The organism is Sporosarcina sp. resist (assembly GCF_014302295.1).
Lineage (GTDB): Bacteria > Bacillota > Bacilli > Bacillales_A > Planococcaceae > Sporosarcina > Sporosarcina psychrophila.
Genome location: NZ_CP060287.1, coordinates 2,797,304 through 2,854,974 on the forward strand (window position 1 = coordinate 2,797,304; position 57,671 = coordinate 2,854,974).

A 57,671-nucleotide genomic window follows, 5' to 3' on the forward strand; every position below is an offset into this window, starting at 1 on the left:
TGCTTCAACATCTTGAACACGAACGCGTCCCATTGGGTCAACTGGTGATACTGCTGCAAGGTCGATGCCTTTTTCACGAGCTAGTTTACGTGCTGCTGGGCTTGCGATTGTACGGTCTGATCCGCTTGCATCTTCAGTAGCTGCTGGAGCAACTGGTGCTGCTTCCACTTTTTGAACTGCTTCCGCTGCTGGTGCAGATGGAGCTGCAGCCGGTGCGCCTGAACCAGAACCAACAATTGCGATAACTTGGCCGACTTGGACTGTATCGCCTTCTGCTGCTAGATGTTCTTGGACAATTCCTGCTTCTTCTGAAATGATTTCAACGTTTACTTTGTCTGTTTCAAGTTCAACGATGAATTCACCTTTCTCAACGCTTTCACCTGGTTGTTTCAACCACTGTGCAACCGTTCCTTCTGTAATCGATTCTGCAAGTTCTGGTACTATGATCTCTGCCACAATAAATTCCTCCTCGAGTCTACCGTTAGTACGGTTTTAACAATCAATATTTCATATGTTGATTAAATTAAACTAAATAAGGCTTACTTCTTCAATGCCTCATCTAGTATGCGGTTTTGTTCGATCTTGTGAGATTCGCCGTCACCTTCTGATGGGCTTGAACGATGAATTCGTCCAACATAGGATACTTTCTTACCATCCGCAACTTCGCGGATATAAGAATTTGCAAAATGCCATGACCCCATATTTTTCGGTTCTTCTTGTACCCAAACAAGTTCTTTTGCGTTTGGATAACGAGAAATGATATCACTAATTTTATCAGCTGGGAACGGGTAGAGCTGTTCCACACGGACGATATGCAGATGATCGAAGCCTTTGCCATCTTTCACACGTTCGGCAAGATCAATCGCCACTTTACCGCTTGCAAATAGGATTTTCTCAACTTTATCAGTATTCTTGCCTGTTCCAGGTTGTTCAAGCACCGTTTGGAAGTGGCCTTCTGTCAAATCGTTGACATCAGCACCGACAAGCGGGTGACGAAGAAGCGATTTGGGTGACACAATAACAAGTGGACGCATCGATTTATCACCAAGCATTTTTGCTTGTCTGCGAAGTATATGGAAATAGTTCGCCGCGCTAGAAAGGTTAGCGACCGTCCAGTTATTTTCCGCACAAAGTTGCAGATAACGTTCAAGTCTTGCGCTTGAGTGTTCAGGTCCTTGCCCTTCATACGCATGCGGTAATAGCAAGACGAGTCCGGATTGCTGACCCCATTTAGAATAACTTGAAGAGACGAACTGATCGAACATTACTTGTGCCATATTCGAAAAGTCTCCATATTGCGCTTCCCAAATTGATAATACTTTTTGGTCTTCTAAGTTATAGCCAAATTCATAACCGACAATTGCAGCTTCTGTCAATGGGCTGTTATATGCGACGAATGATGCTTTTGAACCGCTAATATGGTGAAGTGGTACAAGTTCGTCACCTGTTTTTTCATCGTGAAGGACTACGTGGCGGTGCGCAAATGTACCACGTTGGACGTCCTGACCTGTCATACGGATTGGATTACCGTCTTGAAGGATTGCACCGAATGCTAGTGTTTCGGCATGTGCCCAATCGATTTTCCCTTTTCCGTTGAACGGATCTTCACGACGTTTCAGGATTTTTCCAAGCTTCCCAAATACATTGAAGTTTTCAGGATATATGAGTAACTCTTCATTGATGCGGCGAAGATTAGCTTCGTCCGTGCCAGTTTCAAGGTCTCTTGGATACCCTGCAAGTACTTCTTCAGGCGTAGCGTTTGAAATCAATGTTTTTTCTGAAGTATGTTCTTTTACTTTGTCGTATGCTGCTTGCATCGTTGCAAAAACTGAAGCGTCCAGTTTCGTTACATCTTCTTCTGTCAAGATGTTCTCAGATGCAAGTTCAGATCCGTACAGTGCACGAACTGTTGGATGTTCATGGATTGAATGGTACATAACCGGATTCGTCACAAGAGGTTCATCCATTTCATTGTGTCCATAACGACGATAGCCAAGAAGATCAATCAGAATATCTTTGCTGAACTTTTGACGGTATTCGAATGCGAATGATGCAGCTGCGATAACTGATTCAGGGCTATCCGCATTGACGTGTAATACTGGAACTTCATAGCCTTTTGCAGGGTCTGAAGAATAATGTGTTGATCTAGAATCGTAATATTCAGTTGTGAATCCAATCATGTTATTCGCGATGACATGAATAGAACCGCCTGTTTTGAATCCGCGAACACGGCTATAGTTGAATGATTCTGGCACAATTCCTTGTCCTGGGAATGCTGCATCCCCGTGGATAAGTACTGCGTAAGCAGCATCTGTTTCTAGTACAGGAATACCCGGGTTATCCGTATTTTCCTGTGCAGCCCTTGTTTGTCCTGTAACAACAGGATTGACGACTTCCAAATGGGATGGGTTATACGCAAGGAAACGCTGCATGCCCGATTGCCCCTTGTATAAGGCACCCATATGGTATTTCACATCGCCGAACCAACCGCGTGTAGTTTCAAGTGAACCATCTGTTGGAAGGAATGGTTCTTCAGGAACACCCGCAAATTGTGCAAACATTGTTTCGTAAGGTTTATTTAAAATATGTGTAAGTACGTTTAGGCGACCACGGTGGGCCATCCCAATCAATACTTTTTTCATTTTTTGTTCTTCAGAAAGACGAACAAGTTCGTCAAGGAAGACAACTAATGTATCAAGACCTTCAATAGAGAACCGTTTCGCTCCGACGAAAGTCCGGTGGATGAATTTTTCAAACCCTTCAATTTTCGTCAATCGTTCGAGAAGTGCTTTTTTCTCATCTACAGATAGTGTAGCGGAAACATTCCCGTTTTCGATTTTAGATTGAATCCAGTTTCTTTCTTCTTCGTCAATAACATGATCGAACTCATAGGCGATTTTACCTGTATATAATGACTTCAAATAATTCACTGCTTCAAGCCCATCTTCTACACTTGCAGGAACATTTTTAAAGAAAAGAGATGCTGGCATTGCTTGTAAATCACTTTCTGTAAGTCCATAAGTGGAAAGTTCAAGACGTGTTGAATCTTTTGGACGATCGCTAAGCGGATAGATATCTGCTGCAAGATGTCCGTATGTACGGATGGCTGTTTGCAACTGATAGGCGGAGAATACTTTACCGAAATCGCCAGGAGCTACTGCCCCGACCGCTTTGTCTTGCTCTGTGTTGCTCATTGTAGGCGCACCAAAACGGCTGAACATCTCGGCAAGTTCAGCATCTATAGATTCAGGTGACGTTTTAAACAGTTCGTACATTTCCATTATATACCCAAGGTTCGGACCCGAAAAAGCAGCATAGGGGGAACGATGAGCGTCAGCATTGTTCGACATGTAAAATGACCTCCACATTTGCCAAAAGGCATATTGTGTTTATATTTTTTTATCCTCGTTAATTTTAACACGCAAACACTTTAACTTAAAGGGTTTAGCGTTAACTCTTTAACTTTATTACCGTCAACAAGAATACACTAGATTCTCATTACTTGCAACCATTCATTAACCCACCGAAAAACTGAGAATAGTCTCTTCCAGCTATTTTCGGTGTGACAGGATCATTTCAACCATTTCTTCCGGTATTTTGGGTGTTGCTACTTTCTTCATATTCCCGATCAAACTGTCTTTCTCATCTACAAAAGATGCGAATTCTTCGGATAGTGGGCGTAGCTCCACATCTTCCTCTTTCAATACATGTGCGAGTCCGAGCGATTTAAAATGATTGGCATTCAAAATCTGATCCCCTCTGCTTTTTGCAGCAGAAAGTGGAATAAGCAGCATCGGTTTACGTAATGCCAGTAATTCAAAGATTGCATTTGACCCAGCTCTAGAAACCGCAAAATCAGACGCCGCTAATAAATGTGGTAACCCTTCTGTTACGTATTCAAATTGTGTATAGCCGGGTGTACCTTCAAGCGTTTCATCTAGATTCCCTTTCCCGCAAAGATGAATAATATCGAAATCATGCAAAATGGCAGGTAAATCTTTTCGAACAGCATCGTTGAGTATTGAGGAACCCTGACTTCCGCCCATTATAATTTGGACAGGTTTCTCACCTGACAGGCCGGCAATGCGCAAGCCTTCTTCCCGAGTGCCATTGAACAACTCGGGTCTGATGATTGCACCGGAGCAAGTCGCTTTGCCAGCGGGTACATAATTTAGGGTTTGTTCGAACACTGTAAAAATATGATTTGAAAAAGGTAAAGCCATTTTGTTCGCAAGTCCTGGCGTTACGTCAGATTCGTGAATGACAACAGGTACTTTCGCCATTTTCGCCGCCAAGACGACAGGCACTGATACGAAACCGCCTTTGGAGAAAATTATTTCTGGTTTGACTTTCCTAATAACCGCTAACGCTTGTAGAACCCCCGCACCAACACGGAACGGATCTGTAAAGTTTTTCATAGAGAAATAGCGCCGCAGTTTACCACTTTGAATGGGATGATAGACAACTTCAGGATAACCATCGCCAATCAGTTCTTTTTCAATCCCTCGATGCGACCCAATGTAATGAATTTCATACCCTTTTTCGCTAAACACAGGGATAAGCGCTTCATTCACGGACACGTGTCCTGCCGTGCCGCCCCCTGTCAATAATATAACCGGCCGTTTCATGGGCCATTCACCTCTTCTATATTAAGAAATATATTGTAACTTAACTTTACCTCATTGCCATTATAGCAAAGGAGTCATGATATAATGATGTTTAATTGAAGAATAAAGGGTGATTTATTTGGAAACTGCAGTTCCACTGAAGAAAAAGCCGTTCAGATTGGCAACAATCGTCTTGCCAATCCTCGTTACACAAGTCGCTCTGTATATGATGACGTTCTTCGATATTCTTATGACAGGGCGATATGATACATACCATCTTGCCGGAGTTACTATTGGATCTTCTTTCTGGGTACCCGTTTATACAGGGCTTGCTGGAATTTTAATGGGGCTTACACCGATCATCGCTCAATACATCGGAGCACGCCTCCACGCGGAAGTCCGACCTTCCGTTCAACAAGGCCTTTACGTATCGGTCGCACTGGCTGCAATCGTCTTTGCCATTATTCTATTCGCAGTTGCACCTATACTAGAAGCAATGCCGCTCGAGGCTGAAGTACGCATTGTAGCAGCGGACTATTTGACAGGAATGAGTTTCGGCCTATTTCCCCTCTTTGCCTACACAGTGCTACGCTCATTTTTTGATGCGCTTGGAGCGACACGCGTTTCGATGTTCATCATTTTATTATCTGCCCCTATTAACATCTTCATAAACTATTTGCTTATTTACGGGAATTGGGGCTTTCCTGAACTTGGCGGAGCTGGGGCCGGATATGCATCCGGTATAACGTATTGGCTCGTATTCTTCATTGCTTGTTCTGTCGCGTGGAAGCATAAGCCCTTTAAGGAATACGCACTTTTCAAAGGATGGGAAAAGATTTCATTTAAAAAATGGAAAGTGATTTTATTCATTGGTGTGCCAATCGGGATTTCAATTTTTGTAGAGACAAGTATCTTTTCCGCCGTCACACTGATGATGAGTAACTATTCAACGGCTGTAATTTCCGCACACCAGATTGCGCTTAACTTCACTTCGTTGTTGTATATGTTGCCGCTAAGCATTTCGATGGGGGCGACAATACTTGTCGGTCAGGCCGTCGGTGCAGGACAGATGCGCGATGCTAAACAGTACAGTTATCTTGGTGTCGGGCTTGCCGTTGCGTTTAGCTTTGTGTCAATTGCTATTCTTCTCGTTTTCAGGGCGCCAATTGCTTCGCTTTATACAACAGACGGACAGATTATCGGATTGGCAACTCAGTTCTTCATCTACGCTGCACTGTTCCAATTATCTGATGCAATTCAGGCTCCGGTCCAAGGCGCCTTACGAGGCTATAAGGACGTCAATATGACATTCGTCATGGCGATTGTCTCCTATTGGGTCCTTGGTTTACCCATTGGTTATATGATGGCAACGTTTACTGAACTCGGACCATATGGCTACTGGGTTGGCCTTATTGCTGGATTGACAGTTGGCGCGATTACACTGACTGTACGGTTAATCTATATTCAGAAAAAGAAATTTATATAAACACTAAAACCCGTAATGCAGTATGCATTGCGGGTTTTCACTAATTTAATATACCGGTTCTTAAAATCTCAGTTTTCACCTTGACGCTAATGGGCAGTTCGGAAAATGTGTCATTCCAATCCCCTTTTTCCCAAAGTGCGGGATGGAATGCACGGACTGGTCGTCCGAACCCTATAGCATCACTTTTAGCTGCCTGTAGTTTTTTAATCACTTTAGTAAAATCCTTTGTTAATTCCTTTGATAAGAAATCCTCAACTTCCTTTATTGTTTTCTTTTCATCTAGACTGTCATGCGGAAATTCCTCAACAGAAATTTTTAATTCATAGGTCGCATCGATCTTGTTATCTGAAATTTCCCAGTCCTTATTAATTCTTATCACCTCAACTGTAAGTGGACTCTCTGCCTTACCACTTTTCCACATATAAGAAAGCCGTGTATATTTGCCCTGTTTATTTCTTAACAAATTGAAAAGGACCGATTCCTCTTTATCTAAATTTTCTCCAGTATATTCCCTTTTATTAAACAACGCAGTACCGGCAATTTCGGGTATACCGCTTTCTTTCCCAATTTTAATATAGGGAAGTGCCAGAGATATATCTTTTTCAAAAAGTAGTCTACATACTTGTTGAATATCCACTTTAGGGACCAATGTATATCGGACCGCAGTATCAATCAGCTCTGAGTAATACATTGAAATATCATTCCCTAGATTCTCGTGCTGTTCAAAATAGGGAGCCAGTTCCCCTTCGACAATTGCCAAATGAGCGCTAAGTCGATTGCGTGGAGCTCTGTATAACGCATCGATATACTTATATAAGTCAGATTTAGCTGATTCCTCCGTTATAAGCAACACTTGAAGTTCAGCTATATCGAGCCCTTCCGTCGTATTCGTGTCGTTTTTCGCGTCAAGAACAGTGGCACCACTTCCTGTGATTGTTGTATAACTTATAGACCCATCTTCAAATATCGGAAACGCAAATTGAGCCTTGATCTTGCCCGGCTGGCCTTCAACTCCAAAAAGAGACACATTGGTTACATCCTTATAATGTTTTTCATCCCAGCAGCCGCTTAAAAACAATGAACAGACCAATAGGATTAGTAATCTCTTCATTTCCTTTTCCTCCTGTTCACGAGTATGACTATAGTTGGAACAACAATTATGAAAAACAAATGGAAATAGACGAGTGAATTTTGAATCATATCAACACGTTCTTTCGAATTTAAGAACAGCGGTAATATGACGAGCAGGATATGAAAAATAATCGTATTTCTTTTCCGGTGACCTTTCGCATGCAGCTGATGCACGTACATTGTAGTAAAGGCAAAAAGGGATATCGTGATGATACTCCACATCATCCACATATAAATGAAAAATAAATCAAGCCGTTCTACAAACGAGAAAGTTTGCGATTTCAAAATATACATGATTGGCTCAGGAATCCTTTCTATTTCCTTTAGCGGGAAATAGAGAAGGGTGATCAAGACCGTACTGAAAAAAAAGAACATCCATAGCATTTGATATATGAACAGTGGTAAGCCTTTAATTTTTTGTGTGCTATCTACATGCTTCCTAAAAAATAAAAACAGTTCAATACCAATGAATGTAAACTGCGAAGCGAGAATCCCTTTTAACAAATCTGAACCGTCTATCTTAGCTACAGGGAATAAATTCGTCCATACGAATTCAGGCCATGCGAGTAACAAGACAAAGTAAAAGATCGGTATCAGTGGGACGAGAATGACTGTTAGATTAATGACGGTTTCGGAACGACTTAAGTTTGCATACAACGATACGCCTACCATGATTGAAATGACGACGATCTGGGGCGTTTCAGGGAATGCCCATACCGCGAGCGTATAATCAATATAAGCAATGAAGGAGACGATAATAAGGAGCCAATAGCCTTTATATAGCCAAGATACAATCGGACCTGGCGTGAAGAATTTATAATTCCTTTCATATAACAGCAATAAAACATAATGAAAAATGCCTACTCCGATGAAAATAATCCATGCATCACGCCCTGTTACATTGATGAATGGCGTTTGAAAGGATAGAAAAACAGTGCCTGTTTGTATAACAAACAGAAATAAAAAAAACTGGATTCTTGACAATTTAAACGTCAACGGCCACCACCTTCTTTATTTGCACCATGCGTAAACGTTTTCTGTTGTTTTTTAAGACGAACATATGGTGACCTGAAGAAAGCATCTTTAAATTTCGACGGATCAAAAGGAACGATAGGCGTAAAATAGGGCTGTTTCAATGATGATACATTCATCAGATGGATGAAAAGCACAAGTGTACCAATTGCTATGCCGAAGAAGCCAAACAGCGAAGCGGCAAGCATAAATGGAAAACGAATAATTCGGATTGTCATATTCATTTCCCAAGAGGGAATGACAAAACTCGAAATGGCTGTCATCGCCACGACGATTACCATGAAATTCGATACGAGACCGGCATCAACAATTGCATTACCAATAACCAGACCACCGACAATCCCTATCGTTTGCCCAATTGGGGTGGGGAGACGGATAGCTGACTCCCGAATGAGCTCGATAAACAATTCTAAAATGAGCGCTTCATAAATAGGTCGATACGGAATTGCATTCACCGCCAGCTTCACTTGTTTACCTAATTCCAGTGGAATGATTTCAGAATGAAAACCGATGACAGCTATATAAAATGCAGGTAAAAAAATAGCCGTCACAAAACTTAATATGCGGAGAATCCGATAAAATGAACCCACTAGAACACGTGCATTATAATCATCTGGAGACTCATAAAAGGAAAAAAAATTGACCGGTGCTATCAGTGCGGTTGGAGAATTGTTCGAAAAAATCGCTATTTTCCCTTCCAGCAAATTTGCAACAACACGATCAGGTCGTTCCGTATTGAGAAATTGTGGAAACGGCGACCAAACGGAATCTTCTAAGTAATCCTCTATTTGACCTGTACTAATAACTTTATTCGACTTAATGTTCTCCAATCGTCTTTTCACATCGGCAACGACATTTTCATCCGCTATTGAGTCAATATATATATAATTAACAAGGGTTTGAGTATCATTCCCGATCCTCAGTGAATGGACGACGAGATCTGGAATCGCAAGCCGTTTGCGAATCAAGGACATATTTGCATCAAATCCCTCGACGAACCCTTCGTGCGGACCGCGGATAACATGTTCGTTTTCCGGTTCGTTAGGGCTGCGAACAGTAAACTTCGGCATCATGATTTGCAATAACAAATTTGTTTCAGGAAAAATAACGGCTACGAAACCTGAACTAATACTATGGGTAAGCATAGAAACGGAAAAAGCATGAACAGACGAGATTGCAGTTTTTCCCCAATCGGCAAGTCCGTCCGCTGCCCTTTTCCTGATTAGTTCAAGCTGTCGGTTCACTTCTGCCCCTTCAGTCATTGTAGTGAAATAACAAATGACAGCTGGACCATTCTGCCACTCCATTTCTTCAACATATAAATCAGAAGAATTATGAAATACCTTTTTTATGTATAAAATCAAACTGTCAGTCGATACAATGTCCCCCATCATGCTCACCTCCTAAGAAGAGTTTGAGCATGCCAGAAAACTTTTAAACATTTACTTGGAGAAATCCGTTTATAGGTACGACGGTTTAAGACAGTATGTACACGAAAATATAGTAGGAAAAAAGCTATCCTCCAAACCGAATTAGTATCAGTTTGGAGGATAGCTTTTAACTTTTCTTATTTTTGAATGAACTGTTGTGTCCAGTAGTTGCCGTTTTTGTCATAGCCAATGCCGATGTGTGTGAATCCAGGCGTTAAGATATTTTGTCTATGTCCTGGCGATTCCATCCATCCTTTTACAACTTCTTCAGCCGTACGTTGCCCCATAGCAATATTTTCCGCTGCCGATTTATACGTTATACCATTAGACTTCATTTGATCAAACGGTGAGCCGTATGTCGGGCTAGTATGTGAAAAGTATCCTTTTGAAGCCATATCTGTTGATTTTTGTCGTGCAGAGTTCATCAACTTCGCATCTGTTTGTAGCGGTTTAAGACCTGCTTTTTGTCTTTCAACATTTGTAAGGTCAAGTACTGCTTTTTCAATCGCAGAAACAGATGCATCTGATGTTGTTTCAGCAGGTTTAACTGGTGCTACTTCCCCAGGTTTTTCCGGTGCTGGCTTAACCGGTGGAGTTGCTTCCGGTTTTGGTGTCGGTACTGGCTTAGTCGTAGCTGGTTTTTCTACCGGCTTGACTGTAACTGGCTTATTCACCGGTTTCTTGATTGGGTTGACTGTAACTGGCTTATTTACCTGTTTGTCAACAACCACTATGTTTTTTGTATAAGACTTCGCTAAACTGTAAAGTTGCTCAAAATTTATATTTTTTTCAAGCAATACTTTATACATATCGGGTTGTTTGTCCCCCCCTATGTAACTTTGAATGTACTGTTGTGCTTTTTGCACCTGTACATTGTTGTCCAATTGTGAAGCTTCTACATTATTGTTGTTCGGCAGTAAGAGCGCCGAACCGAGCATGAGTACTGCAATCGATTTTTTCATCTCATTACTCCTCCCTTCGCAATCTATCATAACGCGTGGGAGATTTAGAATATCGGGTTTCTTTTCCAGTTCATCCAGTTCTTAAATAAATACACTAGCAAAGGACCTCATATTCTATGGAAATGGATAAGTCTGGTCAACTATCTTTAATTTTCATCTAAAAAGGGGTTGACGGCCTTATAATTCAACGTTTCGATCCCTTCCCCGATGATTACAATACGGGCTTCCATCTTGACATATTCGGGGAGCCAGTTGACCATCCCATACGCATATTGAAATAAAAACGGATTTTTATAACCGCTAATAGGTACATAACCTTTCATCCGATAAACTGTATCAGGAAGGGATTTCACCCAATTCTCGAAATCTTCTTTCGTAACACTCTCAGTGAATGTAAGGAGTTTTGAAGAAAGCGGTAAGCCTTTTCCTGATATGATTTGCTTATCAGTCCCTTTTTTCGATGAACTTAAGGTTTTCTCAATGAAGGAGAATGCAACTTTTGCGCCCACCGTTTGTATAATTGGAGCAGATTCATTGAAACTCGATAGTTCAAATGTTACTTTCGCTACTTCCTCTTCAGTTAGAAGATCGACTTTATTCGCCAGTAGTAAATGAGCATGTCGAATTTGCTCCATGAATAAAGCGCGTACTTGCGGAGATAGCTTATCGCGTTCCAGCCAACGCTTCGAATCGGCAACCGTTACAATTCCTTTTATGTTAAGCCGGTCTGCGAATAAAGGTGAGTAAATAGCGTCTAGTGCTTCCACTGGGTGTGCAGCACCCGTTGTTTCTATTAAGATGACATCGATATCATCGTTTTCTTCAAGCAGTCCCTGAAGCTGTGCCTCTGTTTTCTCTGAACCTGTACAACAGATACATCCATCTAGCAGTTCTTTAAGCGGAACTTCAGCTCCCCCTTCTACAGTATTTGAATCGAAAGGCAATGCTCCAAATTCATTCATTAATACAGCCGGTTTTTTTCCTTGTTCTTTCAATTGTGCAATTGTATGAAGTAACAGTGACGTTTTACCGCTTCCTAGAAAACCACTAAATAAGTAAACATCAATCATATGTACGCCTCTTTTCATTTTATTAGAAAAAGTCATAGCATCCTATCGGATTAGAACACGATGGACTAGATGGGTTGAAATAAAGAATTCCCTTGAATCCGCTTCAGCGCTAGGGGGTGTCTCTCGCCCTAAAACTAGCTAGATTAGCACTATCTTAGGGCTGGGCTCCCCATGAAAAACCCTTCGTTCAGCTTATATAGACATTTTAAAAAGCGTCCGGCCGGATTAGGACTGGACGCTTTTTAGTTATTTCCCTACTTTTTCAAGCAGAACTTCTTTTGCTTTCATCAGCTGTGGATCGTCTTCTTGAATTTTCGTCCGAAGTTTTTCCATCAGACCGTAAGTTGTTTCTCCTAAGAGAATACCGTTCGTGTCCAGCGCTAAATCTTTTTGCAGCTTTTTGACAGCCTGAGTTGTTTTTTCATCAAACATGCCATCAATTTCACCTGGTTCATACCCAACGGCTTTAAGCATTTCTTCCGCTGATTTAATGGAAGGTGAAAGCATGCCCACTTTCATTTCTATTGTTGGATCAAGAAACGGAAGCATTGCATAAGATGGATACGGCACTTCAATATCGGGCTTAATTCCTTCTTTATGAACCCAATTGCCATCAGGCGTCAGCCATTTTGCTGTAGTTAGTTTTAAATTCGAGCCGTCAGGAAGATTTTTAGGTGATTGAACTGTTCCTTTACCGAATGTTTTCACACCAATAAGTGGCACATTGGCAGATTCTTTTAACGCACCTGCCAGTATTTCTGATGCCGAGGCACTACCGTCATCGATGACGAGCGTAACCGGAACTCCTATTTTTCTTTTTCCAGAGGCTGTAAAAATTTCTGGTTGTATACCTTTTTCTTTATACTGGAAAATGTTCTTTCCATTTTCCAAAAACAGATCGGATATTTTGATGGCTATGTCGAGTCTACCGCCTGGATTTTGGCGTACATCGACAACTAACCCTTTCATTCCTTTAGCTTCCATCTCATCAAGGGCAACAAGCAACTCATCGTATGTTCCTTCCGAGAAGCTTGTGAGGTGAATATGTGCAATTCCATCGTCAAGCATTTCAGCATAGACTGTTTCAATCGGTATAACGTCACGTTTGATTTTTACGTCTACTGGCTCAACTGCTTCTCCACGTTTAATGCTTAAAGTGACAGTTGTCCCTTTTTCTCCTCTAATTAGAAGAACCGCTTCTGATGATGACATTCCCTGTATACTTTCACCATCGACCGCAATGATGGTATCGTTCGGTAATATCCCTGCGCGTTCTGCGGGTGAATTTTTGATTGGAGAAACAACGTTGATGTATCCGTTTTTCTCTTGAATTTCAGCACCAATTCCTTCGAAACTTGACGAAATACTCTCGTTTAATTGTCGAGCTTCCTTCTGATTTAAATAATCGGAATACGGGTCTCCTAGTGCATCAATCATCCCATTAATGGCACCATCGATGACAGCTGTTTCATCTATATCTTCGAAGTAATTCCCTTTCATTTCATCATAGGCATTATATAACTTTTCAAATTCTTTTCGGTCCTTTAGCGATTGCTTTTGTGGACTCACAACTTCGACAACTTTATCATCACCTGTTGTTAACACGAAAAACGTTATGGCGGCAGTGGCCAGTACAAGTCCGAATACAAGCATGACAAAAGAGAACGGTTTTAATTTTATATATCGGTTTGCCGGCGGTTGACTATTTGGTTCAATTTCTTGTCCGTGGCCATTATTCTCTTCCATCCCATTCCCCACTCTCTACTATTAATACAAAATTCAATTCAATCTTATCCAGCAGTAATGGCTTAGTGGCCCAACATCCTATGGACCTCCGAGCGGCTAGAAATTATTCTAAGTCAAAAAAACGTATACTTTCTTCCCTGCTAAAAAAGGACCGCTGTATAGTGGGCGGTCCTACTTCATGATTATTCCTGAATTGCTGCTTCGAGCGCCACTTCAATCATGTCGTTGAATGTTGTTTGGCGCTCTTCTGATGATGTCGCCTCACCCGTTAAGAGGTGATCGCTCACAGTAAGAATAGCCAATGCTTGGCGACCAAATTTCGCAGCAAGTGTATACAAAGCCGCAGCTTCCATTTCAACAGCTAGGACGCCATACTGAGCCCATTTTTCATGTTGTGCATATTCATTATAGAAAACGTCTTCTGTAAATACATTTCCGACCTTCAAATCAAGCCCCTTTTTAAGCCCAGCATTATACGATTTCAAAAGAAGATCGAAGTCTGCAGTCGGTGCATAGCTGATACCATTGAATATGATTTCGTTCATTTTAGAATCGGTCGAAGCACTTTGTGCGAGAATAACGTCACGTACATGAACGTCTTTCTGAATCGCACCACAAGTTCCGACACGGATTAGTTTTTGCACGTCGTATTCTTGCATTAATTCTGTTACATAAATAGAAATGGATGGAACACCCATACCTGTCCCTTGAACAGAAATTCGTTTTCCTTTGTATGTTCCCGTATAGCCGAACATATTCCGGACTTCGTTATATAGTGTTACATCTTCCAGAAATGTTTCGGCAATGTATTTTGCACGAAGCGGGTCGCCTGGAAGTAAAATCGTATCCGCGATGTCACCTTTTTTTGCATTGATATGTATACTCATACTGAATAGCCTCGCTTTCAAATTTTCTTTTTTAATCATACATTCAACTAATCCATTATGCAAAGAAGATGCAGGTGCAACTTACAAAAATCTCTCTTCATATAATAGAAACAATTCATCGAAAACGACGGATGGCATTTTGGCATCCGCCTTTTCTTCGATATATCGCGATAATGGGTCAAAAGATTTTTCTTCTTTTGGAAAACTAGAATCCTTAAACATATATTCCGCAAACGTTGATTTTAAATCACCCATCGCCCCACCGCGGAAGGATAGGGCGAATCGATAAAAGGACCGATCCATCCGTTCATCTCCCTTCTCAGCTTTAATCAATCAAAATAGTTTCGAGTACTCTCCGAAACCTTCTTTTTCAAGATTGTCAATGGATACAAAGCGGAGTGCAGCTGAATTGATGCAATAACGCAATCCGTCTTCACCCGGTCCATCCGGAAATACATGACCGAGATGTGAATCCGCGGTTTTACTGCGTACTTCTACTCGTTTCATACCGTGGGTTATGTCTGTTTTCTCTATTACTTCCATTGATTCAATCGGTTTCGTAAAGCTTGGCCATCCACAACCAGCATCATATTTATCTTTTGAACTAAAAAGTGGTTTTCCTGAAACGATATCGACATAAATCCCATCTTCATAATGGCTGTCGAATTCATTTCGAAACGGTGGTTCAGTCCCATTTTCCTGTGTGACGTGGTACTGTATTTCGGTTAATTTCTTCTTCAATTCTTCTGTCATGATTCTTCACCCCAGTTGTCAGATTTGAATCGTTCACGGCCAGAGCCAGTTGCATATCTATTATAATGTGTCGGGTTTTTCATGTAATAATCTTGATGTCCTTCTTCAGCCGCGTAAAATGGCTTCGCAGGTATAATATCCGTTGCGATGGGTTTGTCAAACTTTCCAGAAGCATCTAGTTCAGCCTTTGTTTGCTCAGCGAGTTGTAGTTGTTCGGGTGTATGATAAAAAATGGCTGTCTGATAGGATTCACCCCGGTCAAAAAACTGGCCACCCGAATCAGTTGGGTCAATCTGTCTCCAAAAGATGTCAATCAGTTCGCGATAGGAAATAACTTCATCATCAAACGTAATTTGAATTGCTTCACGATGACCGGTCGCATTCGTACAAACCAATTCATAAGACGGATTTTCGACATCGCCGCCCGTATAGCCAGAAATGACTGATTGGACACCTTCATATCGGTCAAACGGTTTCACCATACACCAAAAACAACCTCCTGCAAATGTGGCCAATGCTTTCGCCATTGTAAAACCTCCCTATTCTTTTGGAATTATAATTTCCAAGATAATCTCATCATCCGCCAAGTTAAATGTTTTTGCTTTTACTTGTAAATCACCTGATAACGGGATTGCTGAGAGATCGATGAACAGTTCTTCCTCCTTAGGACGAACAATCATCCAAGGGGGAAGCTTCACAGAATCCCTTAGTACTTTTAAAACAGTCGCAGGCGGGATGTTCAATTGTCCGATTTCCATCGACGATTGTTTTAATATTAGATTACCGTCTTCTCTAACAATTGGGTCAAAATGCATAATAACCGGCAATGTATAGGAAAACACCGTCATTTCTGAAAACAAGACCACATCATCTTCAACTTTCATCGTTACCGGAAGCGGCTCACCTTTTACTGCTTTTCGTATAAACGTATTTGCAATGCCTTCAAAATCTTCTTTCGTCGCCCTCACTGTTAAAACATGGTCCGCTTGATTCGAAACTTTCATTTCAGGAAGCGGGACCGACTCTGCGGAAGATCCAATAAGTATTATAACTGCTGCAAATGCTGCCGCAATAAGTCCTGCAAGTACAAAAAAACTAATTTTCCATCGATTCATGCGATCAGCTCCTACATTTCCAATTCCCCGTCCGATAATTTTTGCAAGCCACATTCTTTCAGCTTTTCAAGGTAACGTTCCGCCATTGAGTCATAGCCCTTTGCATTCGGATGAAAGAAATCGGTGTGGTACACCATGTTCGTATTTGAATCGAACAAGTCTACAACTGGGACAAAGCATGACCTTCCGTCCATCATGGCACGAACCTCAATTGCTTCATTCCAGTCAGCAATAATATCTTCAAATTCATTTGTTTCATCCGTCACAATTGAAAACGGATTATAAAGACCTGCTACAATAATAATCGCATCGCCGTTCAAGTCTCGAATAATACTAAATAATTCATCGAGCCTGTTTTCAAACTTACCGAGTTCAACATAAAATGGTTCCGTCTGCAAATTAAATAGGTTGGACTTAACGACTTTCATAATATCGTTTCCGCCAATTGTCAAAAAGATTAAATCTGCCGTTTTCACAGAAGATTGAACTTCAGGGTCTACCAGTTTGTCGATGAGCTGGTCACTTCTTCGACCCCGCTTTGCCAAATTGGCCGCATCGACATCCTTAACCCCTTTCCATTCATCCATCTTGTCGGTTACTCGGCCAAAATAACCTTCTTTTTTCAGTTCATCCCCGACCCCCTGGGTCAGTGAATCACCTAAACCAATCACATGGATATTTTTTGGAATGAAGTACCCTGGGATTGCCCACTCAGTAAATGCAATCTCTTGTCGATCAGAAAATGCACCTGTTTTTTCGATTAGCGTTTGTTGACAGCCGGACAAAAATAATGAGAAGGCGACCACAATCAGAAATACTCTTCTCATACGTAGAGTTCCCCTTTTCTTCAATAAAGAATCATTTATTAATCTGCGTAATACATAAATCCTATTGCTCCCTCACCAGTGTGCGTACTGATGATTGGAGCAGTAAATGTAAGTTTCACATCTTTTATGCCCGAGTCTTGTATCATTTTCTTCAATGGTTCACCCATTTTTAAACCATTGGCGTGTGAAATACCGACTCCTCGAATAATCTTGCCAGCAGTCTCTTCTTTGAAAACTTTGAATAGATGGGCTACGACTTGTTTATGGCTGCGTGCTTTTGCGACGGGTGTATAAACACCATCCTGCAAAGTCGCAATCGGTTTTATATTCAACAAGGAACCAATCATAGCTTTCCCTTTTCCGATACGGCCGCCTTTCACTAAATTATCAAGTGAATCGACAACAACGAAAAGCGTTGTATGTTTACGGATTGCGTTCAACCGTTCAACGATCTCAGTAACAGACTTCCCTTGCTCGGCCAATTTCGCTGCTTCCATTACCTGAAACATCAATGCATGCGAGATGAACATCGAATCGATGACAGTCACTTTGGAATCCGTCATTTCGGCGGCTGCCTGGGCAGATTTCACAGTACCGCTCATGCCGCCCGTCATATGTATGGAGATGACTTCACTACCATCCTCACCCAGTTTGTCATATAACTCCTTGAAAACACCTGCCGCTGGTTGGGAGCTTTTCGGCAGTTTTGCAGAACTTCTCATCATAGTTAGAAATTCTTCGGGTTGTATATCTACACCATCAACATACGTTTTTCCATCAATTTGGATGGTTAGTGGAACAACATGTAAGCCGTATTTTAGAATGTCCTCTTCTTTTAAATCGGCTGTTGAATCCGTGACGATATGGACTTTTTTCATAATGCGCACTCCCCTCGATTAGTAGCAGTTCTCAATAAATTTTAGTATAGTAAAAGGTAAGGAGGTTAAAATCATGACAGTTGCATTTGATTTTAAAAATGGACGAGAAGAGTTGTGGAATGCGATCACACACGGTATCGCACTACTTCTCAGTATACCCGCCCTTGTGTTTTTAGTACTTGACGCTGTTCGGCATGGCACAGCGATACATGTGGTCAGCTACACCGTTTTCGGTTTTTCTATGCTTCTCTTATTCCTTATGAGCACACTGTTGCATAGCATGCCAATAAAATTCAAACACTTGTTTTCCATACTGGATCACTCAGCCATCTATATTCTGATTGCAGGAACCTATACGCCGTTTCTCCTTGTCACTGTAAAAGGAGTACTAGGCTGGACACTGCTCAGTATCGTCTGGGGTCTGGCCATTGCAGGTATTCTATTCAAAGTTTTTTTCATTCATCGTTTTGAATTTGTTTCGCTTATCTTTTACATTGTTATGGGCTGGCTTATACTAATAGCCATCAAACCATTATACACCCATTTAACACTCGCTGGATTCGCGCTACTCGTTATAGGCGGTCTATTGTATACGTTTGGTTCGATTTTCTATGCGTGGAGAAAGATCCCGTACAACCATGCAATTTGGCATGTGTTTGTTATTGCGGGCAGTGCCTCAATGTATTTCTGCGTCCTCTTATATACATGAGGACGTTTTTTTATTTGTCTTGACTCCAGCGCAAAGCCTCTAGTCGCATCCGCTTTAGTTATTCCTTTTCGTACATGAGAAATGAATACGGAATTTCATCTTCTGTAATGTGTTCTTGCGAAGACGATATGAGCTTCCATTCAGGGCCATATGAAGGAAAAAAAGTATCCCCTTCGTATTGTTTTTGAATATACGTAATGTAGAGGCGATCCGCTATTACTAGTGCCGCATGGAATATTTCCGCACCACCTATAATCATAACTTCATCTGCATACTCTTCTGCTCTTGCAATCGCATCATTTAGATTGTGTACGACAACAGCACCCTCTGCTGTATATGCTTCATTTCGTGTAACGATAATGCTAAGCCGCCCAGGTAAAGGTCTACCGATTGACTCAAACGTTTTACGTCCCATTACCATCGCTTTTCCCATAGACATCTTTTTAAAGTAAGCAAGGTCCTCTGGAATATGCCAAGGCAAATCGTTGTTCATACCAATGACCCGGTTCGGATCATGGGCTACAAGTAGTGAAATCATGGAAATCCACCTTTCTTTAGACAGCAATTGGTGCTTTGATTTTTGGATGTGGTTCATAATTTTCAAGTTCGATGTCTTGCGTTTCTAACTCAAAAATCGATTTGCCTTCAATATTCAATTTTAATGTCGGAAGAGTTCGCGGTTCCCGAGTCAATTGCTCATTCACTTGATTGACATGATTCGCGTAAATATGAGCATCCCCCAATGTATGGACGAATTCGCCAACACCAAGTTCGCATTCATGTGCAATCAAATGAACCAGAAGTGCATAGGATGCAATATTAAATGGTACGCCAAGGAAGATGTCCGCACTTCGCTGGTAAAGCTGGCATGATAGCTTTCCATCTGCTACATAAAATTGGAACAACGCATGACACGGTGGCAAAGCCATATCTTCGACTTCAGAAGGGTTCCATGCAGTAACAATATGCCTGCGGGAATCGGGATTGTTTTTGATGCCTTCAATTAAATTGGCAATTTGATCAATCGATTGTTCTCCATTTGACCATGATCGCCACTGTTTACCATATACCGGTCCAAGATCTGCGTATGTCGCAGCAAATTCTTCATCTTCCACTACGCGTTTTTTGAATGCATCCATTTCAACTTTATAGACAGCCGCAAATTCTGGTTCTTTTGCAGCGCGACGTCCGAAGTCTCTCATATCTGGACCACTATATTCGGAACTTGTCACCCATTGTTCAAAAGCCCATTCATCCCAGATAGGATTTCGATCTTCAATAAGCGTTTTGACATTCGTATCGCCTTTTAAGAACCATAACAATTCAGATGAAATAAGACGGAAAGCCGTTTTTTTCGTTGTCATAAGGGGAAATCCTTCATTTAAATCGAAGCGCATCTGATAACCAAAGACACTGATTGTCCCTGTCCCTGTGCGATCTTCTTTTTTTTCACCTGTTTCAAGAACGTGTTTACATAATTCTAAATACTGTTTCATTAAAAAGCCTCCTTGCGCTAGTGTTCAGTATATCAAATAAGATCTAGCTATCATAATAAAAAACACAGCGCTGGCGTGGTTATTCTAAATAACCATGTCAGAACTGTGTTTTTCGTCCTTGATAACGAGAAGACTCTTGGATTACCCCATTGTTCATTACACTTATATGAATATTTACTCAAGTGAACTTCTAGCACAAACTAAACCCCTTTACCATTTGAGAACTCCAATGGTAAAGGGATTTTAAAAAATCACATTGCGAGGCCTAGATGGCTATATTTTAATAACCCAAGCCTCTGCCTTTTTCAGTCATTTTGTGAGCAAGACGAATAATTGAAACTGCCAATTCTGCGTATGTCGCTTCTCTATCAGGATTAAATTGGTTTTGTTCTGTCTTTAACAACCCTAATGAGTTCGCCAAGGCAACATGACCAATGTATTCTGTTTGGACTTTATTTGCATCAGCAAAACTAAGTTTATAAATACTATTATCTTTAGCTGCTTGTTCAAGTCCTAGAACGCGTATATACCAAGCTGCTAATTCATCCCTTTTGATTGGAGAATCAAGTGAAAAACTTTGACTATCCGGCTTAATAATGCCCATTTCAACTGCCCGTTCAATCGATTGATATAACGGATGTTTCGGGTCTATATTCTCAAAAGTTTGGTTTTTGTTTTCTTTTTCAGAATAATAACCACCGTAATAAATATAAGTGAGTGAATTCATGATGACTTTTAGTGCTTCTCCTTTTGATACTGAGGCATCCCCATTAAAGTCTTTACTATCTTTTATCTCTAAGACTTTAGCATTGATAAGATAATTAAGTTCCTCTTCTGCCCAAGGATGTGAAATAACAGATGAATTTTTCTCACCAAACAGACTATTCCATTCTCCCGTGTTGGCATTTAAATAACTAAACGGATTTTCGTTAAATACAGGTAAATATACTAAATCATAATGATTTTCGTCTTCACTTTTCTCTTGTTTCATATAGGTAAGTTTTAGACTAAGTGCCTTTTTCAATAGAACTATTGCTTCTTCCTCAGAAATCACTTTATTAATCGTTGGCCATTGTTCAACTTCTTGATAATTGACATTAATGCTATTTAAGGAGCCATCAGCTGCTATGCCAACATTAATTTGATCACCTATCACAACAATGCCATTCTTAATTCTAGGGAAATTGAATTGATAGGCACCTAGTCTCTCTTCAAAATAGGGTTCTTCTACAGGCATAGCATAGTTGTGCAGAGAGGAAGGAGCCCATTCTTTCACATATTTTACTGCTTGCGCAAGGGCTTCCTTACTAGAAAGAGAGTCCTTTTTATTAGGTTTCTCTCCAATTTGCTCTAAAATCTGGCTTGTTATATCATTATATTGAATAATTTCTCCGGTATTTTTACTTATTTCCATACTTGTTCCGTGTCCGCCATTCTCATAATTATACATGTACTGAATACTAATTACTGCCTGTCCATTATAGTTTTCTATCTCATCGATAGATTGAATACTTAATTTAACCTTTTCAGAATTAATTTTAAGGAATTGCTCTGCAATTTTCTTTGCACCCTCTAAAGTCATTCCATCTTGTTTTGGCGGTAGTGGGTTAGCTATAACCTTTACAATCTTTGTCTCCTCAGGTAAATCTGCTGAGTACCCGTTTGCAGTTAACCACTTACCTGAAGAAGCATGAACTCCACGCAACTTTGTTGTTGGTTGGTAAACAAGTTGAACACTGCGATCACCCGTTTGATAATCATGATTAATTTGATATTGCAAATCGACTGAAAGATTTCCTTTTACTTTCTCTAAAGTTTCATTTTTATCTTTTATTTGTTTTATATCATCATAAGTTGATGAGTCCAACTTCTTAGAATCTCTGTAAAAATTAACGACTTCACCATTTCCAAGAACAGATACTTCTATTCTTTGATCAGAAATGGATATTTGATTTTTAGTACGAGAAAATGAGAATGAGTACCGAATTGGTTCTGTTAATATTTGTTGTGGAAAGTAGTTGAAGGGATCTGTTTCTAATTGATAATTCTCTCCATCAATAAATTCCCCAACAAAATCAACTGCTATTTTTCTAGCCTCTTCCTTTGAGGTCTTTGCGGGAAATAACGCTTCTGCTTCATTAGACGGTTGATAGTAAAATTGCTCAATTTCTAATTCCTCTCCAACAAATACAACACTACCATATAACTGCTTACCATTAATTGTCTTAGTGAACACTAAATCATAACGTAACTTATCGTCATTAGGATAAAAGTGACTGCCACCCATTTGAAAATCACTTTTCGTTAAGAAGTCAAACCGATTAGGAAAAAACTCATTAAACCTCTTTATTAAATCGTCTTTTGTGAAAACTGTTTCTGTTGAAGCAACCTGAATTTGTACTTTTCCAGGCTGCCCACTCACTGTGGTTGAAGCACCGGCAACAGACGCAAACATTCCAAAAGATAAAGCAGAAGAGCTTAATACAATACCAATTTTCTTTAAATTAACCAATATAACCCTCCTAATATCAGTAGTCCCCAAATCGTACATCTAACTCCATTAATTGTTAATTAATTCCGCATTTCATTTACTCTTTATTAAAATATCCCTACACTTCTTTAAACAGTACCGAAGTTTCAGGAGTAATTAACCATTATTAAAATAATATCTGAACAATTCCCCCCTTTGCGCACAGCTTGTATTAAAATTATTCAATCCTCCATTTCTATTGTTGATTTTAAACAATTAAATTTATTTTATGATTGCTACTAATATAATATACCTATTTTTTCCACCTATTTGATAACTAGAATGACCCAGGTATGCAATAATGTTCTTCTTATTCTTATTTGCGGGATATGATTAGTCCTGGATGTTATATGATCGGTTGGCTACGGGGTATGATTGGTCCCAGTGTTATATGATCGGTTGGCTACGAGGTATGATCGGTCCCGGCGTTATATGATCGGTTGGCTGCGAGGTATGATTGGTCCTGGTGTTATATGATCGGTTGGCTACGAGGTATAATCGGTCCCGGCGTTATATGATCGGTCAGCTGCGAGGTATGATTGGTCCCAGTGTTATATGATCGGTTGGCTACGGGGTATGATTGGTCCCAGTGTTATATGATCGGTTGGCTACGAGGTATGATCGGTCCCGGCGTTATATGATCGGTTGGCTACGGGGTATGATTGGTCCCAGTGTTATATGATCGGTTGGCTACGAGGTATGATCGGTCCCGGCGTTATATGATCGGTTGGCTGCGGGACGAGATTGTTCATATACTATTCTCGTCAAAAATCAAAAAAAACATCGAAGATTTACCCATAAATCTAAAGGCGATAAGAGACTATTTATTAGAAGGTATTGTAATTAATTTACTACAAGTACTACTCTTATGTAACAGTTCAAGATCATTATTGAACTGTTAGTGGAACTGGTTTTGAGTGCTTAAAGGGGATTGACATCAGAAAGTTGAATCATTCTTGTAATGATTTTTCGAGGTTGTGCTAGAAGGCCAGACTATGAAACAGTAGATTAGGTAATAAATATTAAGTATGTTTGCACCAATTGAAAAAGATGCTTGAGTACAAGATAACCAAATCAGAAAGATCGACTTCCCTGATAAGCAATCGACCTTTTAAGCTTAAATGCTACATGCGTGTAATAGTAGACATCACATCCGTTATGGGAGCTGCTGAAGTATTTTTTATTAAGAATTATATCCAAAAGAAATTATAAAAATCAACGAAAATAACGAAAAGATTATTAATAATCCGAAAATTATTATTGTTAGTGCAGCTAACGATTTAGGGATGTTGACACGTTTTTTCCAAATGGAACCTATTATTAATAAGCTTAGAAGCATTATGATTATAAAAATAGAAATAAATACATAACTTTGTTTAATTATAATCCATAGGTCCATTTTACATCTCCTTTGTCTCAAAATTCTTGAATGTCTTTGATCAGGATTAAAAGCCATGATTTCACATCTTGAATAGTCCTACTTCTGTGTCAATAATATTTATGAAATAAGATCTGCTCATCAATAGAAGGAATTTTAGGTGGCTATCTATAATCCCGCGACTAATACTATTTGTTTAACAAAAATATACTCCTCGTCCACCAAATATCCATCACTTTAGATGGAACATACAAATCATTAGATATTGTTTCTACTAATTAAGTTTTCGTAGAATAGCTACAAAGTTCAATTAAAGTTCCATCAGTTGAGGCGGGATTAATATAAATGAGCCTTCTTCCACGTGCGTTAGTACGTAATGTGTTCTCTAGAAAACGAACTCCATTTTCTCTGGACTCGAGTATTGCTTTGTCCAAATCGTCAACTCGATATGCAATATGATGCACTCCTTTTCCCCGTTGCTTTATAAACCTAGCCATTGGAGAGTTCTTGTTGGTTGGTGCGAGTAATTCAATTACTTTATCATTAGTTCTGACAACAGCAACGTGCACTTCAACGCCAGGTGTATCACTTGTATAACGGTCCTCTACTAATCCATTTAACACATTAAGATAAAAGGGAAGAGCATCATCAATACTTCTAACAGCTATTCCAACATGATCTAAAACATATTCCAATTTACTTCCTCCGTTCAATATTATTATCCTTAATAAAGACTTATTCTATTTAAGTTGAATTTATTATCATCCAAGTTTAATATATTTCTATTATAATTATTTGGGCACTAGTTTTAATATAAAATGAAATCCCCTTCTAATCCCACATTTAATTATACTGTATCTTTACTGGAAGAAGTAAAGATACAGTATAATTGTCCGAGTAATGCACTCATTAGTTTAAATGCACCAATTCACATACTTAGTTGAATTCACTTAGAAGTTACAATTTGTTTCAAACTCATTTTCATTAAAATATCCCGATTCCTTAGTTACTATGCCAAGGAATCGGGATATTAATCTCAATATTTTCAATTACTGGCAAACATTTCAGTATTGCACTCTTAAATTATCTATATGAATCATGACTTGGATGAAACAAGTCTTCCTTTGCATTTCTCACAATTGAAAAGTGTTCAACATTGTAATGACCATGAAGTGTTTCATTATGGTGCTTTATTATTTGTTCTGCACTTAAAAAACCACTGTCTGTTGTTGAATGGGCATCACCAACTAATGTAACATCAAAACCATTAATAGTTGCTGTTCTGACTGCACTATCTATACAGTGTTGTGTTTTACAACCCATAATAACAATATGTTCAACCTCTTGCAATCTTAAATGATTGAGAAGTCCTGTCCCATAGAAGGAGTTAGTTGCAGTCTTATCGAAAAACTTTGTATCAGTAGGCACATTAATTTCATCGTGAACTTGAAACCCTTTACCTTTACCTTCAGCAACATCTAAATCCCTAACAAAGACAACTGGAACATCAGATTCCCATGCTTTTTCGATCAGAAAATTTATATTCCTAATAAGTTGCTCTTTATTAAAAACTGCACTTTCTACTTGATTCCCATCAATTAATTCTTGTTGTGCATCAATAATTAACACTGCTTGATTCAAATGTTTTTCCCCTTTCAAGTGTCAGGTAACGCAATAAAATAAATTTATTTAGACGTATACCTCTTAGTATTTTTTTGTTATTAGTCATAATATCTACTCTTGAATTGGCTTTCAAAATCCTTAGATGATTTAATTTTAGCACAATTTCTCTTAATGATAAATGGATGATTTTCACACACTTATGAGCTTATACGGACAGATTGAAACGGAAGTGATTAACATCACACGCAGCTACCAATCCACAAAACAAATTATCGAATTTACACGTAGACTAGTACCTAACGGCTAACGGATTATCCCTTTCGAACGCGACGGCGAGCTACCCGCGCAGACACAATTGCTCGATCACACAGAACTCCACCGCAACATCGCATCAAAAGTCGTGGATTTACGAGATCTCGGCTATAATAGTATTGCCATAATATGCAAATCAGCTAAGGATAGTTAAAGTGCATATGAAGCCCTGTCTAACATTAATGAAATTATGCTCTTGAAGAACGGCTCCATTGAATATGAAAAAGGAGTTATTGTCATACCGTCGTATTTATCCAAAGGTATCGAATTCGACGCTCTCATCATTTATGACGCATCTGAGCTAGTATATGGTGATGAGACCCTGCGTAGAGTTTTTTACACAGCCTGCACCAGGGCTATGCATTTTTTACAGCTATACAGTGTAGGTAAACCGAGCCCATTCTTGCGAAACGTTTTGCAAGAAAATTTCATCCAAGCTTGAATTAGTCGTAATTTTAACGATAAACACTTTGGGCAATTAACAGCCCCACAACTTAATTGCCGAATTTAAAAATGTACATTTTCTCGTCTTCAAGGGTAACCTGTACATCTTCAAGATGTTCGTTCAAAAAAGCTAATCACTCATTTACATTTTCTGTTTTACCTTGTTTCACTCGATATCGCGTGTACTCAATATTCACTGTGAATCTTTCCTTCCTATTAGTGGGTCCATATTAGGTTTACTATATTTTAACGGAACTAACCTTATCTCCTTCTACAACTATAAAAGTACGCCTCTACTTATTGTAGAAACGCACTAGTTAGTTTAAGTATTATCCTGCACAATGGTATTGAGCCCATGGACTAAATTGGATCTTTAAATTTTCTGGTTTTAAAATCCATATAAAAAATGATCGGGGTTACTTTATATAATCAATAAAGTACGTATCATATGACTCTTTAAAAATGTATCCAAGTTTTTCAGCTAATTTAACAGATTCATTATTGGCTCCATCCCAACTTGGATATATTCCTCTCTCTAGACAGTCTAATATCAACGCAGAGGCTGTTATTATTGCCAAGCCTTTTCTCCTATGTTGTGGATGTGTAGCAATTTCAATCTCAATTCCATCATCATAAATGCTAAATGATGTTGCTCCACATACCACTTGTCCCTCCTTCAAAATAGCAAAACCTACACCTCGGTCTATAAAATCATCTATCGAATTAAACTGAGCTATAAAGTCTTCTGATAGCTCATGCAAAGATGGTTCTTTTGCTATCGTCGCATCTATTTTTTTCAGTTCATATCCCTCTGGTAATGGAGTTAATAATTTCTGTATGTGGGTTTTATCAAGGTGTTCTGGGTTTTTGTTAAATTTATACCGTTGAAACTTCTCTATTGAACCTTTATGTATTGTTTCGATACGATTTTTCCATTCTTCAGTATTAACAATAGCAAGACTATACTCCGACAGATTATATAGAAGTTCTTCCGCTATCTTTGTATTAGGATTTCCAGCAAAAAAAACAAAAATCCCCACTGTTACTTGAGCAACTGTAGGATTTTCAAGATCGTCAACCAACGCGGTTCCCATATGCCCTTGAAGACATGAAAGAATAATAGTGCTATCCATACCATCGAACATTGGGATTAGCTTTTTTCTCAAATCATTACTTAATTCATAAATCATTCAATTCCTTCTCTCTATATATAAAATATTCAATCTTTACGACAATGATATCATTAATTATTTATTTAATGTGAATCCTCTCTAACATTCACCACATTTTTCAGATAAAGATTAAGATTAAAATGAAAAAGTAATAACTTATTAAAATAAACTCGATCTTCAGTTGAACAAGAAAAAAGAGTAGCATTGCAACTCAATGATCTACCAATAAAGCACCAATTAATAGTTCTTAATTAGATATACATTGAAATTAAATACAGTAATATGGTTCTAGAATCAAAGCTTTTAGTTTAATTATCTTTTAAATCCACCTTCCGAGTGTATAATCTGACCTGTAATCCAATCTGCTTCGTCGCTCACTAGAAATTTAATCATTTTTGCTACATCTTTCGGTTCACCAATTCTACCAAAAGGGAACATTGGTTTTAATTCACTTTTTATTTCCTCTGTCATCCACCCTGTATCAGTTGGACCTGGATTTATTGCATTGACCGTTATTCCCAAAGGGGCTAGTTCGGCCGACAATGTGATAGTTAAAGCATCGACGGCTCCCTTTGTTGTTGCATATGCTAATTCACCAGGCATCGGTCCTTGAAATTGACCTGAAGTAATATTGACTATCCTTCCACCACATTTCTTATCAAAATTTTGGGCAAATTTACTACTTAATAGTGTCGTCGCACGAACATTTACCATATAATGTTTATCTAATTCTTCGCCAGTTATATTAGAAAAATCGTTATTAGTTGAATATGCTGCGTTATTGATCAAGATATCGGGATAACCAAGTTGTTCAGAAACTCTACTTAAAAGTTGTTCAGGAGCATCATATTGAGTTAAATCCAACTCCATACTTGATACCTTAACACCTTTTTTTATTAATTCTTCTTTTAATATCATTGGCTCATTTAAATCAATACTCCAAGGCATTTTTTTATCATATTCTGTCCAATAGGTAAAAAATATATGATAGCCCGCTTCAGCTAACTCTTTACAAATAGCCGCACCAATCCCTTTTAGGCGGCTTACACCTGTAACAATAGCAATTCCCCCTATTATTTGGTTCATTAAAACATTCCTCCATTACAATATTAAATTTAAATACATCTCTACGATTGCCCGTTAGCCATACATGTAGTGCAAAATCAGCGCTACACCTAAAAGGATGAATATATATGCAGAATGGGTACTGGAGACTCCGGTGCATCACATAGACTGTCGCACCCAATACGGGTAGCACTTATGGGAGATTAATCCTACTCTGGTTACTGCCCAGCCTTTATTCTCTGAAGAATGGAGCTGATTCTTGATTTACCTTTCAGTTCAATATTATCCTTCTCAAGGCTCAGTCTTTTTTCAAAAAAACTTTATCTGAGTTTTTTTCTTATGCGCTATTATCAATAATAAGAGCTTTTTTTTTTATTTTCATGGGAGTTTAACAAGTAAACTTATTTTTTCTCTTTTTCAAAATAGAAACCCGTTCCATTTGCTTGTGGAATAAACCCTTGTTGAGCTGACATATTTTCGACTATTTCTTGCTCTTTCGCTGTTATAACTGTGGAAACTTCTTTTCCTTCAGCTAACATACTTTCTCTAATTTCTTGTTCCTCTCTTGTTATTACTTTGTATTGATCTTGGCTATTAGTGTCTGTTTGTCCATCTTCTACTCTTGGTTGTTCATTTTGTGCAAATACCTTTGTACCTTGCAAGTCTTTCATAAAACCAATTGATAGTGCGAGAACTCCTACAAAACCAAGAATAAGAACTGATTTTCTTTTCATAAATAAACCTCCCAGTATTTTTCTGAATTGTTACATTCTATTACTGTAAATATAATACCATGAATAAATTATTTAACCATAGCTCACACTTGTAGCTCCTTCACTAGATTTGTTCGTTATACGGGCGAGCTGTACCACCTATTTAATCCTAAATAAATAATTTCGAATATTAAATTGACTTATTATTTAATTTTTTTATAACTACGGGGAAAAATGACAACAATTCAAGCCCACAAAACGTTAATCTGAGCGGGCTTTTCGTGAGTCTATAAAACGGAGGTTAAAAATTCTGAAAGTTAGAATCCCGAGTTGTTTAGAAAAGAACAAATTTCCCAAAAAAATTATCAAATATTAAAAATAGAGAAAAATATTGTTTTTTTATTCAATAAAACAGTAAATAAGTTTCTCTTAAATAGAAAAAATTAAAATTATCTTGAGAGGAAATAATGATTTGTTCGTTATAGTAGTAAGGAGGTGAATCGGATGGAGATGGATGAAGTGATTGCACGAGTAAAGCACGGAGAAGATCATTACTTTGCACACGTTATCAAACATTATGAACAGAAAGTATTTAACACTGTTATACGAATTGTCCGAAATCGTACTGTCGCAGAAGATATCGTTCAGGATATTTTTATTAAGGTGTACTATAACCTACATAAGTATGAAAATATAGGGTCATTTAATGCATGGCTCTATCGAATTGTGGTCAATAATTGTTTTGATCATTTACGAAAGCATAAGTATCAAACGACACCAATCAATATCGAAGTAACGGATAGTCGTTATCCGGAAAAAATATTGTTATTACGTGAAACAAATGAGCAATTAGAGCATCTTCTTCAGCAGTTAGATGAAACTGAACATTCCGTATTGTTATTAAAATATGTGAATGGGCTTAGCTACGATGAAATCGGGCAAGTGCTACAAATTTCTTTAAATGACGTTCGTAACAAACTGCACCGTAGTAAAAGAAAACTAAGGTCAATCGGAACGACAAAGGGAGGTTATTATTATGAAATGTAATTCGAACTTGTTGGAAGATTATATAGAAGGTTTTTTAGAAGATAGTGAGCAACAAAAAATGGAAGCTCATTTGCAATACTGTAAAAATTGTCAGAGTGAATATGAGCAATTAGTAAATGAACAAAAATCTTTATTTGCACAGCTAAATAAGCCAATGATGACACATAGTCAAGCTGATTTCATTATGCAACGTATTCAAACAAATACAAAGCGTAAAAAATCTTGGCATACATTAAAAATTAGTGTAATCGGTGCAGCAGTTATTGTGTTAAGCTTCGCACTTTATTCTTTAAATCGTACACCGAATGAAGTAGCACAGCAGATTGACGAGCCAACTCAATTAGCTGAAGCTAACAGTCGTGAGCAGAAAGACCTTTCGGCAGCCGAACAAGTTCCTAACTTAAATGAGCCATTTTTGGATGTTTCGATTAATGAAGTTGTAGAAAATGGAGATAACATTGATATTCATTTTCGAGTCAAATTTAAGGATAAATACCAGCAATATTATGATAATTTATACAAGGAAATTCGAACTCGATATCAATATAAAGTGAGTGCTGACCCATTGCTACTCGATACGCATTACGCCTTTTTCGGTAAAATGAGATCAAAAATTGAATTTGCGATTAGAAATGAAGCAGGACAATTAATTATACGAACAAAGTATTTACCAGAAGGCGAACGACCTATGATCAATATTCATAGTAGTAGTGGTAGAGGTACAGATGTATTAGGGGAAATGATTTATACGACTTCTGTTCCGAGACATACAAAGCCAGCGACATTCGAGGTGCTTGAAATGAAAGCGGATGTTTTCGATTTATATGAGACGGAAGTGAATGCAGCACAGTTACAGCCATTTCAATTTGAAAATGAAACATATATAATCGATGCATTAGAAATCAAACAAGACATATTACATTTACAAATTTCTACGGAAGGTGAGCCAGAAGTTCGTGCAAGTAGTTGGGAAATGGTCATTAACGATCGATTAATTGCTTCTGACCGAGCAAATGTAGATTTTATTAATAATCGTACCGTTTATAAACTACAATTTGACGGTTACGAACAAATTCCAAGTACATTCAAATTAGTGCCGGTTACTGTAGAGATAAAAAAACAACTTGAACCGATCGTATTAGAATTAGACTGATTACAAGACTCTCACTTAGTAAATAATTGTAGTGAGAGTCTTTTTAGTGATGAAAAAAATTTTAGTTGTTCAGCATTTTAAAATTGATAATAATCTTTAATCATCAATAGCAAAATTTCCAGCGCAAAGAATATTAATAGTTTTATTATATGGTATCCCAATTGAGTCAAGTACTATTGTGAAGTACAGCCAGTCCGAAATCATGATATCTAGTCCGACTTTTTATCAATAGGTTCACTTATATTGCCATGAGCTATATAGTTTCTAATTTTTCCAAGTCATGTAGCCCGTATCAATGAGCAATAAAAGGATGAAGTATTTCTTTATGGCATGTCCCCCAATTTCATAAATCGAAAACATTATGTTGCTAAACGGGTTTGTATACGCCATACACAACAGATTGACATAACACCGATTCAGGAAAGTAGTTAACTACATTACTCAATAAGAACATAACAATAAGTCAATAAATATTCTTGATTAATCGAATTATCATTCTCGGTATAAATAATAAAATACTCCAAATCAATTCAAATAAGATTGAATTTTGAATCTCATTTAGTATGTTTTTAAAAAAACCTTCTTGACTTTTTTCTTTTTTCATCTTCTCCCCCCATTAAATCTCATTTCACCATATTTATCTAAAATATTTCTTTGACTCCCTTGCCAGTTCTAAACGATGTATATTAGATGTATATTATGGTTAGATGCCCATTGTTCCAACTCTTTAAATAACATTCTTCCCCTTCCTTGTCCCCTATAATCCTCTACTATTCCAATAACAATATAGGAAGAATGTTTCTTCTTCTTGCATTACCGCCAACAGCCATAAGTACCCCACTAACACATTGTCAGTTTCAGCAACAAATATAGTAGAGGTCTCGTTTTCCTCTATACCCTCTATAATTATTCGTTGTTGTTCGGGTTGAATATTTCTTTCTCCTACTTCCCAGAGCATATATTCAGTACTTCCCTCGACTTGCCGAGTAAGATAGACAAAATTTTCTGCATCTGAAGTTTTTATTTCTCTAATCTAGGTCACTTACTGCTTAATGTACTTCATATAATTCTGTTATCAACAATCACACCTCTTTTTTAAATATTATATTCTCGCAACAGTTTGCCACGTTTTTAAATTAATCACTACAACACAATACTTTTTCACCCATTATCTCATATTAAGTGGCTTTAGTGACTTTAGTGACTTCCGTTTTTCACCTAATTATGATTAAATGAAAGTATAACTATTATTTTCAGCTGCTCCTAGAAATAGGGGTATATTTGGGAAGTTCTAGGATTGTTATTTAACGTTCCCTTGAAAATCAGATTTTTGCATCTAACTAGTTAACACTGTAGGTACCTTGAGTTTCAGTTATTGAGCCTGCGTTCAAAGTTATAATGACAAGTCAACAAAAAGCGTAAACACTAATTAATCTACTAACACTGCCATAGGTTGAAGGGGGATAATCTCAATGAGTAATGAAGCTAAATTACAAAAAGAAGCTATGCATGTACTAAAGCTAACAAGTAGAACCTTTTATATTCCAATTAAGCTGCTCAATCCGACATTAAGAAAGACGGTCGGCTCTGCCTATTTATGTATGCGTGCGATTGATGAAATTGAAGATCACGAGGACTTAGAAGCTGAAACTAAGCAGCACTTGTTGCGTTCGACTAGCAAACTTTTACAAACTGATTTTGATGACGTAGCCTATCAACAACTTTTAAAGCCCTATGAGAGTCTTTTACCAGAGGTTACGTTAAGACTGGGTGATTGGCTTTCCGTATGCCCGGAAAGTATTATTGACAAGGTTAAAGAGTCGACGAGTATTATGGCCGATGGTATGGCCCGTTGGGTAGAAAAAGACTGGGTTGTAAAAACGAAAGAAGATTTAGATGATTATACATATTATGTAGCTGGCTTAGTTGGCATTATGTTATCTGATATATGGGAGTTGTATGACGGCACGAAAACGGATCGAGACTTAGCGATTGGCTATGGCCGAGGCTTGCAAGCTGTCAATATGCTACGCAATCAAGATGAAGATGCTGATCGCGGCGTCCGTTTTATACCCGATGGTTGGGATAGAAACGATATGTTTGCCTATGCAACAGCGAATTTGAATAAAGCCGATGAATATATAGAATCGATTGACACAAAAAATATTTTGTTGTTCTGTAAAATTCCGCTTGCTTTAGCAAAAAGCACTTTAAAAACATTAAAAAATGGTAAAGAAAAAATGTCACGTACAGAAGTAGAATCCACTGTGGACGAGATTATTAATGATCAAAAACACGGTTAGATTGTTGCAGTGTTTTTAATGACTTTCGAAAAAAGACGACTGTACATTCGAATTTTGAATGCGCAGTCGTCTTTTTGATTAGCCATTAGGCCACTTATGCTTTTTGTGTAAGCATTAATCTAAATTCTAAATCCCCTCTTTTAAAAGCAAAGAGCATAATATACAAAAAAAGAAATCAACTACATTATACAGCTGAGTTCTTCCTTCCATTCTTCTGTCTATTTGGAAATGACAATAGTTGACGAATTTTAAAACCATAGGAATCCATCAATGCACACATATTCCCTTTTATATAATCACATAACAATACCAATGATAGTAGCCGAAATTACGGAGGCTAGTGTTGCACCTAATAACAGTTTTAAAGCAAATTTCGAAACATAATGACCTTGTTTTTCACTAATTGATTTGATTGAGCCAGCAACAATACCAACAGTTCCAAAGTTTGCAAAACTAACCAAATAAACCGATACAATTGCCACTGTTTTATCAGAAAGATTTGAAGAAATTTCACCAAAACTCAACATTGCAACAAATTCATTAGTAACAAGTTTTGTAGCCATAATTCCACCCGCTTGTACAGCTTCTGCCCATGGCACACCCATCAAGAAAGCGATTGGTGCAAAGATATAACCAATAACTGTTTGGAATGAGACTTGAAATACGCCGAGAAAAATCACATTAATTAATTCCATCAAAGCAATAAACCCTAATAGCATAGCAGCAACGGTAACTACGAGTTTAAAACCATCCATTACGCTATCTCCAACCATTTGGAAGAAAGGAACTCTCTCATCTTCATCCACTTGAATTAATTCATCATCACTTTCTAAATCATACGGATTAATAATATTTGCAATTATGAGTGCACTAAAAATATTTAAAACAACAGCAGTTACAACATATTTCGGCTCTAACATCGTCATATAAGCTCCAACCATTGCCATACTTACTGCACTCATCGCGGAAGTACAAATTGTATAAAGTCTTTTTGAAGATAAATGAGGTATTTGTCTAATAATTGTCAAAAATACTTCTGGTTGTCCAAGTATTGCAGTAGATACTGCAAAATAGCTTTCAAGTTTACCCATTCCAGTTATTTTACTTAAAAATAAACCTAGATATTTGATAATGTAAGGTAATAATTTGATATAGTTTAGTATACCTATTAGGACCGATAAGAATACTAGAGGTAATAACGCTACAAATATAAAAGATATTTCACCTTCATTCACGATACCACCAAATACAAATTGAATTCCTGTATCAGCAATAGCTAACAGTTTCTCAAAAAACTTACCAACACTAGTAATAGCAATAAGACCTATACTAGTATTCATCATGAAATAAACTACAACGATTTGTACAGCTAACATAATCAGAATACGTTTATATTTTATCTTTTTTCTATCATTACTAAATATAAACGCAATAAAAAAAACAAGTAATATCCCTGTTATTAAGAATAGAAATTTCATGTAAATCATCCCCTTTTATGTTAGCGCTTTCAATTAATTGATAATACTAGTTCCTTTTCATATTTTTGTAAAAATACGAAAAGGAACTAGATGAGTGAATTTATAGTAGTAAAGATCAGCTGATCTTAAGTATTAATTTTATTGTTCGTTTGTTTTGCTGTTTAAATTAACTGCAATTTGAGCTCCTACTTTAGCATTGTGTTTTACTAATTCAATATTTACATCAAGGCTTTTACCATCTGTTAATTCTTTAATTTTACCAAGTAAGAACGGTGTAGTATCTTTACCAATAATATTATTTTCTTCTGCTTCTTTGATTGCTTGGTCAATAATTCCATTGATATAGTCTTCATCCATAGCAAATTCTTCAGGGATTGGGTTAGCAATTACTACCCCACCTTTAAGATTTAATTCCCATTTAGTTTTCAATACATCAGCAATTACATCAATTGAATCCGTAGAGAAGTTTAATTTAAATTCACTATTTCTTGTATAGAATGCTGGTAGACACTCCGTTTCATAGCCAAGCACAGGAACCCCTTTTGTTTCAAGGTATTCCATTGTAAGCGCTAGATCTAGGATTGATTTAGCTCCTGCACAAATTACCGCTACGTCCGTCTGAGCTAATTCTTCAAGGTCAGCTGAAACATCCATTGTAGTTTCTGCACCTTTATGAACGCCACCAATACCGCCTGTTACAAAGATTTTGATGTCCACTAATTCAGCACAAATCATTGTAGTTGCCACAGTTGTTGCACCTAGTTTTTTTGTAGCAATAATTTGTGGCAAGTCGCGTCTTGACACTTTAGCAACATCTGAACTTTTACCGAATAACTCCAACTCTTCATCTGTTAAACCAATTTTGATTTTCCCATCAATAATAGCAATTGTTGCTGGAACAGCCCCGTTATCGCGAACAATTTGTTCAACCTCTCGAGCCATTTTCACGTTTTGGGGATAAGGCATCCCGTGAGAAATAATTGTAGACTCTAATGCCACAATTGCTTTCCCTTCCTCTTTTGCCTGTTGAACCTCTTTTGATAATTCAATATACTTTTTCATTTTAAATTTCCTCCATATCTAGTTTAAATTGTTTTTGAGATAATTCTTGTCTAACTGTATGCTTTGACAAAATTGTTTTTTGGGCATTGACCAAACCGGACTTAATAATGTAATCAAAGTCTTTCTTTTGTAACCAGGAATAAATAACTCCCGAACAAAATGAATCCCCCGCACCTGTAACATCCACAACTACTGGTTCTTCGATAGCTGGAAAATAACGAATCTCGCCATTTTCACTACCTGTAAGCACACCTTTTGATCCGTTAGTTACAATAACATTTTTAACTCCTAATTCTAACCATCTCTCAACTGATTTTTCCCAATCTTTATCATCATTAATTTTTATATTCATAAAAGTTTCTGTTTCATCTTTATTTACGATGAGCCAACTAACCGCATCCAGTGTTTTGGGCAGTCGATTCATTTTTGGAGACGAAACAGGAATGATAACTAGTGGAATAGTATGCTCAGTTGCGAAAGAACAAAGAAATTCAACCGTTTCAACCGGACAATTCAAATCAACTACAATACATTTAGCGCATTTAAGAATATTGCTGTCTTTTTCCAATAATTCAGGAGTAATTTCTTCGAAAATATCCATATCTGCTAATGCAATTGATAAATCACCGTTCTTATCCAATACCGCGGTATAGGAACCTGTTGATGCATTTTCAAATTGAGTAACATGCTCTAAATTCATAAATGGAGAAGACATATCATAAATCTCTTTCCATTCTAAATCGTTACCACTTGCTGAGATTAATACAACTTGCTCACCCAGTCTACCTAGATTTTCAGCAATATTCCTTGCTACTCCTCCAATCGTTCGAGAAGATTTTACTGGATTAGACGTTCCATTAGATATCTCAAACTTTGCATAGAGTTTTCTATCTACATTAGCTCCACCTATACAAATAATAGGTGAGTTCTCATTTAAAACATAAGCATTCCCGGAAATATGCTCATTCTTGATTAGCCCGGAAATAATTTCAGCAATTGAAGAATTTGATAAACCTGTTAGTTCCGACAATTCGTGTTGAGAAATAAGTGGTCTTTCTTTAATCATACCTAAAATTAAATCCTCATTTTCATTAGCGATTTTTTCACACCCCCTCATCCTTGAAACAAAAGTTTATATTGTAAACATATGTTTAGTATACGACTTTTTTATAAATTGTCAACAATAAATTGCTCTATTTCCACTATTGTCTCAACAAGATGAGAAAAGAGTAATGCTCCCGCTAGACGTTACAGACAAAAGCCGATCCAGCAACATAACTCACTTTGCCACATAGCTAACGCCAAGTGTCTAAACACTGATCCAATTAGAAAAACTTATCCTTATCTTTTAAAATAAAAAGGACTCATTCCAATACATCTTCTCTGTTAAGCGATAACCTCAACAATAGAACTTGTAATTATTCGTGATTCAGAACCAGTAATCGAATATATATAACTAAAATAACCCATCTGAAAATCTACTCTAAAAAAAATACCCCACCCTTTTTATCAAATTGGATGAGGACTTGTCTATTTACGATTATGTTTAAAATGCTTTAAATTTTTTTCAATCTACAATTTATCCTTTTTTAAGACTGTTGGTAAAATGATACCCATAATGATGATTACTATACCTACTATTTGTAGTGGAGTAACGATTTCACTTAATAATATAACTGAAACCAACACCGCAATCGGCAATTCAAAAGCACTCAATATTGACGACATACCCAATCCTACTTTAGGAACTGCGATGGTAAATAAATAAACCGGTATGATCATACCGAACAATCCTAATGCCAAACCATATACCCAGAGTCCCTCACCAAACAGTGTTCCATTCCAAATGATTTCTGGAGACTGAAAAGTAGCTGTTGTCATAAAAGCAAAAAAGGAAACCAATAGTAATCGGTTAGATGTATTCATACTCTTAATTGGCTTGCTATTAACAAATAAAAATAAAGAAAAACAAAGAGCTGCAGTTAAACCCCATAACCAACCTTGAATAGGTATTTGAGATAAATCTACATCAATCAAACCTGCAGCTGGTATAGTTCCTGCAAACAAAACGATTAACGAAATAAACTCGATTCGACTTGGGAGTTGCCGTTTTGCTATACAAGAAATCAACATACCTATCCACGTAAATTGAAACAGAAGTACCACCGCTAAAGAAGCAGGTAAATAGATTAAAGAGCGACCATAAAAAATATTCGTCAATCCTGTTAATACTCCTGCTAAAATAAGAATTTTAATCCCTTTAAAGCTTATTTTTTCTCTATTTGTTAGAAGAAAAATACATACCGCTATACAAAACCCTATAAAAAATTGGCTTGTAATTGCTTCTGAGACCGAAAAACCACCTTGTATTGCAAGTTTAATGATAGTTGACACTAAACCATAACTACTAGCTGCTAAAACTACTAACAAAGGGTATAACCACATTTTCATTGTATTATTTCCTCCAATTGTTTTGTATATATATGGATGTAGTGCATTTACCAAACGATAAGATTGATGTATGATTGTCGTATCAGGTTTCCTTTATAATGGATTTGGACAAGCGTACCAATTCCTAAATAAAGGATCTTTTTATACTTAATGCGTAATTTTCAGGTTATGAACGAGATTCTCAACACCCATGAATTACTTTCCCTTATTTCAAATCAGCATTACAGACAATAGTTTACATTGTAAACTATTGTCTAACTAAAAGCGAGGTTATTTTAATGTCTAAAGAACATCAAATATTACATCATATTAGAATAAACCCTTTTATTTCACAGCAAGAACTATCAAATAAAGTCGGTTTATCACGTTCAGCGGTTGCTAACTATATTGCTACACTGACAAAACGCGGTGAAATCAAAGGGCGTGCTTATATTCTCCAAGAGGAATCTTCCATCGTGTGTATCGGTGGAGCAAACACAGACCGGAAAGCGCGATCGAATCAAAAAGTGCATTTGTATTCATCCAATCCCGTTGAAACAACTGAAGTTTGTGGTGGTGTGGCACGAAACTTTGCCGAAAATTTAAGTCGGCTTGGGTATAACACTTCTCTTATGACTTCTGTGGGAGACGACAAGGAAGGTAACTGGATACTGAGGGAAACGAAAAGCCAAGGAGTAGATGTCAGTCAAGTATGGGTATTGCAGACAGAACGAACAGGTACTTATACCACTTTATTGGATGTTAATGGTGAAATGATTGTCTCTATGGCCGATATGAACATCTACGAAAAAATAACGATTTCTATGATCGAAGAGAAATGGTCCTATATAGTGGCCTCACAAGCCGTTTTTTTGGATACTAATATTTCTAAGGATTGCATAAGTTATTTAATTAAACGTTGCAGGGATGAAAATATTCCCTTGTACATTGATCCTATATCTTCAGCCAAGGCGCAAAAACTTCCTTTTCAACTTGAAGGAGTAGAACTATTGCTCCTCAATCAAGAAGAAGCAGAAATACTTGCTGAGTTGAAAATTACTTCGTTTGAGGATTGCCAAACTGTCTGTGAAAAGATTAGACTACGCGGCGTACAAAAAGTTATTATCACGCTTAATGATCATGGAGTTTATTATTCTTCACCACAAGAATCTGGGCATTTATCCCCTTTCAAAACTGAAGTTGTAGATGTCACAGGGGCTAGTGATGCATTTTCTTCATGCGCAATATATGGGCTTATGAACGAAGAATCACTATTGCGGGCTTGTCAATTGGGGCTTGCAGGTTCTGCACTTACCCAGCAAACTGAGGAATCTGTCTCTACACTTTTAAAACCCGAAAAAATTCATGAAATAGTTGAGGGATTTATGTGATAATACATTGTTCTACTTTCACCGTGAAGCGAAACTTTAGTATGAAGTGCATGAATAAACGCAAACCATTCATTTATATACAAAAAAGATCAGACATTTGTGTAAATGTCTGATCTTTATTTTATTATTATACAATTGTAGTTTATTTATAGGATAGTATCGTGTTCGTTTATTCGTTTTATTTGACATCCACTTGAACAGCAAAAATATCTCATGCCATTAAACGGCCTTCTTATATCTTGGAGCTTTATCCAAACAAACGATCGACTGCGCCCGTCACAGTAAGATTTCCCTCAAGTAGCCCCTTCTCGAGTTTTATGACTTCCTCTTTCTTCCCAGGTTGTGCAAAAAAACTATCGATAAGTCGATCATTAATCATGGAACGGAACCAATCTTTCGTCTGTGATTGCCTGCGCCCTTCCCAGAATCCGCTATCATCCATTGTCTCTTTAAATGATACTATCATTTCCCAAACCTCTTCAAGACCTGTATTTTTAATTGATGAAACAGGAAGTGCAGTCGAAGTCCAACCGGGTGATGCAGGCTGGAGGAAGTGAAGAAGCTGACGGTATTCCCGTACTGTCTTTTTCGCCAACCTTAAATTATCACCGTCAGCTTTGTGAACAACAACCCCGTCTGCCAGTTCCATAATCCCTTTTTTCATCCCTTGCAGTTCATCTCCGGCACCAGTTAGTACCAGCAGCATGAAATAATCGACCATTCCACGGACAACCGTTTCACTTTGCCCGACTCCGACCGTTTCTATTAAAATAACGTCATAACCTGCCGCTTCACAAAGTAACATCGTCTCGCGCGATTTTTTGTGAACACCACCAAGTGTACCTGCAGACGGTGAGGGGCGAATGAACGCGTTCGGATGCCTTGCAAGTTCTTCCATCCGCGTTTTATCACCAAGGATACTACCGCCTGTTACAGTTGAGCTTGGATCTATAGCAAGCACGGCAACTTTGTGGCCTGCATTAGCTAGCATTAAGCCGAATGCTTCAATAAACGTGCTTTTCCCTGCACCTGGAACTCCGGTGATGCCAATCCGGATGCTATTGCCCGTTTTAGGAAGCAAATTGAGCAACAGCTGCTGCCCGGCAACTTTATCATCTAGAATAATACTTTCGAGAAGCGTAATCCCTTTTGCAAGATGAAGCCGGGAGCCATTTGATATCTTTTCCGACAACTCTTCAACCGGGATTTCGCGGCCCTTTTTCACAAAACGTTTCCGCGCCGTTGCTGCCATGCCATCATGTGAGGAAGTAATCCCACCCATCACATTCAATGCACTGTCATCAGTTAAACGGTTGTTGTCTTTCAATCCGCCACTTCCTCATAGCCAAGCCTACGATAGATTTCTTCAATGACTTTTTGCGCTGCAACCGGAATGACGGTTCCTGGACCGAAAATTGCCGCAGCACCATTTTCACGTAGGAATGCATAATCTTGCGCAGGTATAACCCCACCGACGACAATAAGAATATCTTCTCGACCAATTTTGGCAAGCTCTTCACGTAGTGTCGGAACAAGCGTTTTATGACCCGCAGCAAGTGAACTTACACCGATGACGTGTACATCATTTTCAGCGGCTTGTAGTGCCGTTTCTTCTGGCGTTTGAAATAATGGCCCGATGTCTACATCAAAACCAAGATCTGCAAATGAGGAAGCGATTACTTTTGCACCGCGGTCATGACCGTCTTGTCCCATTTTTGCGATAAGGATACGTGGACGACGCCCTTCATTTCCAAGGAAATCTTCTGCCATCATTTTTACTTCGTCAATTTCTTCTGTGTTCGAGAAATTCGAACTGTAAACGCCACTCACCGAACGAATCACCGCCTTATGTCTACCTGATACACTTTCAATCGCATCTGATATTTCACCGATGGTTGCGCGTGCACGTGCTGCATTAACGGCACATGCTAAAAGATTACCGTCGCCACTACGTGCAATTTCAGTCAACTCGGCTAGGATAGTCGTTACTTTCGCTTCGTCTCTGTCTGCTTTCATCTGATTGATACGATCGATTTGTTTCTGGCGTACTAGCGTATTGTCAATGTCCAAAATATCGATTGGATCTTCAGTATCTAAACGGTATTTATTTACACCGATAATTGATTCTGCACGGGAGTCGATTTGAGCCTGACGTTTTGCGGCCGCTTCTTCGATTTTCATTTTGGGAAGGCCGGTTTCAATCGCTTTCGCCATTCCGCCGAGTTCCTCGATTTCTGTGATTAATTCCCAAGCTTTATCCATCAACTCATCTGTCAATTTTTCAACATAGTATGAGCCGCCCCATGGATCAATCACTTTGGTCATCATCGTCTCTTCTTGCAGGAACAATTGCGTATTCCGAGCAATCCGTGCTGAGAAATCTGTCGGCAATGCAATTGCTTCGTCAAGCGCATTGGTATGGAGTGACTGTGTATGCCCCATCGCTGCAGCATTTGCTTCTATTAATGTTCGCGTTATATTGTTGAACGGATCTTGTTCCGTCAAACTCCAGCCTGACGTTTGTGAATGTGTACGTAGCGCAAGTGACTTTGGATTTTTCGGTTCAAACGTCTGCATCATTTGCGCCCACATTTTCCGTGCCGCGCGCATTTTGGCAACTTCCATGAAGTAATTCATGCCTACCGCCCAGAAAAACGATAGTCTAGGTGCGAATGAATCGATATCAATGCCTGCTTTCAAACCTGTCCTGACATATTCAAGACCATCCGCAAGTGTATAGGCAAGCTCGATATCCGCCGTTGCGCCCGCTTCTTGCATATGATAGCCAGAAATTGAAATCGAGTTAAATTTCGGCATTTTAGTGGATGTGTAATCAAAAATATCCGCTATGATTTTCATCGACATTTCTGGCGGGAAAATATACGTATTTCTCACCATATACTCCTTCAATATATCATTTTGGATGGTACCAGCAAGTTTTTCAGGTGACACTCCCTGTTCTTCAGCCGCAACGATATAAAACGCCATAATTGGCAATACCGCGCCGTTCATTGTCATAGATACTGACATCTGATCGAGCGGAATACCATCAAATAGGATTTTCATATCCTCTACCGAATCAATAGCAACGCCTGCTTTTCCGACATCCCCAGTCACACGTGGATGATCAGAGTCATAGCCGCGGTGAGTCGCAAGGTCGAATGCGACAGATAATCCTTTTTGCCCCATCGCCAAATTTCGGCGGTAAAAGGCATTGCTTTCCTCAGCAGTTGAGAATCCGGCGTATTGACGGACTGTCCACGGTCTAGAAACGAACATTGTCGGATAGGGACCCCTAGTATTTGGTGCGATGCCAGGTAAATCAGTCAAATGGGATAGGTTCTCCGTGTCTTTACCGGTATAGAGCATTTTAACATCGATACCTTCATTTGTTCTAAAAAGTTGCCCTGACTGGGTTACTGTTTTTGCCGAACTGCTAGCAATCTGCCGCAAGTCTACTTTGTTGAAATCAGGCTTGTTCATCAGACGCAGCCCCTTCCAATTTGTCGTTGATAGCTATTAGTTTTCCTACTTTATCTTGACCCGCATAGATGAAGCCATTTAGACCGGCATTAAGCCATGTTTCTGACAGTGCAGAATCGTACTTTCCTGCCACATCCAAGACAAGTCCTTCTGGGCGTCCTGCCAGCAATTGTTCCATTATCGTTTCAGTTAGGCTGGATGTTGCACAAACAATTGCATAATCCGGCTTGTCATCCGCAAGCCATGTAACAGCTTGTTGTGCATTATCGAATGTTGGACCCCATTCAGCGCGCATACCACCTGTCGCTAAAAAGCCGCCGACAAAATCTGCACGTGGTTTGAAATCTTTTAACTCGCCGAACGTCAGCAATGCAATTCGCGTCGCACTATCTTTTTGCAGTGCAGCTAGTTTTTCGAAAGGTTCTGCAAGACGTCCTTCAAATTGAATGCCATCCCAATCAGTAAAGTTCGTATCCGTCAATTCAGCGTAAACATTTGTACCAATCAACGACTGTTTCCCTTTCGAAACATCGCCCCTACGTTGCTCAAGTAATTTCCCGAACTTGTCACTGGCAATGAATGCATCATAGCCGCCTGTAGACTGTATTTCCAAAAAGAGTGTCCATGATTTATCAACAAGTTCAGACGTCAAGGTTTCCATGAAATAAGAACCGCCTGCAGGATCAATTACTTTATCGGAATGAGTTTCTTCTTTAATAACAAGTTGGATATTTCGTGCCATACGTACAGAACTGCTTGTCGGTCCAGTAATAATATTGTGTGGGTGAACTGTAATAACGTCAGCGCCGCCAAGAACTGCGGCGAATGTTTCATTGCCTGCACGCAAGACGTTGACATACGGATCTAGTTTTGAGTAAGAACGCAACGATGTTATTGCAATGATTGGTACATATGGAGCTTCAGCTACCCCATACGCAGAACTGAATGCTTGCCAAAGAACACGAAACGCACGGAACTTTGAAATTTCCATAAAGAAATGCGTATCAACTGCAAATCGAACAAAAAAGTCATCGGCAAAATCACTAAAATTGTCCACTTTTGAAGCTTGATCCGCTGCATATGCGAGGACTAATGCAAGTTCAGTCACTGCATCCGCGCCTTTGTGATGTGCAACCCACATATCCGCGCTAGCTGTCCGGACGTTTGTGTATCCTGCTGGAAGAGTCCAACCAGAGACCGAAATTGCCCCGTTAACGGAGGAACGATCCATTTCTGGGACAAGGGAAAACGCTTTCAGAAATGAGTTATCATGCTTCATATTTGTAATGAAAATCGGATATTGCTTCATAAGTTGGGCGATTTCAGCGAGAGAAGACTCTTCCCAGTGAAGTGTTTTTGCCCCATCGTAAACAATCGCTTCATTGCCACGTTCAATCGAACTTTTCAGGTCAGCGACGAACTTTTGTCCATCCGTAGCATATGGTTGCTGTGCAACAATCCAGCCTGTCTCTTTTTTTGCCGCACGAATTAGCTGTGCACGTTTCGCAAGACTTTCCTGCGTATATAATGGCTGAAGGTCAATCCCTTCAATCGTTTTCGTGATAAGCGAATCGAAAGGCTTTCCTTTCAATGACTGGACAGCGACTTCTTTCCATTGTTCAAATCCCGCTTTATCGAATGTTGTTGTTTGCATGTTATGTATGGTCATATTTTGCGCTTCCCTCCTCAAAATAATCAATCTATTACTAGTTTACCCGAGTAACGCTTTTGTTGAAAGATAAAATAAACCCCAGCGCTATATTTTACGGCACTGGGGTTTACAATTTTGATCAGTAAATGGATGTATTTTCTGCAGTTACGTTTTCGAGTATCGCTTTCACTCGTGCGAGGAATTGTCCGCAAACAAGACCGTCAAGAACGCGGTGATCGAGTGATAGACATAAGTTCACCATATCACGCACACCGATCATGCCGCCGTCCATCACAACAGGACGTTTAACGATTGATTCGACTTGTAGTATTGCTGCTTGCGGGTGGTTGATGATACCCATTGACTGAACAGAACCGAATGAGCCGGTATTATTCACTGTGAATGTACCACCTTGCATTTCGGATGATTTCAGTTTACCTGAACGCACTTTACCTGCAAGCTCCTGAATATCACGTCCAATGCCTTTGATTGTTTTTTCATCAGCATTATTGATGACTGGAACGTAAAGGGAATCTTCCGTCGCCACTGCGATGGAAATATTGATATCTTTTTTCTGAATGATTTTGTCGCCGGCCCACATTGAGTTCATCATAGGGAATTCTTTCAATGCTTGAGATACTGCTTTCACGAAGAATGCGAAGTATGTCAGGTTGAAGCCTTCCTTCTTTTTGAAATCATTTTTCAAGGAATCGCGGTATTGAACAAGACTCGTAACATCGACTTCAATCATCATCCATGCGTGTGGAGCTTCGTGTTTTGAGCGCAGCATATTGCTAGCAATGGCACGACGCACGCCTGTAACAGGGATTTCGATATCGCCTACTGCAACAGGTACATTGGCTGGCTCCGCTGCTTTCGGTGCAGGTGCCGCCTGTGTAACCGACGTTGGAGCTGCCGTTTCTACAACAGGCGCTTCAGTAGTTACTGCTGCTGTCGGAATGTTGCCACTCTCGATTATAGCAAGCAAATCTTTACGCGTGATGCGTCCTTCTTTCCCTGAACCTTCCACAAGTGACAAATCAATGCCGTTATCCTGTGATAGACGAAGTACTGCAGGAGAATAGCGTCCTGCTGCCGTTCCTTTTTCACGATTCAAAGATGAAGCCGGTTTTTGAGAACCTGCAGCAGGCATTTCGTTTGCAGGTTCTGCCTTAGCTGGTACCGCTTCTACTGCGACTTCCGCAGCTCCTCCACCTTCAGTTTCAATCGTACAAACAAGCGCTCCAACTGCAAGCGTCTCTCCCTCCTGTGCGATCAATTCCTTGATGACACCTGTAAATGAAGAAGGTACTTCTGCTGTTACTTTGTCTGTATTAACTTCTGCAAGTGAATCATATTTGTTAACTGTATCCCCCGGTTTGACAAGCCATTTCTCGATTGTGCCTTCTGTCACACTTTCACCGAGTTGGGGCATTAAAATATTTTCAATAGCCAATTGATTGACCTCCTTCCCGATTAAAATTCTGCGAGTTCACGCGCTGCCTTCTCTACTTTGTCTGGATTGACCATGAAGAATTTCTCCATTGTCGGTGCATATGGCATCGCTGGAATATCTGGTCCAGCAAGACGTTTAATTGGCGCATCAAGTTCAAACAGGCAGTTTTCAGCAATTATTGCTGCAACTTCTCCCATAATGCTTCCTTCTTTATTATCTTCAGTAACTAAGAGGACTTTCCCTGTTTTCGAAGCTGCTTCAATGATTGCTTCTTGGTCAAGTGGATAGACAGTCCGAAGGTCAAGGATATGAGTAGAAATTCCATCTTCTGCAAGACGTTCAGCGGCTTGCAATGCAAAATGGACACATAGTCCGTAAGTGATGATTGTAATATCATCGCCCTCACGTTTAACATCTGCTTTGCCAATTGGCAATACGTAGTCATCTAAAGGCACTTCGCCTTTAATTAAACGATAAGCGCGTTTATGTTCAAAGAATAATACTGGATCTTCATCGCGGATTGCCGCTTTAAGAAGCCCTTTTGCATCATATGGCGTTGACGGTATAACGATTTTTAATCCCGGTGTGCTTGCGAACATCGATTCGACAGACTGCGAGTGATACAGCGCCCCGTGGATACCGCCTCCGAATGGTGCACGAATAACAATTGGACAAGACCAGTCGTTATTCGAACGGTAACGTATTTTTGCTGCTTCCGAAACAATTTGGTTCACAGCCGGCATGATGAAATCAGCAAACTGCATTTCAGCAATTGGACGTAACCCGTACATTGCTGCACCAATTCCGACACCTGCAATTGCAGATTCCGCAAGCGGTGTATCAAGTGCGCGGTATTCTCCGAATTGATCGTAAAGACCTGCCGTAGCCTTAAAGACTCCACCTTTACGTCCAACGTCTTCTCCGAGAACGAAAACGCGGTCGTCTCGTTCCATTTCTTCTTTCATTGCAAGTGTGATTGCATCGATATAAGACATAACAGCCATTATTCGTTCCCCCCATCTTCAGCATACACATGGAGCATCGCAGATTCAGGTTCAGCGTACGCAGCGCTTTCCGCATAATCGGTCGCTTCGTTCACTTCTTTCATGATGCGTTCTTCCATTTCTTTTTCAAGTTCATCAGTTAGTGCGCCTACTTCTTTCAAATAAGCTGCGAACATTGGAATCGGGTCAAGTTTCTTTTCATTTTCAAGCTCTTCTGCATCACGGTATTGACGTTGATCATCGTCTGATGAGTGAGCCGTCAATCGGTAACAGATTGTCTCTACAAGACTTGGACCTTCTCCACGTCGTGCACGATCTGCTGCTTCTTTGACCACTTTGTATACTTCAAGTGGGTCTGTTCCATCAACTGTAACACCCGGCATTCCGTAACCGATTGCACGGTCGGAAACATTAACACAGCCAAGTTGTTTTTCAACAGGAACTGAAATTGCATATTTATTATTTTCAACCATGATAACAGTCGGTAATTTATGGACACCTGCAAAGTTCATGCCTTCGTGGAAATCTCCTTGGTTAGATGAACCTTCCCCAAGTGTAACGAAAGTAATGAAATCTTCCTTCTTCATCTTCGCCGCAAGAGCTACCCCAACTGCGTGCGGTAGTTGCGTCGTAACAGGAGATGATCCTGTCAAAATACGATTTTTGCGCTGACCGAAGTGACCAGGCATTTGACGACCACCTGAGTTCGGATCTTCTGCTTTTGCGAATGCGGACAGCATCAAATCTTGCGGAGTCATTCCAAAATGTAGAACAACGCCCATATCCCGATAGTATGGTGCAATCCAGTCTTTATCTTTATCAAGAGCGAAAGCTGCTCCAACTTGTGCTGCTTCCTGCCCCTGACATGAAATAACGAATGGAATCTTTCCTGCACGGTTAAGGAGCCACATACGTTCATCAATACGACGAGCCATTAACATCGTTTCAAAAATTTGCAGTGCATCTTCATTTGTTAAACCTAGTTCTTCATGACGCGTTTTTGCCATTTCTAAAATCCCCCTTCTATGGTTCGCAGTCTTGTGTCTTAGACTAATTGAGACTCTTTTTTACATATGAATTGCTTTGCCATCTACGGCTAAAGCGGCTTCGCCCATTACTTCAGAAAGCGATGGATGTGGATGAATCGTGCTTGCCACTTCCCACGGCGTCGCATCGAGCACCATCGCGAGTCCTGCTTCGGATATCAAATCAGTCACGTGTGCACCTATCATATGAACACCTAGAATATCGTCTGTCTTTTTATCGGCAATGATTTTTACAAAACCATCCGAATTTCCATTGACAAGTGCTTTTCCGATGGCCATAAACGGGAATTTCCCGACTTTGACATCAAAGCCCTGTTCTTTCGCTTGCTTCTCTGTTATGCCGACGCTTGACGCTTCGGGACTAGAATAAATGCAACGCGATATTTTTGTATAATCAATCGCTTCATTTTTTAGACCTGCAATATGTTCAACAGCCGCAATTCCTTCGTGAGAAGCAACATGCGCTAGTTGCAGCCCGCCAATAACATCACCAATTGCATAAATATGATGTTCTTTTGTTTGAAATGTTGGTCTTGTTTTAATATAACCATTGATGATTTCAATTTCCGTATTGTCCAGACCAATTCCTTCGACATTTGCTTGACGACCGACAGAAACAAGCATTTTTTCAGCTGTGAACGCCGTCGTTTCGCCATTCATTTCCGCAGAAATTGTGACAGTTCCTTCTTTTTTAACGAGGGTTTCTGGGAGAACTTTCGCACTTGTCACAAAAGTGATTCCTTTTTTCGTCAATAGCTTTTTCATTTCTTTCGAGATGTCATCGTCTTCAGTCGGAATAATTCGATCTGCATATTCGAGAACAGTGACTTCGACACCGAAATCATTGAGCATAGAAGCCCATTCTATACCGATGACTCCACCACCAACGATGATAATCGACTTAGGAAGTGCTTCCATAGAAAGCGCCCCATCAGAAGACATGACTTGATTTTCATCAATTTCCAAACCGGGTAATGTACGTGGTCTAGATCCTGTTGCGATAATCAGGTTTTTCAAGATGAGCATTTCGTTTTCGTCACCATTGTTCATTTCAACCGAAATAGTACCCGGCATTGGCGAAAAGATTGATGGTCCAAGCATTCTGCCAAGTCCATCAAATACGTCGATTTTCCCTTTTTTCATTAGGGCAGTCACGCCAGCATGTAGCTGTTTAACGATACCGTCTTTTCGTGCTTGTACACGACTGAAATCCAGTGATACGTCTTTTGTATTTACCCCAAACTCTGCAGCCTGATTTTTTGCCGTATCGAATACTTCAGCACTTTTTAACAATGCTTTACTCGGGATACACCCTTTGTGCAAGCATGTGCCGCCTAGTTTCCCTTTTTCAACAAGTGCTGTTTTCAGTCCCAATTGAGCGGCGCGAATCGCAGCGACATAGCCACCCGTTCCGCCTCCTAAAATAACTACATCATATTCCCTCGCCATTATAGATGGCCTCCCTCACAACGACCCGTCAAGACGGGTAGATTTTAGCTATTTCTTCACCAGTTAGAACGCGGAGTGCGCCTTCTGCAAGTGCTTGTAGTTCATCTTCTCCAGCATACACAACTATATCCGCTATCCAGTCGATTCTGGATGTAATATCCTTCACAAACCCTTTGCCGTAAGCAAGGCCACCCGTAAGGATAATCGCATCCACTTGGCCGTGAAGGACAGCAGCCGCACTACCAATTTCCTTAGCAACTTGGTAGGCCATTGCCTCGTAAACTAGTTTTGCTTTTTCATCACCATCTTCAATTCGTTGTTCAACGCGAACTGCATCGTTCGTTCCGAGATAGCCAACGAGACCACCTTGACCAACAAGTTTTTTCATTACTTCGTGACGGAAGTACTCTCCAGAAAAACATAGTTCGATGAGATCCCCCGCAGGTACGGTTCCCGCACGTTCAGGGCTGAATGGTCCATCTCCGTGAAGTCCATTGTTTACATCAATTACTTTGCCGAATTCATGTACACCGACAGTTATACCCCCGCCCATATGGGTGATAATCAACCGGAGTGTGTCGTATTTTTTACCGACTTGTTTTGCGTAGCGTCTTGCAACCGCTTTTTGGTTCAGCGCATGGAATATGGATTTTCGATTAATGGCCGAAAATCCAGAAATTCGCGCGATTGGTGCAAGTTCATCGACGACGACGGGGTCGACGATGAAAGCGGGAAGGTTTAGGCTGGTTGCGATTTCATGCGCAATTATGCCCCCGAGGTTCGATGCATGTTGACCTGAATAACCTGTTTTCAAGTCTTGTATCATCGCTTCGTTAACAGGGTAAGTACCACCTTCGATCGGACGGAGAAGCCCGCCCCGACCGCAAATGGCAGCTAGTGTAGTGATGTTAATGCCTTCTTTTTCAAGTGACTCAAGGATTGCCTCTTTACGAAAACTGTATTGATCGATGATGGAAGGGTACTGTGCAATTTCTTCTGAACTATGCCTCAACGTACTTTCCATCAGTTGACTTTCGCCTTCAAAGACACCTATTTTTGTTGATGTAGATCCTGGGTTAATAACTAGGATCCTATGGTGATTCTCATGCACAATAGGTCCTCCTTCCATATCAATGCAGCCTTTTCTTTTCTTTATGTCTAGCTACTGCGACCAGACGCTCGGGTCATAAGCTATCTGGGAGGGATTGAATTGCATCCCTCCTGTGCACGACAAAGAACGTCGTTTCGCCGGTCTATCTTATGCCTGTCGCGTCTAAACAGGTCGCTTTCGCTTTTCTTTATTAGCGTCTTGAAAGTACGCTTTTTTCGTTTTGTAGGAAAGTGCTTCTTGTATTAGCAACACGTGCAATACGCTCTTCCGCCATGCGGTCAGCTGCAACATACGTTGGGATATTATCACGTTTTGAGATTGCGAAAATTTTCCCGATTACGTCATAGATTCCTTCTACGCGTTTAAGTGCACGTTCACGGTTATAACCATCAAGCTCATCTGCAACGTTGATAACGCCGCCCGAGTTGATAACGTAGTCAGGTGCGTAAACAATACCCATTTCATGGATTAAATCGCCGTGACGCGTTTCTTTCAATTGATTGTTAGCAGATCCTGCAATAACTTTTGCTTTCAATTGTGGAATCGTCTCATCGTTTATGATTGCACCTAGTGCACATGGTGCGAAGATATCTGCTTCTTGAGAGTAAATTTCATTGATGCCGACTGCTGTTGCACCGAATGCATCAACTGCACGCTGAACTGCTTCTTCGTTGATATCCGTGATGATTAGTTTTGCACCTTCTTCGTGCAAATACTCACAAAGTGCATAAGCAACGTTTCCGACACCTTGTACCGCTACTGTTTTGCCCGCTAGCGAGTCGTCTCCAAATGCTTCTTTTGCTGCTGCCTTCATACCGTAATAAATACCATAAGCAGTAACAGGCGAAGGATTACCAGATGAACCCGCTCCAGCAGAAGTACCTGTAACATAATCTGTTTCAAGATTAATTAAATCCATATCCGCTTCAGTTGTTCCCACATCTTCCGCAGTGATATAACGACCGTTCAAACCTTCAATATAACGACCGAAAGCACGGAACATTTCATCGTTTTTATCTGTTTTTGGATTTCCTATAATAACTGTTTTTCCGCCACCAAGATTCAATCCAGCAGCTGCGTTTTTGTAAGTCATACCGCGCGCAAGGCGAAGTGCGTCTTCAATTGCTTCTTCTTCACTTGCATACGTCCACATTCGTGTTCCACCAAGCGCTGGGCCGAGTGTCGTATCATGAATAGCGATGATCGCTTTTAGTCCTGAAGCTTTATCCTGACAAATAACAAGTTGTTCATAATCCTGATGTTCCATATATTTGAAAATTTCCATTGTAAATTCCTCCTAAGGGTATCGTTCATTTTTATTTTTAAGAAACTAAAAATCTCGTACTGTGGATAATTTATTCAATAGAGTGTTCACGTCTAGACTCCAGCGCCTAGAGACTCGGGTCATAAGTTGGTCAAGCTGTGCGGCAAAGAACGCCGCTTCGCCAGCCCGTCTTATGCCTGTCGCCTCTGAACAGGCGCTTACGCTTTTGTTTTTTACTTTATCGAAAGAATTGCTAGTGCTAGTGAGTAAAGTTTACTTTCGGCACTGTCCGCCCTTGATGTAAGGACGATTGGTGCTTTGGCGCCTTGGATAATCGCACCGACTTTCGCGTTGGCGAAGTACATAAGTGATTTGTAGAGAATATTGCCTGCTTCGATATTCGGAACGACAAGAATATCGGCTTTACCAGCTGTTTCCCCTGTAATTCCTTTTTGCGCAGCAGCCTTCTCTGATACTGCATTATCAAGGGCAAGTGGACCGTCAACAATGCAACCAGTGATTTGACCACGTCGATTCATTACTACTAGCGACGCGGCATCTGTCGTTGGTGTCATTGCCGGATTCACCGTTTCGACAGCAGCCAAGGGAGCGACGATTGGTTCAAGCACACCACACGCATGCGCAGTAGCAACTGCATTACGAATGATTTGTGCTTTTGCTTCTAGGTCAGGTGCGATGTTCATTGCCGCGTCCGTCACGAAAAGTAAACGGTCATAACCGGCAACTTCGAACGCTGCGACATGCGACAGTATTTTCCCTGTGCGTAAACCATAGTCGCCATTCAACACCGCCTTAAGGATGGTAGATGTTGCTAAGTTCCCTTTCATCAGGACATGTGCTTGTCCACTTGAAACCGCTTTCACTGAGAGTGCAGCTGCGTAGCTATCGTCTTCAGCATGATGGATACTAATTTTTTCATTATCTAGTAACCAAGGGAAATTTGTTTGAATCATCTCGCTGATACGACTTTCATCAGCGAAAAGCATGAATGAAGCAATGCCTTTTTCACTAGCAATACTAACCGCTTCAAGCACTTCTCGATCTGCTGCAGATGCGACAGCAACAACCGGACCGTTCTTCGATGCGGCCAGACTGATGAATGAGTCAAGTGTAACCATTGTCTCTCCTCCTTTGACTACATGACGATTAAATGAGGCTGAATTTCTCAAGTTTATAATAAAGTGATCGCAGTGAAATACCAAGCCTATTGGCAGTTAATGATTTGTTACCAGTATTTTCACGGAGAGCCGTTTCAAGAATGGTTTTTTCGTATTCATCCATAATCGAAGTAAGTGTGCTTTTTTCAGGAAGAATCTGTTCCTCTTCCGTGTTTTCCCTAGATGATAGGGATTTAACCACATCTATCAATTCGATAACGGCATCTCCCGACTCCATATAAATCATAGCGCGGCTAAGTACATTTTCAAGTTCACGTACATTTCCTGGCCAGTCATATTGCTTAAGACGCTCTTGCGCTTCATCGGTAATTTTCTCAATATTCATCCCGAATTCCTGATTTAACCTTACTAGTAGGTGCCCAATAATGGATGGAATATCTTTTTTCCGAGATCGTAGCGGCGCAATTTGGATTGAGAGTCGGTTTAACACATAATAAAGTTCTTCAATAAACGTTCCTTCATGCATCGCCTTTTCTAAGTTTTTCGTAGACGCTGCAATGACACGAACGGACAAATGAACGGGATAGGTCCCCCCATTTTTGAAGATTGTTCCGCTTTTTAAATAGTTAAGCAGCCTCGCCTGAACCACAAGCGGCAAGTCAGCCACTTCGTCAAGGAATAACGTTCCCTGTGCAGACTCTTGAAAAAGGCCTTGTGTGCTACTATTCCCACTTTGAGAAACCTCAGATTCTTGTCCGAATAGCTCCGCTTCCAATTTAGATGATTGCATTGCCGAACAATTCACACGGATAAACTTATTAAACCGTCGTTCGGAGCCACTGTGAATGGCATGCGCAAACAATTCTTTCCCAGTTCCCGCTTCTCCTCGAAGAAGGACTGGAATGTCAGATTTGGCAGCTAACTTGGCCTGCTCGATTGAAATTTCAATATCAGACGAACCGCCGAAGATATCATCGAATGTATAGGTTGATTCAAGTTTCCTAATAATTGTCCGTGCCTGGTCAAGTTCTTTCATCAAGTTGCGCATTTCAGTGATGTCATGAATGACACCAACACTACCCTTCACTTGATGATCGACAATGATTGGTGCAACATTGACAATTACTTCCCTGTTATTTTCACCTATACGCATATTGACGCCACGAACCGGCTTTCTCGACTTAAGTACTCTCATATGAATACTTTCACCTTCGTTGATGTCCGCGTTCGCGGGCTTACCTATTATTTCGTCTTCAGTAAGGCCCGTAATCCGTGTATAGGCTGGATTGACAAGGATACCATTCCCCTTATCGTCAACGACCGAGATGGCATCGTCACTCGAATGTATGATTGCTTCCAACATAGTCTTCACTTTTTTCAAATCTGTGATTTCCTCCGCTAGGGCAACTACCTCCGTAATATCTTTAAACACCGCGAATGCACCGACTTTTTTCCCGGCGGAATCAAAGAGTGGATAACGAGAAGTAACTATTTTCAAGCCATTTCCAAGAATCTGTTCCTCATTCAATTCCGCCACGCCTGAATCGAATACCCTTGGAAGCTCTGTCGTCGGAATTACATCCGTAATCATCCGACCAAAAGCCTCTTCAATTGGGAAACCAATCATCTTAGAGGCACTTTTATTGAAGAAATCAACAGTTCCTTCTTCGTCGATTCCAACCATGCCCTCTTCAATTGAATCAAAGATCATTCGCTGCTTATGCATTTCTATATGAATGCGCTTAATGTATGTATCGTTCTCCTCAAGCAGCCTTACAAGGAGATTTGCGACGGAACCAGGTATAAGTACGGTATGGGCAGGCCTCGCTTTTAATAGCTCAGCGAATACAGACTTGTCACCGGTCACATCGAAAATAATATGCAAATCGTCGGTCAGGTAACTTGTCCAATCCATCCCATATGCGATGCCCTGTTTTTTTGCACGTATTATTCCCGGTGCATGTTCATCAGTATCAATGATTGCGTTTACATTCATGAATTCTAAATTTTGGAGAAGGTCCAGTATTATCGATCCGCCTGTCCCCGCCCCGACAATGAGAACGTTTTGCAAGGATGTTCATTCTCCTTTTTTGAACCATGCAATCTTTTGCAATTACAATTTCATCATACATGAAAGCGCTGTTCTTGACAATCAAATTAGAGTAGGTAAAATTAGATTCGGTAAGGAGTTGTCGTATATGGCACGTCTAGCAGCATTTATGGTCTTGCTAATCCCCGGACTTTTTGCGGCCGGCGGTATAAAATTAATGCGAGATTCGATATTTGGCGTATTATTTAACCCATTTCCGTTCATTTGGCTTCAATTCGTTGTAGGCTTATTATTGTTCGCGGGAGGTCTATGGTTTTTTGCGGGCTTTTTATTACGTCGCGATCGACGAAAAGGACGCGTGCAAGAACGGTTTAAACAAAAGTAACAGTGTATATCGTAACTAAGAGCAATCGTCTACAATCTATTTGAGCGAATTGCAAAAGGACCAAGACTGTTCAGTCTTGGTCCTTTTGCTTATTTATTGAATCGATTTGGATAATCCGTTATCCAGCCATCTATATAAGGAGGCGGATTAAGAGTGATTGGTTCTGTTCCAGTCATTCCATAAACCCGAATCTTTTTCCCGGTTTGAAGGAGATTGGTCAAAAAGGGCTCTTTCAACAACCGTTTGTGAAAATGGAATCCATCTGCACATGAATACTGTTTAAGATTAGTCCAATCTACGCTTTTCTTTCCAATAAGAAAGGCTGTTTCCATTCGTTCGCTTTCCTCTTTGACCACTTCAAGTAAGCGATAATCAAATGAGGAAATATGAACATTGCCCATAACAGAAACAATATCAACAATCATTTTGATCAATTCAGGGCGATCCGAAACCGTTTCTTTCAATTCAACATTAAGTGCTAAATCATGCATTTCGCAAAATGACACCGCTTCTATCAATGTCGGAATGCTATGACCACAGAATAAACGTCTATATCTTCTTCCAACTCGAATTCTCATGAGCTCTGTACTTGTCATGGATGAAATCATTTTCCGAATGCCAGCAAGCCTAGATAATCCTGGATCGTGGATAACAAACGGCACTCCATCTTCTGTCAATTGGACATCTAGCTCGATGCCGCCAGCACCTTGATCGACAGCCTTCTCAAATGCTTTCATTGTATTTTCAAAGCAGATGCCAGAAGCGCCTCGATGTGCAAAAACTGTAGGATTAGACATTTAGGACGCCATCTACGATTTCAAAAATGCCTTTTGCACCTACATGAAGCGTAGACGATTTCAATCCAATTTGAATGATTGTACCTGGATAAGCTTCTCTTGTCACTTCAATTTGAGCGGGAACTGCTTGCTTAATTTTACGCAACCCAAGTTGAATTTCTTTATCTAGTTCAACTATGGCATCTCTATTCGATTCAATCGTTTCCAACATTTTTTCAAAGGCTTCTGCCTGTGGCCCCTTCAGAAGACTTCCACTATTCCTAAATGGGAGAGCGTGTTGCTCAAGCTTTTCGATGATTCCTTGGCGTTCTTTCAAACTTTTAGCCATTTCTTGAATTTCCATATACATTACTTCCTTGTCAATCCCTTTTGCACTAAGGATTGTCTTCCGTTCATGACTGTTACCCGCAAATGCACATTCAATTTTATAAAGTGCCTCAATTTTCCCGCCAATAATTTTACCTTTGTTTTTATCAATAAATACAGATTCTGCGATAACTTCTGCGCCGAGTAAATATAAACCGACATGTACTTCTTTTCCATACAGTTTGCAATTGTTCGCGTGTTTAACAAAAATATTACCTCGCGCTTCGACAATCGTCAATC

The 57,671-nt window shown here is 39.6% G+C and carries 50 protein-coding genes and 1 pseudogene (2 of these 51 running past the window's edge); 8 read left to right on the forward strand and 43 right to left on the reverse strand.

Annotation, left to right across the window (positions count from 1 at the left end):
• The 3 genes from odhB to H7992_RS13705 all read right to left on the reverse strand — a co-directional run.
• Nucleotides 1–456, reverse strand: partial view of a 2-oxoglutarate dehydrogenase complex dihydrolipoyllysine-residue succinyltransferase gene (gene odhB, locus H7992_RS13695; RefSeq protein ID WP_187044957.1) — the start only. 765 nt of this gene lie to the left of the window's left edge; the window shows 456 of its 1,221 coding nt (coding positions 1–456); the start codon lies at nt 454–456; its stop codon lies beyond the left edge, outside the window.
• Nucleotides 457–539: 83 nt separating this feature from the next.
• Complete coding sequence (locus H7992_RS13700) at nt 540–3,350, reverse strand: 2-oxoglutarate dehydrogenase E1 component (RefSeq protein WP_187044958.1); 2,811 nt, start codon at nt 3,348–3,350, stop codon at nt 540–542.
• A gap of 201 nt (nt 3,351–3,551) precedes the next feature.
• Complete coding sequence (locus H7992_RS13705) at nt 3,552–4,628, reverse strand: undecaprenyldiphospho-muramoylpentapeptide beta-N-acetylglucosaminyltransferase (RefSeq protein ID WP_187044959.1); 1,077 nt, start codon at nt 4,626–4,628, stop codon at nt 3,552–3,554.
• Between the two features lie 118 nt (nt 4,629–4,746).
• Here H7992_RS13705 and H7992_RS13710 point away from each other — a divergent pair, with 118 nt between their 5' ends.
• A complete protein-coding gene (locus tag H7992_RS13710) occupies nt 4,747–6,093 on the forward strand; it encodes an MATE family efflux transporter (RefSeq protein ID WP_067209744.1) in 1,347 nt (448 codons plus the stop codon).
• A 40-nt stretch (nt 6,094–6,133) separates the two neighbouring features.
• Here H7992_RS13710 and H7992_RS13715 read toward each other — a convergent pair whose 3' ends face one another.
• The 13 genes from H7992_RS13715 to H7992_RS13775 all read right to left on the reverse strand — a co-directional run bounded on the left by H7992_RS13715 (nt 6,134) and on the right by H7992_RS13775 (nt 17,924).
• On the reverse strand, nt 6,134–7,204 hold the full coding sequence (locus tag H7992_RS13715) for a Ger(x)C family spore germination protein (protein ID WP_187044960.1): 1,071 nt from the start codon (nt 7,202–7,204) through the stop codon (nt 6,134–6,136).
• Nucleotides 7,201–8,220 (reverse strand): GerAB/ArcD/ProY family transporter, encoded by a 1,020-nt coding sequence (locus H7992_RS13720; RefSeq protein ID WP_187044961.1) that lies wholly within the window; start codon nt 8,218–8,220, stop codon nt 7,201–7,203. The genes H7992_RS13715 and H7992_RS13720 overlap by 4 nt, the downstream gene beginning before the upstream one ends.
• A complete protein-coding gene (locus H7992_RS13725) occupies nt 8,217–9,650 on the reverse strand; it encodes a spore germination protein (protein ID WP_187044962.1) in 1,434 nt (477 codons plus the stop codon). Before H7992_RS13725 ends, H7992_RS13720 begins: the two co-directional genes overlap by 4 nt.
• 173 nt (nt 9,651–9,823) lie before the next feature.
• Nucleotides 9,824–10,648, reverse strand: coding sequence for a CAP domain-containing protein (locus H7992_RS13730; RefSeq protein ID WP_187044963.1), 825 nt, complete (start codon nt 10,646–10,648; stop codon nt 9,824–9,826).
• Nucleotides 10,649–10,794: 146 nt separating this feature from the next.
• Nucleotides 10,795–11,718, reverse strand: coding sequence for a CobW family GTP-binding protein (locus H7992_RS13735; protein ID WP_067209754.1), 924 nt, complete (start codon nt 11,716–11,718; stop codon nt 10,795–10,797).
• Nucleotides 11,719–11,964: 246 nt separating this feature from the next.
• Nucleotides 11,965–13,464 carry a lmo1851 family serine protease gene (locus tag H7992_RS13740; RefSeq protein ID WP_067209755.1) on the reverse strand — a complete coding sequence of 500 codons (1,500 nt, stop codon included), beginning with the start codon at nt 13,462–13,464 and terminating at the stop codon, nt 11,965–11,967.
• A 182-nt stretch (nt 13,465–13,646) separates the two neighbouring features.
• Nucleotides 13,647–14,351 carry a purine-nucleoside phosphorylase gene (deoD, locus tag H7992_RS13745; protein ID WP_187044964.1) on the reverse strand — a complete coding sequence of 235 codons (705 nt, stop codon included), beginning with the start codon at nt 14,349–14,351 and terminating at the stop codon, nt 13,647–13,649.
• A gap of 81 nt (nt 14,352–14,432) precedes the next feature.
• A complete protein-coding gene (locus tag H7992_RS13750) occupies nt 14,433–14,654 on the reverse strand; it encodes a YozE family protein (RefSeq protein ID WP_187044965.1) in 222 nt (73 codons plus the stop codon).
• Between the two features lie 30 nt (nt 14,655–14,684).
• Nucleotides 14,685–15,104, reverse strand: a complete 420-nt coding sequence (gene msrB, locus H7992_RS13755; RefSeq protein WP_067209758.1) for a peptide-methionine (R)-S-oxide reductase MsrB — start codon at nt 15,102–15,104, stop codon at nt 14,685–14,687.
• Nucleotides 15,101–15,631, reverse strand: coding sequence for a peptide-methionine (S)-S-oxide reductase MsrA (msrA, locus tag H7992_RS13760; RefSeq protein ID WP_187044966.1), 531 nt, complete (start codon nt 15,629–15,631; stop codon nt 15,101–15,103). The genes msrB and msrA overlap by 4 nt, the downstream gene beginning before the upstream one ends.
• A gap of 12 nt (nt 15,632–15,643) precedes the next feature.
• Nucleotides 15,644–16,219 carry a YpmS family protein gene (locus H7992_RS13765; RefSeq protein ID WP_187044967.1) on the reverse strand — a complete coding sequence of 192 codons (576 nt, stop codon included), beginning with the start codon at nt 16,217–16,219 and terminating at the stop codon, nt 15,644–15,646.
• Nucleotides 16,220–16,230: 11 nt separating this feature from the next.
• Complete coding sequence (locus H7992_RS13770; protein WP_187044968.1) at nt 16,231–17,046, reverse strand: GDSL-type esterase/lipase family protein; 816 nt, start codon at nt 17,044–17,046, stop codon at nt 16,231–16,233.
• A gap of 38 nt (nt 17,047–17,084) precedes the next feature.
• Nucleotides 17,085–17,924 (reverse strand): DegV family protein, encoded by an 840-nt coding sequence (locus tag H7992_RS13775; protein WP_187044969.1) that lies wholly within the window; start codon nt 17,922–17,924, stop codon nt 17,085–17,087.
• Between the two features lie 73 nt (nt 17,925–17,997).
• Between H7992_RS13775 and H7992_RS13780 the strand changes: the two genes are divergently transcribed.
• A complete protein-coding gene (locus tag H7992_RS13780; protein WP_187044970.1) occupies nt 17,998–18,633 on the forward strand; it encodes a PAQR family membrane homeostasis protein TrhA in 636 nt (211 codons plus the stop codon).
• 58 nt (nt 18,634–18,691) lie between these two features.
• Here the strand turns inward: H7992_RS13780 and H7992_RS13785 are convergent, their stop codons facing one another.
• From H7992_RS13785 to H7992_RS13805, 5 genes are all read right to left on the reverse strand, one after another.
• Nucleotides 18,692–19,171, reverse strand: coding sequence for a dihydrofolate reductase (locus H7992_RS13785; protein ID WP_187044971.1), 480 nt, complete (start codon nt 19,169–19,171; stop codon nt 18,692–18,694).
• A 16-nt stretch (nt 19,172–19,187) separates the two neighbouring features.
• Complete coding sequence (locus tag H7992_RS13790) at nt 19,188–20,129, reverse strand: thymidylate synthase (protein WP_067209777.1); 942 nt, start codon at nt 20,127–20,129, stop codon at nt 19,188–19,190.
• Between the two features lie 280 nt (nt 20,130–20,409).
• Nucleotides 20,410–22,641, reverse strand: a complete 2,232-nt coding sequence (locus H7992_RS13795) for a YcdB/YcdC domain-containing protein (protein WP_187044972.1) — start codon at nt 22,639–22,641, stop codon at nt 20,410–20,412.
• A gap of 1,674 nt (nt 22,642–24,315) precedes the next feature.
• Entirely contained in the window at nt 24,316–24,732 is a 417-nt protein-coding gene (locus H7992_RS13800) for a VOC family protein (protein WP_187044973.1), read from the reverse strand.
• A gap of 388 nt (nt 24,733–25,120) precedes the next feature.
• Entirely contained in the window at nt 25,121–25,678 is a 558-nt protein-coding gene (locus tag H7992_RS13805) for a cysteine hydrolase family protein (protein WP_187044974.1), read from the reverse strand.
• 166 nt (nt 25,679–25,844) lie between these two features.
• Here H7992_RS13805 and H7992_RS24770 point away from each other — a divergent pair.
• Nucleotides 25,845–26,414: pseudogene (locus tag H7992_RS24770) on the forward strand (helicase); the annotation flags it as partial.
• Nucleotides 26,415–26,832: 418 nt separating this feature from the next.
• Here H7992_RS24770 and H7992_RS13815 read toward each other — a convergent pair.
• The 3 genes from H7992_RS13815 to H7992_RS13825 form a co-directional block, all read right to left on the reverse strand.
• A complete protein-coding gene (locus H7992_RS13815) occupies nt 26,833–27,606 on the reverse strand; it encodes a GNAT family N-acetyltransferase (protein WP_187044975.1) in 774 nt (257 codons plus the stop codon).
• Between the two features lie 294 nt (nt 27,607–27,900).
• Nucleotides 27,901–28,674, reverse strand: a complete 774-nt coding sequence (locus tag H7992_RS13820) for an SDR family oxidoreductase (RefSeq protein ID WP_187044976.1) — start codon at nt 28,672–28,674, stop codon at nt 27,901–27,903.
• A gap of 380 nt (nt 28,675–29,054) precedes the next feature.
• Complete coding sequence (locus H7992_RS13825; RefSeq protein ID WP_187044977.1) at nt 29,055–29,387, reverse strand: hypothetical protein; 333 nt, start codon at nt 29,385–29,387, stop codon at nt 29,055–29,057.
• Between the two features lie 483 nt (nt 29,388–29,870).
• On the opposite strand from H7992_RS13825, the gene H7992_RS13830 reads away from it, so the two are divergent.
• Together H7992_RS13830 and H7992_RS13835 are read left to right on the forward strand one after the other, a co-directional pair.
• A complete protein-coding gene (locus H7992_RS13830) occupies nt 29,871–30,413 on the forward strand; it encodes an RNA polymerase sigma factor (RefSeq protein WP_187044978.1) in 543 nt (180 codons plus the stop codon).
• Nucleotides 30,403–31,566, forward strand: a complete 1,164-nt coding sequence (locus H7992_RS13835; protein WP_187044979.1) for a zf-HC2 domain-containing protein — start codon at nt 30,403–30,405, stop codon at nt 31,564–31,566. The genes H7992_RS13830 and H7992_RS13835 overlap by 11 nt, the downstream gene beginning before the upstream one ends.
• Nucleotides 31,567–32,238: 672 nt before the next feature.
• On the opposite strand, the gene H7992_RS25110 is transcribed toward H7992_RS13835, so the two are convergent.
• Nucleotides 32,239–32,352, reverse strand: a complete 114-nt coding sequence (locus H7992_RS25110; RefSeq protein WP_187047900.1) for a GNAT family N-acetyltransferase — start codon at nt 32,350–32,352, stop codon at nt 32,239–32,241.
• Nucleotides 32,324–32,524 (reverse strand): hypothetical protein, encoded by a 201-nt coding sequence (locus H7992_RS13845; RefSeq protein ID WP_187044980.1) that lies wholly within the window; start codon nt 32,522–32,524, stop codon nt 32,324–32,326. The genes H7992_RS25110 and H7992_RS13845 overlap by 29 nt, the downstream gene beginning before the upstream one ends.
• A 514-nt stretch (nt 32,525–33,038) precedes the next feature.
• On the opposite strand from H7992_RS13845, the gene H7992_RS13850 reads away from it, so the two are divergent.
• Complete coding sequence (locus tag H7992_RS13850; RefSeq protein ID WP_187044981.1) at nt 33,039–33,869, forward strand: squalene/phytoene synthase family protein; 831 nt, start codon at nt 33,039–33,041, stop codon at nt 33,867–33,869.
• Between the two features lie 296 nt (nt 33,870–34,165).
• Here H7992_RS13850 and H7992_RS13855 read toward each other — a convergent pair whose 3' ends face one another.
• The 4 genes from H7992_RS13855 to H7992_RS13870 form a co-directional block, all read right to left on the reverse strand.
• A complete protein-coding gene (locus H7992_RS13855) occupies nt 34,166–35,347 on the reverse strand; it encodes a NupC/NupG family nucleoside CNT transporter (RefSeq protein ID WP_187044982.1) in 1,182 nt (393 codons plus the stop codon).
• A 138-nt stretch (nt 35,348–35,485) separates the two neighbouring features.
• Nucleotides 35,486–36,409, reverse strand: a complete 924-nt coding sequence (locus tag H7992_RS13860; RefSeq protein ID WP_187044983.1) for a pseudouridine-5'-phosphate glycosidase — start codon at nt 36,407–36,409, stop codon at nt 35,486–35,488.
• Nucleotide 36,410: 1 nt separating this feature from the next.
• Nucleotides 36,411–37,475, reverse strand: coding sequence for a carbohydrate kinase family protein (locus H7992_RS13865; protein WP_370569881.1), 1,065 nt, complete (start codon nt 37,473–37,475; stop codon nt 36,411–36,413).
• Between the two features lie 506 nt (nt 37,476–37,981).
• The gene (locus H7992_RS13870) at nt 37,982–38,854 is read right to left on the reverse strand and encodes an EamA family transporter (protein WP_187047901.1); all 873 of its coding nucleotides are present in this window, start codon (nt 38,852–38,854) and stop codon (nt 37,982–37,984) included.
• Between the two features lie 284 nt (nt 38,855–39,138).
• Between H7992_RS13870 and H7992_RS13875 the strand changes: the two genes are divergently transcribed.
• A complete protein-coding gene (locus tag H7992_RS13875) occupies nt 39,139–40,230 on the forward strand; it encodes a carbohydrate kinase (RefSeq protein ID WP_187044985.1) in 1,092 nt (363 codons plus the stop codon).
• Nucleotides 40,231–40,477: 247 nt separating this feature from the next.
• Here the strand turns inward: H7992_RS13875 and meaB are convergent, their stop codons facing one another.
• The 11 genes from meaB to H7992_RS13930 form a co-directional block, all read right to left on the reverse strand.
• Nucleotides 40,478–41,512, reverse strand: coding sequence for a methylmalonyl Co-A mutase-associated GTPase MeaB (meaB, locus tag H7992_RS13880; RefSeq protein ID WP_187047902.1), 1,035 nt, complete (start codon nt 41,510–41,512; stop codon nt 40,478–40,480).
• 41 nt (nt 41,513–41,553) lie between these two features.
• The gene (gene scpA, locus H7992_RS13885; RefSeq protein WP_187044986.1) at nt 41,554–43,713 is read right to left on the reverse strand and encodes a methylmalonyl-CoA mutase; all 2,160 of its coding nucleotides are present in this window, start codon (nt 43,711–43,713) and stop codon (nt 41,554–41,556) included.
• On the reverse strand, nt 43,700–45,382 hold the full coding sequence (locus H7992_RS13890; protein ID WP_187044987.1) for a methylmalonyl-CoA mutase family protein: 1,683 nt from the start codon (nt 45,380–45,382) through the stop codon (nt 43,700–43,702). Before H7992_RS13890 ends, scpA begins: the two co-directional genes overlap by 14 nt.
• A gap of 121 nt (nt 45,383–45,503) precedes the next feature.
• Nucleotides 45,504–46,820, reverse strand: a complete 1,317-nt coding sequence (locus tag H7992_RS13895) for a dihydrolipoamide acetyltransferase family protein (RefSeq protein WP_187044988.1) — start codon at nt 46,818–46,820, stop codon at nt 45,504–45,506.
• 20 nt (nt 46,821–46,840) lie between these two features.
• Nucleotides 46,841–47,824 carry an alpha-ketoacid dehydrogenase subunit beta gene (locus tag H7992_RS13900; protein ID WP_067209847.1) on the reverse strand — a complete coding sequence of 328 codons (984 nt, stop codon included), beginning with the start codon at nt 47,822–47,824 and terminating at the stop codon, nt 46,841–46,843.
• Nucleotides 47,824–48,831, reverse strand: coding sequence for a thiamine pyrophosphate-dependent dehydrogenase E1 component subunit alpha (locus H7992_RS13905; protein WP_067209849.1), 1,008 nt, complete (start codon nt 48,829–48,831; stop codon nt 47,824–47,826). The genes H7992_RS13900 and H7992_RS13905 overlap by 1 nt, the downstream gene beginning before the upstream one ends.
• Nucleotides 48,832–48,891: 60 nt before the next feature.
• The gene (lpdA, locus tag H7992_RS13910) at nt 48,892–50,319 is read right to left on the reverse strand and encodes a dihydrolipoyl dehydrogenase (RefSeq protein WP_187044989.1); all 1,428 of its coding nucleotides are present in this window, start codon (nt 50,317–50,319) and stop codon (nt 48,892–48,894) included.
• Nucleotides 50,320–50,347: 28 nt separating this feature from the next.
• The gene (buk, locus tag H7992_RS13915) at nt 50,348–51,448 is read right to left on the reverse strand and encodes a butyrate kinase (protein ID WP_067209854.1); all 1,101 of its coding nucleotides are present in this window, start codon (nt 51,446–51,448) and stop codon (nt 50,348–50,350) included.
• A gap of 172 nt (nt 51,449–51,620) precedes the next feature.
• Nucleotides 51,621–52,715 (reverse strand): Leu/Phe/Val dehydrogenase, encoded by a 1,095-nt coding sequence (locus H7992_RS13920; RefSeq protein WP_067209859.1) that lies wholly within the window; start codon nt 52,713–52,715, stop codon nt 51,621–51,623.
• Between the two features lie 212 nt (nt 52,716–52,927).
• Nucleotides 52,928–53,833, reverse strand: a complete 906-nt coding sequence (yqiS, locus tag H7992_RS13925; protein WP_187044991.1) for a phosphate butyryltransferase — start codon at nt 53,831–53,833, stop codon at nt 52,928–52,930.
• 28 nt (nt 53,834–53,861) lie between these two features.
• Nucleotides 53,862–55,904: a sigma 54-interacting transcriptional regulator gene (locus tag H7992_RS13930; protein ID WP_187044992.1), complete on the reverse strand. Its 2,043-nt coding sequence runs from the start codon at nt 55,902–55,904 to the stop codon at nt 53,862–53,864.
• Nucleotides 55,905–56,031: 127 nt separating this feature from the next.
• On the opposite strand from H7992_RS13930, the gene H7992_RS13935 reads away from it, so the two are divergent.
• On the forward strand, nt 56,032–56,268 hold the full coding sequence (locus tag H7992_RS13935; protein WP_067209866.1) for a DUF2627 domain-containing protein: 237 nt from the start codon (nt 56,032–56,034) through the stop codon (nt 56,266–56,268).
• An 89-nt stretch (nt 56,269–56,357) separates the two neighbouring features.
• On the opposite strand, the gene H7992_RS13940 is transcribed toward H7992_RS13935, so the two are convergent.
• Both H7992_RS13940 and H7992_RS13945 read right to left on the reverse strand, forming a co-directional pair.
• Complete coding sequence (locus H7992_RS13940; RefSeq protein WP_187044993.1) at nt 56,358–57,065, reverse strand: glycerophosphodiester phosphodiesterase; 708 nt, start codon at nt 57,063–57,065, stop codon at nt 56,358–56,360.
• Nucleotides 57,058–57,671, reverse strand: partial view of a flagellar assembly protein A gene (locus H7992_RS13945; RefSeq protein ID WP_187044994.1) — the 3' portion only. 949 nt of this gene lie beyond the right edge of the window; only the last 614 of its 1,563 coding nucleotides appear in the window; the start codon falls outside the window, past its right edge — the gene reads right to left on this strand; it ends in the stop codon at nt 57,058–57,060. The genes H7992_RS13940 and H7992_RS13945 overlap by 8 nt, the downstream gene beginning before the upstream one ends.

Bases quoted from the DNA above. Each gene is read 5' to 3' on its own strand.
- H7992_RS13700 (WP_187044958.1), bottom strand. From the start codon at position 3,350: ATGTCGAACAATGCTGACGCTCATCGTTCCCCCTATGCTGCTTTTTCG.
- H7992_RS13705 (WP_187044959.1), bottom strand. From the start codon at position 4,628: ATGAAACGGCCGGTTATATTATTGACAGGGGGCGGCACGGCAGGACAC.
- H7992_RS13715 (WP_187044960.1), bottom strand. From the start codon at position 7,204: ATGAAGAGATTACTAATCCTATTGGTCTGTTCATTGTTTTTAAGCGGC.
- H7992_RS13725 (WP_187044962.1), bottom strand. From the start codon at position 9,650: ATGATGGGGGACATTGTATCGACTGACAGTTTGATTTTATACATAAAA.
- H7992_RS13730 (WP_187044963.1), bottom strand. From the start codon at position 10,648: ATGAAAAAATCGATTGCAGTACTCATGCTCGGTTCGGCGCTCTTACTG.
- H7992_RS13735 (WP_067209754.1), bottom strand. From the start codon at position 11,718: ATGATTGATGTTTACTTATTTAGTGGTTTTCTAGGAAGCGGTAAAACG.
- H7992_RS13740 (WP_067209755.1), bottom strand. From the start codon at position 13,464: ATGGAAGAGAATAATGGCCACGGACAAGAAATTGAACCAAATAGTCAA.
- deoD (WP_187044964.1), bottom strand. From the start codon at position 14,351: ATGAGTATACATATCAATGCAAAAAAAGGTGACATCGCGGATACGATT.
- H7992_RS13750 (WP_187044965.1), bottom strand. From the start codon at position 14,654: ATGGATCGGTCCTTTTATCGATTCGCCCTATCCTTCCGCGGTGGGGCG.
- msrB (WP_067209758.1), bottom strand. From the start codon at position 15,104: ATGACAGAAGAATTGAAGAAGAAATTAACCGAAATACAGTACCACGTC.
- msrA (WP_187044966.1), bottom strand. From the start codon at position 15,631: ATGGCGAAAGCATTGGCCACATTTGCAGGAGGTTGTTTTTGGTGTATG.
- H7992_RS13765 (WP_187044967.1), bottom strand. From the start codon at position 16,219: ATGAATCGATGGAAAATTAGTTTTTTTGTACTTGCAGGACTTATTGCG.
- H7992_RS13770 (WP_187044968.1), bottom strand. From the start codon at position 17,046: ATGAGAAGAGTATTTCTGATTGTGGTCGCCTTCTCATTATTTTTGTCC.
- H7992_RS13775 (WP_187044969.1), bottom strand. From the start codon at position 17,924: ATGAAAAAAGTCCATATCGTCACGGATTCAACAGCCGATTTAAAAGAA.
- H7992_RS13780 (WP_187044970.1), top strand. From the start codon at position 17,998: ATGACAGTTGCATTTGATTTTAAAAATGGACGAGAAGAGTTGTGGAAT.
- H7992_RS13785 (WP_187044971.1), bottom strand. From the start codon at position 19,171: ATGATTTCACTACTTGTAGCCCATGATCCGAACCGGGTCATTGGTATG.
- H7992_RS13790 (WP_067209777.1), bottom strand. From the start codon at position 20,129: ATGAAACAGTATTTAGAATTATGTAAACACGTTCTTGAAACAGGTGAA.
- H7992_RS13815 (WP_187044975.1), bottom strand. From the start codon at position 27,606: ATGATTTATGAATTAAGTAATGATTTGAGAAAAAAGCTAATCCCAATG.
- H7992_RS13820 (WP_187044976.1), bottom strand. From the start codon at position 28,674: ATGAACCAAATAATAGGGGGAATTGCTATTGTTACAGGTGTAAGCCGC.
- H7992_RS13825 (WP_187044977.1), bottom strand. From the start codon at position 29,387: ATGAAAAGAAAATCAGTTCTTATTCTTGGTTTTGTAGGAGTTCTCGCA.
- H7992_RS13830 (WP_187044978.1), top strand. From the start codon at position 29,871: ATGGAGATGGATGAAGTGATTGCACGAGTAAAGCACGGAGAAGATCAT.
- H7992_RS13835 (WP_187044979.1), top strand. From the start codon at position 30,403: ATGAAATGTAATTCGAACTTGTTGGAAGATTATATAGAAGGTTTTTTA.
- H7992_RS13845 (WP_187044980.1), bottom strand. From the start codon at position 32,524: ATGCTCTGGGAAGTAGGAGAAAGAAATATTCAACCCGAACAACAACGA.
- H7992_RS13850 (WP_187044981.1), top strand. From the start codon at position 33,039: ATGAGTAATGAAGCTAAATTACAAAAAGAAGCTATGCATGTACTAAAG.
- H7992_RS13855 (WP_187044982.1), bottom strand. From the start codon at position 35,347: ATGAAATTTCTATTCTTAATAACAGGGATATTACTTGTTTTTTTTATT.
- H7992_RS13860 (WP_187044983.1), bottom strand. From the start codon at position 36,409: ATGAAAAAGTATATTGAATTATCAAAAGAGGTTCAACAGGCAAAAGAG.
- H7992_RS13865 (WP_370569881.1), bottom strand. From the start codon at position 37,475: ATGATTAAAGAAAGACCACTTATTTCTCAACACGAATTGTCGGAACTA.
- H7992_RS13870 (WP_187047901.1), bottom strand. From the start codon at position 38,854: ATGTGGTTATACCCTTTGTTAGTAGTTTTAGCAGCTAGTAGTTATGGT.
- H7992_RS13875 (WP_187044985.1), top strand. From the start codon at position 39,139: ATGTCTAAAGAACATCAAATATTACATCATATTAGAATAAACCCTTTT.
- meaB (WP_187047902.1), bottom strand. From the start codon at position 41,512: ATGGGTGGGATTACTTCCTCACATGATGGCATGGCAGCAACGGCGCGG.
- scpA (WP_187044986.1), bottom strand. From the start codon at position 43,713: ATGAACAAGCCTGATTTCAACAAAGTAGACTTGCGGCAGATTGCTAGC.
- H7992_RS13890 (WP_187044987.1), bottom strand. From the start codon at position 45,382: ATGACCATACATAACATGCAAACAACAACATTCGATAAAGCGGGATTT.
- H7992_RS13900 (WP_067209847.1), bottom strand. From the start codon at position 47,824: ATGGCTGTTATGTCTTATATCGATGCAATCACACTTGCAATGAAAGAA.
- H7992_RS13905 (WP_067209849.1), bottom strand. From the start codon at position 48,831: ATGGCAAAAACGCGTCATGAAGAACTAGGTTTAACAAATGAAGATGCA.
- lpdA (WP_187044989.1), bottom strand. From the start codon at position 50,319: ATGGCGAGGGAATATGATGTAGTTATTTTAGGAGGCGGAACGGGTGGC.
- buk (WP_067209854.1), bottom strand. From the start codon at position 51,448: ATGGAAGGAGGACCTATTGTGCATGAGAATCACCATAGGATCCTAGTT.
- H7992_RS13920 (WP_067209859.1), bottom strand. From the start codon at position 52,715: ATGGAAATTTTCAAATATATGGAACATCAGGATTATGAACAACTTGTT.
- yqiS (WP_187044991.1), bottom strand. From the start codon at position 53,833: ATGGTTACACTTGACTCATTCATCAGTCTGGCCGCATCGAAGAACGGT.
- H7992_RS13935 (WP_067209866.1), top strand. From the start codon at position 56,032: ATGGCACGTCTAGCAGCATTTATGGTCTTGCTAATCCCCGGACTTTTT.
- H7992_RS13940 (WP_187044993.1), bottom strand. From the start codon at position 57,065: ATGTCTAATCCTACAGTTTTTGCACATCGAGGCGCTTCTGGCATCTGC.